Annotated in this window: 56 protein-coding genes (2 of these 56 cut by a window edge); 43 read left to right on the top strand and 13 right to left on the bottom strand. The window is 65.3% G+C overall.

Features of this window, described 5'->3' with window-relative positions; genetic code table 11:
- The 5 genes from LLJ08_RS02835 to dxs form a co-directional block, all read left to right on the top strand.
- Nucleotides 1-1,359: the 3' portion of an IucA/IucC family protein gene (locus LLJ08_RS02835; protein ID WP_228208163.1), read on the top strand. Its footprint begins 450 nt before the window's first position; 1,359 of the gene's 1,809 nt are visible here — the last part of the coding sequence; its start codon lies off the left edge, out of view; the stop codon is at nt 1,357-1,359.
- Entirely contained in the window at nt 1,343-2,104 is a 762-nt protein-coding gene (locus tag LLJ08_RS02830) for a siderophore ferric iron reductase (RefSeq protein ID WP_228208162.1), read from the top strand. The genes LLJ08_RS02835 and LLJ08_RS02830 overlap by 17 nt, the downstream gene beginning before the upstream one ends.
- A 139-nt stretch (nt 2,105-2,243) precedes the next feature.
- Nucleotides 2,244-2,486 (top strand): exodeoxyribonuclease VII small subunit, encoded by a 243-nt coding sequence (locus LLJ08_RS02825; protein ID WP_003283056.1) that lies wholly within the window; start codon nt 2,244-2,246, stop codon nt 2,484-2,486.
- A complete protein-coding gene (locus tag LLJ08_RS02820; RefSeq protein WP_228208893.1) occupies nt 2,486-3,373 on the top strand; it encodes a polyprenyl synthetase family protein in 888 nt (295 codons plus the stop codon). The genes LLJ08_RS02825 and LLJ08_RS02820 overlap by 1 nt, the downstream gene beginning before the upstream one ends.
- Before the next feature lie 108 nt (nt 3,374-3,481).
- On the top strand, nt 3,482-5,380 hold the full coding sequence (dxs, locus tag LLJ08_RS02815; protein WP_042928909.1) for a 1-deoxy-D-xylulose-5-phosphate synthase: 1,899 nt from the start codon (nt 3,482-3,484) through the stop codon (nt 5,378-5,380).
- Between the two features lie 97 nt (nt 5,381-5,477).
- Here dxs and LLJ08_RS02810 read toward each other — a convergent pair whose 3' ends face one another.
- The gene (locus LLJ08_RS02810) at nt 5,478-5,954 is read right to left on the bottom strand and encodes a LabA-like NYN domain-containing protein (RefSeq protein ID WP_014819014.1); all 477 of its coding nucleotides are present in this window, start codon (nt 5,952-5,954) and stop codon (nt 5,478-5,480) included.
- 117 nt (nt 5,955-6,071) lie between these two features.
- Here LLJ08_RS02810 and LLJ08_RS02805 point away from each other — a divergent pair, with 117 nt between their 5' ends.
- Both LLJ08_RS02805 and LLJ08_RS02800 read left to right on the top strand, forming a co-directional pair.
- On the top strand, nt 6,072-6,752 hold the full coding sequence (locus tag LLJ08_RS02805) for a YciC family protein (RefSeq protein ID WP_228208161.1): 681 nt from the start codon (nt 6,072-6,074) through the stop codon (nt 6,750-6,752).
- Between the two features lie 77 nt (nt 6,753-6,829).
- Nucleotides 6,830-7,258 carry a VOC family protein gene (locus LLJ08_RS02800; RefSeq protein WP_228208160.1) on the top strand — a complete coding sequence of 143 codons (429 nt, stop codon included), beginning with the start codon at nt 6,830-6,832 and terminating at the stop codon, nt 7,256-7,258.
- Between the two features lie 10 nt (nt 7,259-7,268).
- Here LLJ08_RS02800 and LLJ08_RS02795 read toward each other — a convergent pair whose 3' ends face one another.
- A complete protein-coding gene (locus LLJ08_RS02795; RefSeq protein ID WP_228208159.1) occupies nt 7,269-8,099 on the bottom strand; it encodes an SDR family oxidoreductase in 831 nt (276 codons plus the stop codon).
- An 86-nt stretch (nt 8,100-8,185) separates the two neighbouring features.
- On the opposite strand from LLJ08_RS02795, the gene LLJ08_RS02790 reads away from it, so the two are divergent.
- Nucleotides 8,186-9,001, top strand: a complete 816-nt coding sequence (locus LLJ08_RS02790; protein ID WP_228208158.1) for a substrate-binding periplasmic protein — start codon at nt 8,186-8,188, stop codon at nt 8,999-9,001.
- Between the two features lie 2 nt (nt 9,002-9,003).
- Here LLJ08_RS02790 and hrpB read toward each other — a convergent pair whose 3' ends face one another.
- The gene (hrpB, locus tag LLJ08_RS02785) at nt 9,004-11,529 is read right to left on the bottom strand and encodes an ATP-dependent helicase HrpB (protein ID WP_228208157.1); all 2,526 of its coding nucleotides are present in this window, start codon (nt 11,527-11,529) and stop codon (nt 9,004-9,006) included.
- A gap of 59 nt (nt 11,530-11,588) precedes the next feature.
- Nucleotides 11,589-12,089: a hypothetical protein gene (locus tag LLJ08_RS02780; protein ID WP_228208156.1), complete on the bottom strand. Its 501-nt coding sequence runs from the start codon at nt 12,087-12,089 to the stop codon at nt 11,589-11,591.
- Between the two features lie 214 nt (nt 12,090-12,303).
- Between LLJ08_RS02780 and LLJ08_RS02775 the strand changes: the two genes are divergently transcribed.
- From LLJ08_RS02775 to LLJ08_RS02755, 5 genes are all read left to right on the top strand, one after another.
- Nucleotides 12,304-12,720 (top strand): polyribonucleotide nucleotidyltransferase, encoded by a 417-nt coding sequence (locus LLJ08_RS02775; protein WP_228208155.1) that lies wholly within the window; start codon nt 12,304-12,306, stop codon nt 12,718-12,720.
- A 25-nt stretch (nt 12,721-12,745) separates the two neighbouring features.
- Nucleotides 12,746-13,636 (top strand): cation diffusion facilitator family transporter, encoded by an 891-nt coding sequence (locus tag LLJ08_RS02770; protein ID WP_228208154.1) that lies wholly within the window; start codon nt 12,746-12,748, stop codon nt 13,634-13,636.
- A 345-nt stretch (nt 13,637-13,981) separates the two neighbouring features.
- Nucleotides 13,982-14,461 (top strand): Lrp/AsnC family transcriptional regulator, encoded by a 480-nt coding sequence (locus LLJ08_RS02765; RefSeq protein WP_014819005.1) that lies wholly within the window; start codon nt 13,982-13,984, stop codon nt 14,459-14,461.
- Nucleotides 14,462-14,624: 163 nt separating this feature from the next.
- Nucleotides 14,625-15,017, top strand: coding sequence for a globin (locus LLJ08_RS02760; RefSeq protein ID WP_003298284.1), 393 nt, complete (start codon nt 14,625-14,627; stop codon nt 15,015-15,017).
- A 175-nt stretch (nt 15,018-15,192) separates the two neighbouring features.
- Nucleotides 15,193-15,411 carry a DUF2788 domain-containing protein gene (locus tag LLJ08_RS02755; protein ID WP_003298283.1) on the top strand — a complete coding sequence of 73 codons (219 nt, stop codon included), beginning with the start codon at nt 15,193-15,195 and terminating at the stop codon, nt 15,409-15,411.
- Between the two features lie 21 nt (nt 15,412-15,432).
- On the opposite strand, the gene LLJ08_RS02750 is transcribed toward LLJ08_RS02755, so the two are convergent.
- Entirely contained in the window at nt 15,433-16,071 is a 639-nt protein-coding gene (locus LLJ08_RS02750; RefSeq protein ID WP_228208153.1) for a pseudouridine synthase, read from the bottom strand.
- Between the two features lie 291 nt (nt 16,072-16,362).
- On the opposite strand from LLJ08_RS02750, the gene urtA reads away from it, so the two are divergent.
- From urtA to LLJ08_RS02685, 13 genes are all read left to right on the top strand, one after another.
- Nucleotides 16,363-17,631, top strand: a complete 1,269-nt coding sequence (urtA, locus tag LLJ08_RS02745) for an urea ABC transporter substrate-binding protein (protein ID WP_228208152.1) — start codon at nt 16,363-16,365, stop codon at nt 17,629-17,631.
- Nucleotides 17,632-17,807: 176 nt separating this feature from the next.
- Entirely contained in the window at nt 17,808-19,379 is a 1,572-nt protein-coding gene (gene urtB, locus LLJ08_RS02740) for an urea ABC transporter permease subunit UrtB (protein WP_042927576.1), read from the top strand.
- On the top strand, nt 19,376-20,452 hold the full coding sequence (gene urtC / locus LLJ08_RS02735) for an urea ABC transporter permease subunit UrtC (protein ID WP_041015926.1): 1,077 nt from the start codon (nt 19,376-19,378) through the stop codon (nt 20,450-20,452). Before urtB ends, urtC begins: the two co-directional genes overlap by 4 nt.
- Nucleotides 20,452-21,303: an urea ABC transporter ATP-binding protein UrtD gene (gene urtD / locus LLJ08_RS02730; RefSeq protein ID WP_014819001.1), complete on the top strand. Its 852-nt coding sequence runs from the start codon at nt 20,452-20,454 to the stop codon at nt 21,301-21,303. The genes urtC and urtD overlap by 1 nt, the downstream gene beginning before the upstream one ends.
- Before the next feature lie 167 nt (nt 21,304-21,470).
- Nucleotides 21,471-22,169 carry an urea ABC transporter ATP-binding subunit UrtE gene (gene urtE / locus LLJ08_RS02725; RefSeq protein WP_041015925.1) on the top strand — a complete coding sequence of 233 codons (699 nt, stop codon included), beginning with the start codon at nt 21,471-21,473 and terminating at the stop codon, nt 22,167-22,169.
- 220 nt (nt 22,170-22,389) lie between these two features.
- Complete coding sequence (locus LLJ08_RS02720) at nt 22,390-23,223, top strand: urease accessory protein UreD (protein ID WP_228208151.1); 834 nt, start codon at nt 22,390-22,392, stop codon at nt 23,221-23,223.
- A gap of 136 nt (nt 23,224-23,359) precedes the next feature.
- Nucleotides 23,360-23,662 carry an urease subunit gamma gene (locus LLJ08_RS02715; protein WP_228208150.1) on the top strand — a complete coding sequence of 101 codons (303 nt, stop codon included), beginning with the start codon at nt 23,360-23,362 and terminating at the stop codon, nt 23,660-23,662.
- Nucleotides 23,663-23,673: 11 nt separating this feature from the next.
- Nucleotides 23,674-24,228 carry a GNAT family N-acetyltransferase gene (locus tag LLJ08_RS02710; protein ID WP_014818997.1) on the top strand — a complete coding sequence of 185 codons (555 nt, stop codon included), beginning with the start codon at nt 23,674-23,676 and terminating at the stop codon, nt 24,226-24,228.
- The gene (locus LLJ08_RS02705) at nt 24,225-24,530 is read left to right on the top strand and encodes an urease subunit beta (RefSeq protein ID WP_014818996.1); all 306 of its coding nucleotides are present in this window, start codon (nt 24,225-24,227) and stop codon (nt 24,528-24,530) included. The genes LLJ08_RS02710 and LLJ08_RS02705 overlap by 4 nt, the downstream gene beginning before the upstream one ends.
- Nucleotides 24,531-24,679: 149 nt before the next feature.
- Nucleotides 24,680-26,380, top strand: a complete 1,701-nt coding sequence (gene ureC, locus LLJ08_RS02700) for an urease subunit alpha (protein WP_014818995.1) — start codon at nt 24,680-24,682, stop codon at nt 26,378-26,380.
- Between the two features lie 360 nt (nt 26,381-26,740).
- Nucleotides 26,741-27,469 carry a hypothetical protein gene (locus tag LLJ08_RS02695; protein ID WP_228208149.1) on the top strand — a complete coding sequence of 243 codons (729 nt, stop codon included), beginning with the start codon at nt 26,741-26,743 and terminating at the stop codon, nt 27,467-27,469.
- 328 nt (nt 27,470-27,797) lie between these two features.
- Nucleotides 27,798-29,270 carry an NCS1 family nucleobase:cation symporter-1 gene (locus tag LLJ08_RS02690; RefSeq protein ID WP_228208148.1) on the top strand — a complete coding sequence of 491 codons (1,473 nt, stop codon included), beginning with the start codon at nt 27,798-27,800 and terminating at the stop codon, nt 29,268-29,270.
- Nucleotides 29,271-29,339: 69 nt separating this feature from the next.
- Nucleotides 29,340-30,521: a GAF domain-containing sensor histidine kinase gene (locus LLJ08_RS02685; protein ID WP_228208147.1), complete on the top strand. Its 1,182-nt coding sequence runs from the start codon at nt 29,340-29,342 to the stop codon at nt 30,519-30,521.
- On the opposite strand, the gene LLJ08_RS02680 is transcribed toward LLJ08_RS02685, so the two are convergent.
- Nucleotides 30,522-30,788 carry a DksA/TraR family C4-type zinc finger protein gene (locus LLJ08_RS02680; RefSeq protein ID WP_003301757.1) on the bottom strand — a complete coding sequence of 89 codons (267 nt, stop codon included), beginning with the start codon at nt 30,786-30,788 and terminating at the stop codon, nt 30,522-30,524.
- Nucleotides 30,789-30,990: 202 nt separating this feature from the next.
- Here LLJ08_RS02680 and LLJ08_RS02675 point away from each other — a divergent pair, with 202 nt between their 5' ends.
- The gene (locus tag LLJ08_RS02675) at nt 30,991-31,716 is read left to right on the top strand and encodes a TorF family putative porin (protein ID WP_228208146.1); all 726 of its coding nucleotides are present in this window, start codon (nt 30,991-30,993) and stop codon (nt 31,714-31,716) included.
- A 7-nt stretch (nt 31,717-31,723) separates the two neighbouring features.
- Here LLJ08_RS02675 and LLJ08_RS02670 read toward each other — a convergent pair whose 3' ends face one another.
- Complete coding sequence (locus LLJ08_RS02670; RefSeq protein WP_003301755.1) at nt 31,724-32,587, bottom strand: isocitrate lyase/PEP mutase family protein; 864 nt, start codon at nt 32,585-32,587, stop codon at nt 31,724-31,726.
- 100 nt (nt 32,588-32,687) lie between these two features.
- Nucleotides 32,688-33,560 carry a DMT family transporter gene (locus LLJ08_RS02665; RefSeq protein WP_014818989.1) on the bottom strand — a complete coding sequence of 291 codons (873 nt, stop codon included), beginning with the start codon at nt 33,558-33,560 and terminating at the stop codon, nt 32,688-32,690.
- Nucleotides 33,561-33,826: 266 nt separating this feature from the next.
- Between LLJ08_RS02665 and LLJ08_RS02660 the strand changes: the two genes are divergently transcribed.
- The 5 genes from LLJ08_RS02660 (at nt 33,827) to LLJ08_RS02640 (ending at nt 37,290) form a co-directional block, all read left to right on the top strand.
- Nucleotides 33,827-34,312 carry a GNAT family N-acetyltransferase gene (locus tag LLJ08_RS02660; RefSeq protein ID WP_041015919.1) on the top strand — a complete coding sequence of 162 codons (486 nt, stop codon included), beginning with the start codon at nt 33,827-33,829 and terminating at the stop codon, nt 34,310-34,312.
- Nucleotides 34,313-34,475: 163 nt separating this feature from the next.
- Nucleotides 34,476-34,976 (top strand): urease accessory protein UreE, encoded by a 501-nt coding sequence (gene ureE, locus LLJ08_RS02655; RefSeq protein WP_228208145.1) that lies wholly within the window; start codon nt 34,476-34,478, stop codon nt 34,974-34,976.
- Nucleotides 34,973-35,665, top strand: a complete 693-nt coding sequence (locus LLJ08_RS02650; RefSeq protein ID WP_228208144.1) for an urease accessory protein UreF — start codon at nt 34,973-34,975, stop codon at nt 35,663-35,665. Before ureE ends, LLJ08_RS02650 begins: the two co-directional genes overlap by 4 nt.
- Before the next feature lie 361 nt (nt 35,666-36,026).
- Nucleotides 36,027-36,641 (top strand): urease accessory protein UreG, encoded by a 615-nt coding sequence (ureG, locus tag LLJ08_RS02645; RefSeq protein ID WP_014818985.1) that lies wholly within the window; start codon nt 36,027-36,029, stop codon nt 36,639-36,641.
- A 76-nt stretch (nt 36,642-36,717) separates the two neighbouring features.
- The gene (locus tag LLJ08_RS02640; RefSeq protein WP_228208143.1) at nt 36,718-37,290 is read left to right on the top strand and encodes a HupE/UreJ family protein; all 573 of its coding nucleotides are present in this window, start codon (nt 36,718-36,720) and stop codon (nt 37,288-37,290) included.
- 14 nt (nt 37,291-37,304) lie between these two features.
- Here the strand turns inward: LLJ08_RS02640 and LLJ08_RS02635 are convergent, their stop codons facing one another.
- From LLJ08_RS02635 to LLJ08_RS02625, 3 genes are all read right to left on the bottom strand, one after another.
- Nucleotides 37,305-37,547 carry a DUF2789 domain-containing protein gene (locus LLJ08_RS02635; protein ID WP_014818983.1) on the bottom strand — a complete coding sequence of 81 codons (243 nt, stop codon included), beginning with the start codon at nt 37,545-37,547 and terminating at the stop codon, nt 37,305-37,307.
- A gap of 81 nt (nt 37,548-37,628) precedes the next feature.
- Nucleotides 37,629-39,104 (bottom strand): AMP nucleosidase, encoded by a 1,476-nt coding sequence (amn, locus tag LLJ08_RS02630; RefSeq protein ID WP_041015914.1) that lies wholly within the window; start codon nt 39,102-39,104, stop codon nt 37,629-37,631.
- A gap of 221 nt (nt 39,105-39,325) precedes the next feature.
- Nucleotides 39,326-40,837 (bottom strand): succinate CoA transferase, encoded by a 1,512-nt coding sequence (locus LLJ08_RS02625; protein WP_023444942.1) that lies wholly within the window; start codon nt 40,835-40,837, stop codon nt 39,326-39,328.
- A gap of 522 nt (nt 40,838-41,359) precedes the next feature.
- Between LLJ08_RS02625 and LLJ08_RS02620 the strand changes: the two genes are divergently transcribed.
- Nucleotides 41,360-42,202, top strand: coding sequence for an ion transporter (locus LLJ08_RS02620; protein WP_044314081.1), 843 nt, complete (start codon nt 41,360-41,362; stop codon nt 42,200-42,202).
- A gap of 22 nt (nt 42,203-42,224) precedes the next feature.
- Here the strand turns inward: LLJ08_RS02620 and LLJ08_RS02615 are convergent, their stop codons facing one another.
- Together LLJ08_RS02615 and LLJ08_RS02610 are read right to left on the bottom strand one after the other, a co-directional pair.
- Nucleotides 42,225-43,871 (bottom strand): acyl-CoA dehydrogenase family protein, encoded by a 1,647-nt coding sequence (locus tag LLJ08_RS02615; protein WP_228208142.1) that lies wholly within the window; start codon nt 43,869-43,871, stop codon nt 42,225-42,227.
- Nucleotides 43,872-44,015: 144 nt separating this feature from the next.
- On the bottom strand, nt 44,016-46,016 hold the full coding sequence (locus tag LLJ08_RS02610; RefSeq protein WP_228208141.1) for a sensor histidine kinase: 2,001 nt from the start codon (nt 46,014-46,016) through the stop codon (nt 44,016-44,018).
- A gap of 224 nt (nt 46,017-46,240) precedes the next feature.
- On the opposite strand from LLJ08_RS02610, the gene LLJ08_RS02605 reads away from it, so the two are divergent.
- The 10 genes from LLJ08_RS02605 to lnt all read left to right on the top strand — a co-directional run.
- Nucleotides 46,241-47,035, top strand: a complete 795-nt coding sequence (locus tag LLJ08_RS02605; protein ID WP_023444938.1) for a hydroxymethylpyrimidine/phosphomethylpyrimidine kinase — start codon at nt 46,241-46,243, stop codon at nt 47,033-47,035.
- A gap of 14 nt (nt 47,036-47,049) precedes the next feature.
- Nucleotides 47,050-47,691 carry a thiamine phosphate synthase gene (thiE, locus tag LLJ08_RS02600; protein ID WP_014818976.1) on the top strand — a complete coding sequence of 214 codons (642 nt, stop codon included), beginning with the start codon at nt 47,050-47,052 and terminating at the stop codon, nt 47,689-47,691.
- A gap of 55 nt (nt 47,692-47,746) precedes the next feature.
- Complete coding sequence (gene hemL / locus LLJ08_RS02595; RefSeq protein ID WP_041015909.1) at nt 47,747-49,030, top strand: glutamate-1-semialdehyde 2,1-aminomutase; 1,284 nt, start codon at nt 47,747-47,749, stop codon at nt 49,028-49,030.
- Between the two features lie 8 nt (nt 49,031-49,038).
- Nucleotides 49,039-49,662: a hypothetical protein gene (locus LLJ08_RS02590; RefSeq protein WP_228208140.1), complete on the top strand. Its 624-nt coding sequence runs from the start codon at nt 49,039-49,041 to the stop codon at nt 49,660-49,662.
- A gap of 117 nt (nt 49,663-49,779) precedes the next feature.
- Nucleotides 49,780-50,316 (top strand): tetratricopeptide repeat protein, encoded by a 537-nt coding sequence (locus LLJ08_RS02585; protein ID WP_014818973.1) that lies wholly within the window; start codon nt 49,780-49,782, stop codon nt 50,314-50,316.
- A 97-nt stretch (nt 50,317-50,413) separates the two neighbouring features.
- Nucleotides 50,414-51,727 carry a tRNA (N6-isopentenyl adenosine(37)-C2)-methylthiotransferase MiaB gene (gene miaB, locus LLJ08_RS02580; protein WP_228208139.1) on the top strand — a complete coding sequence of 438 codons (1,314 nt, stop codon included), beginning with the start codon at nt 50,414-50,416 and terminating at the stop codon, nt 51,725-51,727.
- A 119-nt stretch (nt 51,728-51,846) separates the two neighbouring features.
- Nucleotides 51,847-52,854: a PhoH family protein gene (locus LLJ08_RS02575; RefSeq protein ID WP_003301727.1), complete on the top strand. Its 1,008-nt coding sequence runs from the start codon at nt 51,847-51,849 to the stop codon at nt 52,852-52,854.
- Nucleotides 52,847-53,329 carry an rRNA maturation RNase YbeY gene (ybeY, locus tag LLJ08_RS02570; RefSeq protein ID WP_041015905.1) on the top strand — a complete coding sequence of 161 codons (483 nt, stop codon included), beginning with the start codon at nt 52,847-52,849 and terminating at the stop codon, nt 53,327-53,329. The genes LLJ08_RS02575 and ybeY overlap by 8 nt, the downstream gene beginning before the upstream one ends.
- Before the next feature lie 9 nt (nt 53,330-53,338).
- Complete coding sequence (locus tag LLJ08_RS02565) at nt 53,339-54,181, top strand: HlyC/CorC family transporter (RefSeq protein ID WP_041015904.1); 843 nt, start codon at nt 53,339-53,341, stop codon at nt 54,179-54,181.
- A 117-nt stretch (nt 54,182-54,298) separates the two neighbouring features.
- Nucleotides 54,299-55,267: the 5' portion of an apolipoprotein N-acyltransferase gene (lnt, locus tag LLJ08_RS02560; RefSeq protein ID WP_228208138.1), read on the top strand. 540 nt of this gene lie beyond the right edge of the window; only the first 969 of its 1,509 coding nucleotides appear in the window; it begins with the start codon at nt 54,299-54,301; its stop codon lies off the right edge, out of view.

The following is a 55,267-nucleotide window of genomic DNA, read 5'->3' as shown; positions in this document are numbered from 1 at the left end:
CAGATCGAGACCGGCATGCGCGAAGGCCACCCGGGCTTCGTCGCCAACAACGGGCGGATGGGCTTCGACGCCCAGGATTACCGCGCCTATGCGCCGGAAGCGGCGAGCCCGGTGCGTCTGGTCTGGCTTGCCGTGCACCGCAGCCGCGCCAGCTACAGCGCCATCGACGGGCTCGACCAGCCGACCCTGCTGCGCGAGGAGCTGGGTGGTCAGTTCGAGGTGTTTCATAGCCAGCTGCGCGCGCTGCAGCTCGACCCCGACGACTATCTGCTGATGCCGGCGCACCCCTGGCAGTGGCACAACATCCTCGCCATCGGCTTCGCCGCGGAGATCGCCAACCGGCAGATCGTCCATCTCGGTCTGAGCAATGACCGCTACCTCGCGCAGCAGTCGATCCGCACCTTCTTCAACCAGAGCCAGCCGCAGCGGCGCTACGTGAAGACCGCCCTGTCGATCCTCAACATGGGCTTCATGCGCGGGCTGTCGCCCTACTACATGCAGGCGACGCCCGCGATCAACGCCTACCTTGCCGAGCGTGTGGCCAACGACCCGCTGCTGCGCGACTGCGGCTTCCAGTTGCTGCGCGAAGTCGCGGCCATCGGCTATCGCAATCCCTATTACGAGCAGGCACTGCCGGCCAGCAGTCCTTATCGCAAGATGCTTTCGGCGCTGTGGCGGGAGAGCCCTTATGGCCACATTCAACCCGGCCAGCGGCTGATGACCATGGCCGCGCTGCTGCACAGCGACGGCGAAGAACGTGCCCTGCTGGCAACGCTGATCAGTGCCTCGGGGCTGACCGCCGACCGCTGGCTGCGCCGCTATCTCAACGCCTACCTGACGCCGCTGCTGCACTGCTTCTATGCCCACGACCTGGTGTTCATGCCGCATGGCGAGAACCTGATTCTGGTGCTGGAAGATCACCTGCCGGTGCGCGTGCTGATGAAGGACATCGGTGAGGAAGCGGTGATTCTCGATGGCGACGCGCAGATCCCCGAGGCCGTGGGCCGTCTCGCGGTATCGGTGCCCGACGAGCTCAAGGTGCTGTCTATCTTCACCGACGTTTTCGACGGCTTCTTCCGCTACCTCAGTCAGATTCTCGATGAGCAGGTCGGCCTGCCGGAACAGCGCTTCTGGCAACAGGTCGCCGACTGCATCGCCGACTACCAGGCCAGCCAGCCGCAGCTGCGCGACAAGTTCGCCCGCTACGACCTGTTCGCCGAGGAATTCGCCCGCTCCTGCCTGAACCGTCTGCAACTGGGCAACAACCGGCAGATGCTGGATCTGGCCGATCCGGCCGGTGCACTGAAATTCGCCGGCACCCTGAAAAACCCCGTCGCGCCCTATGCGCCGGAACGCTGAAACCCAATGGGCGGATGACGAGGCGCTGAACGACCTGCTGCTGCGGGTGCGCAGCGCCCTGCCGGGACTGGACGGGCGCGTCGGCTCGCCAAGACCCGACGAGCTGATGCTGGATCGCCCGCAGTCGCTGGCCGCCCTGCTGGCGCACTGGCAGGCGGCGCACCCGAAAGCGGGCCGCCATTACTGGGCCGCGCGCTGCTGGACGCTGCTGGTCTGGCAGCCCATCTATCTGCAGGTGCTGGCCGTACAACTCGATGGCCAGTCACCCGAGCTGGAGGGCATCGCGCAGGGTATGCAGCAGGGCTTCGTCGCCGGTTTCTGCCTGCCGGCCCATCAACCGCTGCATGCGGACGCGCAACGCCTGCTGCGCCACGCCGGGCAGCAGATCCGCCAGTTCTGCGAGCAGACCCACGCGGCCTGTGGTGCGTTGCTCGGTCTGCATCCGAAGCTCGCGCAACGCCTCGCCGCGGATTGCGTGATGGCTGCGCTGCTGCACACGCAACGGACCGATGGTTACGGCAACCTGCTGCTCTGCCGTCGCGCCGATGCCTGGCTGGATGCGTGCGGCATGCAGGGCGCCAGCGGCCTGCTGGCGGTGCAGCTGACCGATGGCGGCACCCGTCTCGGCTTGCAGCGCAAGGCCTGCTGCCAGCATTTCCGCCGCGCCGATGGCGAGCTCTGCGACAGCTGCCCGAAGCTGCCGCTCGCCGAGCGCACTCGACGCCTGCGCGAGCAGCATGGTTAGCGCTCGCTGACCTCAGGCAGCATCCCGACACCTTACGCAGCTGGATACACATCACGCGGGCGAACCTTGTGGCTGCCGCGGGCGTTTCTTTGCTAATGTCGCGCCCGTTTCCGACTCGCCGCCGACGACAGGTTCCCGCATGGCCCGCAAGAAAGCTGCCCTCGATTTCGAACAATCCCTCGCCGAGCTGCAACAGCTGGTGGAACGCCTGGAAAGCGGCGAGCTGTCGCTGGAAGACTCACTGACCTGCTTCGAACAGGGCATCGGCCTGACCCGCGACTGCCAGGCTGCGCTGAGCCAGGCCGAGCAGAAGGTGCAGATCCTGCTGGAACGCGACGGCAGCCTGCAGGAAGCCCCCTTCGAGTCGGACCCCGAAGCATGATGATCGGCGACTACCAGAAACGCTGTCAGCAGCGCGTCGACGGCTGTCTCGAAACCCTCTTCGTCCCGCCGCTGCCGCAGCTCGAACGCCTCTATCAGGCCATGCGCTACAGCGTGATGAACGGCGGCAAGCGCGTCCGCCCGCTGCTGGTCTATGCCGCCTGCGAAGCACTGAACGGCGACAAGGCCAGCGCTGACGGCGCCGCCTGCGCCGTCGAGCTGATCCACGCCTACTCGCTGGTGCACGACGACCTGCCGGCGATGGACGACGACGACCTGCGCCGCGGCCAGCCCACTACGCACAAGGCTTTCGACGAGGCCTGCGCGATCCTCGCCGGCGATGGCCTGCAGAGTCTCGCTTTCGAGGCCATGGCCCAGGTCGAGCACAATCCGCAGGACGCCACGCTGCGCCTGCGCATGTTCGCCGTACTGGCCCGCGCCGCCGGGCCGGCCGGTATGGTCGGCGGCCAGGCCATCGACCTCGGCTCGGTCGGGCTCAAGCTCGATCGCGACGCCCTGGAGCTGATGCACCGGCACAAGACCGGCGCGCTGATCGAAGCCAGCGTGCAGCTCGGCGCGCTCGCCAGCGGCCATGCCGACGCCGACAACCTCGCCTCGCTGAGCCAGTACGCACGCGCCATCGGCCTGGCCTTCCAGGTCCAGGACGACATTCTCGATGTCGAAAGCGACACCGCGACCCTGGGCAAGCACCAGGGCGCCGACATCGCCCGGGACAAGCCCACCTATCCGGCACTGCTCGGCATGGACGCGGCCAAGGCCTACGCGCTGGAACTGCGCGACCAGGCACTGCACGCGCTGCGCCCGTTCGATATAGCCGCCGAGCCGTTGCGCGAGCTGGCGCGCTACATTGTCGAACGACGCAACTGAGCCTTTCGCCGAAATAGCAGTCAAACCCCTACCGGACCCGGGGCCGTTCTTATCGAACGGCCCATCGGGTAAACTGCCGCTCTTTTTTCAACAACAACGATCCGCCTGATGCCCAAGACTTTTCACGAGATCCCTCGGGTTCGCCCCGCGACGCCCGTTCTTGACCGAGCGGCGACCCCCGAACAGCTGCGCCGACTGGGCGAGGCGGAACTCGAAGAGCTTGCCAACGAACTGCGCCAGGAGCTGTTGTACAGCGTCGGCCACACTGGCGGGCACTTCGGCGCCGGCCTCGGCGTGATCGAGCTGACCATAGCCCTGCACTACGTCTACGACACCCCGGACGACCGGCTGGTGTGGGACGTCGGCCATCAGGCCTATCCGCACAAGATCCTCACCGGTCGCCGCGAGCGCATGGCCACGCTGCGTCAGAAGGACGGCCTGGCCGCCTTCCCGCGCCGCTCGGAGAGCGAGTACGACACCTTCGGCGTCGGTCATTCCAGCACCTCGATCAGCGCCGCCCTGGGCATGGCGGTCGCCGCCCGTCTGAAAGGCGAGCAGCGCAAGTCCATCGCGGTGATCGGCGACGGCGCGCTCACCGCCGGCATGGCCTTCGAGGCGCTCAACCACGCCCCGGAAGTCGGCGCCAACATGCTGGTGGTGCTCAACGACAACGACATGTCGATCTCGCGCAACGTCGGCGGGCTGTCCAACTACCTGGCCAAGATTCTCTCCAGCCGCACCTACTCGAGCATGCGCGAAGGCAGCAAGAAGATCCTCTCGCGCCTGCCGGGTGCCTGGGAAATCGCCCGCCGCACCGAGGAATACGCCAAGGGCATGCTGGTGCCGGGCACGCTGTTCGAGGAGCTGGGCTGGAACTACATCGGCCCCATCGACGGCCACGACCTGCCGACGCTGATCGCCACCCTGCGCAACATGCGCGACCTCGACGGCCCGCAATTCCTCCATGTGGTGACGAAGAAGGGCAAGGGCTTCGCCCCCGCCGAAGCCGACCCGATCACCTGGCATGCGATCAGCAAGCTGGAGCCGGTCGGCGCCCCGGTCAAACCGAAGAAGCCCTCAGGGCCCAAGTACTCCAATGTGTTCGGCCAGTGGCTGTGCGACATGGCCGCCGCCGACCCGCGCCTGACCGGCATCACCCCCGCGATGAAGGAAGGCTCGGACCTGGTGGCCTTCAGCGAGCGCTACCCGCAGCGTTACTTCGATGTCGCCATCGCCGAGCAGCACGCTGTGACGCTGGCGGCAGGCATGGCCTGCGAAGGCATGAAGCCGGTGGTGGCGATCTATTCGACGTTCCTCCAGCGCGCCTACGATCAGCTGATCCACGATGTCGCGGTGCAGAACCTCGACGTGCTGTTCGCCATCGACCGTGCCGGACTGGTCGGCGAAGACGGCCCGACCCACGCTGGCAGCTTCGACCTCTCCTACCTGCGCTGCATCCCCGGCATGCTGGTGATGACGCCCAGCGACGAGAACGAGATGCGCCGCATGCTCACCACCGGCTACCACTTCGAAGGCCCGGCCGCGGTGCGCTATCCGCGCGGCAGCGGCCCCAACGCCACCATCGAGCCGGGCCTGGAGCCGCTGAAGATCGGCAAAGCCGTGGTGCGCCGTGAGGGCAGTAACGTCGCACTTCTGGTATTCGGCGTGCAGCTGCCCGAAGCGCTGCAGGTCGGCGAGGCGCTGGACGCCACGGTGGTCGACATGCGATTCGTCAAACCGCTGGACGAAGCCCTGCTGCGCGAACTGGCTGGCAGCCACGAGCTGCTGGTGACAATCGAAGAGAACAGCATCATGGCTGGCGCCGGCAGCGCGGTAGCCGAGTTCCTCACTGGCGAAAGCATTCTCAAACCGATGCTGCATCTGGGCCTGCCCGACTACTACGTCGAGCACGCCAAGCCCAGCGAAATGCTCGCCGAGTGCGGCCTGGATGCGGCCGGCATCGAAGCGGCCGTACGCAAGCGGCTTGCGGCACTCGGCAAAGCCTGACGTCGTTTTGGTGGATGGGTGGAGCGTCATCCACCCTACACTGGCCACTCCGAGTCGCACTATCGGCAGACTCGCTCCCCTCAAAGTGGGCGGATGTTCAGCCACGCAACAACAAATCACCCTCGATCGGCACGTAACGCGTCGCCGCACGGATCAGCGATTGCGCGGTAAGTCCCGGTACGCCATAGGCGGTCGCTTCGGCGCCGCCGGCCCGCACCCGATCGAGCAGCAGGTCGAAATCGCCATCGCCGGACGCCAGCACCACCTCGTCGACCCGTGCCGCCGCATCCAGCACGTCGATGGTGATGCCCACATCCCAGTCACCCTTGGCCGAGCCGTCGCTGCGCTGGATATAGGGCTTGAGCTTCACCGTGAAACCGAGGTTGCGCAGGATTTGCTGAAACTGCTGCTGGCGTGCGTCACCGCGCTCGATGGCGTAGGCATAGGCCTCGACGATGGTGCCGCGACGGCTGACATCGGCCCACAACGCGGAATAGTTGAAGTGGCAGCCATGGGCCTGCCGCACGGTGTAGTAGAGGTTCTGTACATCGGCGAACAGGGCGATCTTCTTCACGCGGCGGCCCGAATCTGAAAGGGGGCTCCAGTATGGACGGCGAAATCGCACATGTCCCGTCCTTGCCGCATCCGTTACAGTGGCGCCCCGAAACGATTAATTCACCTTCGGTCTGCAATGAACGTTCTTGCCATCCTGCGTGACGCCTGGTTCTTCTACTCCCGCCACTTCCTGACCATCGTCCGGCTCTGCCTGCCGCTGATCCTGCTCGAAAGCGCGACACGCCTGGCGCTCGATCACTGGCTCGGCGAAAACGTCCTGCCCGCCCTGGACCTGCTGGTGGGCCTGATCTTCTATCCGCTGTACGTCGGCGCGCTGATCCTTTATCTGGATGCGCGCAGCCGTCGCCACGATCCGGCGCTGCGTGCGGTCTACGCCCGGGCCCTGCCGCTGTGGCCAGCACTGGCCGTGCTCTCGGGGCTCGGCTCACTGCTGATCATGCTCGGCGCCTCGCTGTTCGTGCTGCCCGGCATCTGGGTCATGGTCAAGATCGCCTTCGCCGAGTACCTGCTGGTCTTGCGTGGCCTGACACCGCTGGCGGCGCTAAAGGAGAGCTTCGCCCTCACCCGCGGGCATTTTCTGCTGATACTGGGCTGCGTGATGACCGTGCTGTTGCCGATCTGGATGCTGGAAATCTGGATCGCCGCCCAGCTGTTCGCCGAGCAGACGCCACCACTGTTGCCGGCGATGTTGCTGGACGCCGTGGTCGGCCTGCTGCAGTTGCTGCCGACGATCATGCTGTTCCGCTGCTTCATGCTCTGCACCGAGCCGCCGACACGCCAGCCGGACAACGGCTGAGCGGTCTTTCGACGGAGGTTCAGGCGAGGCGCACAGAGCCTGCTAGGCTTGCTCCGGCCACATCAGGAGACCCCGCCATGGCCGACCAGAACCCAAGTATCCTTTCGCACATTTCACTGGGCAGCAATCGCTTCGACGAAGCGGTTGCCTTCTACGACCAGGTCCTCGCCACCCTTGGCTGCAGGCGCATCCTCGAACACCCCGGCGCCGTCGCCTGGGGCCGTGAATACCCGGAATTCTGGATTCAACGACCCATCGACGGCGACAGCGCGTCGGTGGGCAACGGCACCCATGTCGGTTTTTTCGCTGCGAATCAGGCCGAGGTCGACGCCTTCCATCGCGCGGCGATCACCGCCGGCGCAAGCGATGAGGGCGCACCCGGCCCGCGCCCGGAATATGGCGAGCCCTACTACGGCTGTTTCGTACGCGATCTGGACGGCCACAAGATCGAGGCGTCCTACTGGGACGAGGCGCTGATGCAGCAACTCTACGGCAGCGGCAGCTAGCCGGCTGCGTTCAGGAGGCGCGCCCGCCAAGCAGCCGCGGCAACAGCAGGCTCTGGTACAACCGCGGAAAACAGCGCGCCAGCAGCTGGGCTTTCCAGTCCAGGTTGGACAGCACCAGCAGCCGGCGCCGGCGCAGCGCGCCCTGATAGATCGCCTCGGCCACATCCTGCGGCGAAGCGACCCGACCGATGTCCAACGCAGGGGTTGGCGCTGTCGAACCATCGCCGACCAGCACGTTCTTGCGCAGATCGGTGGCGGTGTAGCCGGGGCAGACAAGCATGACGTTGACGCCGGTTTCCCGAAGCTCGCAACGCAGCGTCTCGAACAATCCGTGCAGGGCATGCTTGCTGGCGTTGTAGGCGGCCCGGTTGGGCACCGGCGAATACTGCGAAAGCGAGCTGAGCACAATGATCTGCCCGCCGCGGGAGATCAGACTGGGCAGCGCGGCCTGAGTGCAATGCAACGCGCCGTAGAAATTCACCGCCATCACTCGCTCGAACACTGCCAGGCTGGTATTCGCTACCGGGCTGCGGTGAGTGATGCCGGCGTTGTTGACCAGCACGTCGATGCCGCCGTAACGCTCCACCACCAGCGCAATCGCGCGCTGCACCGCCTCGGCCTTGCTGACGTCACAGCACAACCCCAGCGCATCGGCATTGTGGTGATCGGCCAGATGCTGCACCAGGCCATCCAGCGCATCCTGATGCAGATCGAAGATCACCAGCCGCGCGCCAGCCTGGGCCATGCGCACCGCCAGCGCGCGGCCGATCCCGGCACAGCCGCCGGTGATCACCACCAGCTTGCGGTTGAACACCTTGCGATCGAACACCTTGCGCTGCATACCCCTACTCCTTCATGCCGCACGCCTGCCTTTCGGTATGAGCATAGGTCGATATAGGCCGACATTCCTCACGCTGCTGCAGCAATATGGCTCATGGACAACCGGGCATCGGCTGCGCATGCTTGTTGGAACAGCGCAAGGCAGCGATCGATCCATTGAAAGCATTCATCTATCTGGCCCTGGCCTCCCTTTTCGGCTTACCAGCCGCGGTCCTGGCCAATCCCGTTTCGCAACGCGTCCTCAACGTCGGCTACTACGAGTTCGCCCCGGCCATCTACACCGACGCCCAGGGCATAGCACGCGGCGAGCTGGCCGAACTGACCCGGCGCGTCGCGCGCCAGGCCGGCTACGGCGTACGCTTTCGAGGGCTGCCCGGCGCCCGCCTCTACGCGGCGCTGGAGAATGGCAGCATCGACCTCTGGCCTGGAGCCCAGGGCAAGCCGGAGCTGGCGACCCATACGTTGGAAGGCCGGCATACGCTCAGCCAGATCAATCTCAACCTCTACCGCCTTGCCGGTACGCCGGCACCGCGCCTGCCGGACGACCTTGCCGGCAAGTCGCTGATCCTGATCGGCGGCTACAGCTACTGGCCGAACGTCAACGCGCTACTGGACGATCCCGGCCTCGACCTGCGCCTGCTGCGCACCAGCAATCACCTTTCCGCGCTGGAAATGCTGCAGCGCAACCGTGGCGATTACCTGCTCGATTACCAGATTCCAGTGGAACAGGCCCGCCAGCGGCTACGGATGGAGGCGCTGCCCTACCAGCGCCTGGCCCAGGTGCCGATCCACTTCATCGTTTCGCGTCATGCCCGCGACGCCGCGACCATCGTCACCGCACTCGACGACGCCTATGAAGCGTTGCGCGTCGCCGGCGAGGACCTCAGTCTGCCGTCGGACTGAGCCTATTGCCCGCGTGGCTTGGCCCGTGCGGTCGGCTCGGCGATCAGCGGGTCGTCCGGCCAGTAATGCTTGGGATAGCGCCCCTTCAGATCCTTCTTTACCTCGGCGTAGGTGTTGTCCCAGAAACTCGCCAGGTCCTGGGTGACCTGTACCGGACGCCGCGCCGGCGACAGCAGGTGCAGCTTGACGACCTGTCGGCCACCGGCAATCCGCGGCGTGTCGGCCAGGCCGAACAGCTCCTGCAGACGCACCGCCAGCACCGGCGGCTGCTCGCTGTAGTCCAGCCGAATGCGCGAGCCGGACGGCACGCTGACCGCCACCGGCGCCTGCTCGTCCAGGCGCTGCGGCAGCGGCCAGGGCAGCAGCGTGGCGAGCATGCCGGCCAGATCAAGCTGGGCGAAGTGCGCCAGGCGCGACACCTTGCCGAGATAGGGCAGCAGCCAGTCATCCAACCGTTCCAGCAGTGCAGCATCGCTGACGTCCGGCCAGTCGCTACTGTTGCCTGCGTCCAGATCGAGCTGACGCAGCAGGCCGATGCGCGCCTGCCACTGGCGCAACTCCGGCGTCCAGGCCAGCAGTTCCAAGCCCTTGCGCCGAACCAGGCCGAGCAGCGCGCGAGCCCGTGCGTCATCGTCGAGGTTCGGCAGTGGTTCGCGGCTGAGCACCAGTTCGCCGATCCGCCGCTGCCGTTCGGCGCGCAGCACGCCCTCGCGCTCGTCCCACTCCAGCTCATCGCGCAGAGACACCTGTTCGGCCAGCGGTCCGTCGAACAGCGCCGGGTCCAGCGCGACCGCCCGGTAGATGCGCTCCTCGCGTTGTCCCTGATGGCTGCCCAGCTCGGCGATCACCAGCCAGGGCTCCTTCATCAATGCATCCGGCTCACCGAACAGCGCCGCGCGACCGTTGGCCAGACGATAACCACCGCCACCTTCGCGGCGCTGCCGGGCGACGCGGTCGGGGTAGGCGAAAGCCAGCAGCGTGGCCAGCGCGTGCTGTTCGTCCAGCGCTCCGTCGCCCTGCCCCGGAGCGCCGCGCAGCAGGCCACGAAACTGCCGGGCCAGCTGCCGCACCCGCTGCACCGCAGCACCACGGCCGCTCTGCAACTGGTGCAGACGCAGCGCCAGATCGGCGCCGCCGCTGCGCTGCTCGCCGGATTGAATGTCACGCTCGACCAGCAGCGCCGCGACGTCCGCCGCCAGCGCGCCAATACCCAAGCCATGCCCGCGCAGCAGCATGTGCGCCAGCCGCGGGTGTGCCGGCAACTCGGCCATGGCCTGGCCGTGGCGGGTCAGCTGCCAGCCGCCATGTTCGTTGCGCTGCAATGCGCCAAGGCGCTCGAGCAGCGCCTGAGCCTGGGCGTAAGCCGCCGCCGGCGGCCGGTCGAGCCAGGCCAGCTCGTCCGGCTCGACACCCCAGCGCGCCAGTTGCAGCGCGACACCAGCAAGGTCCGCCTGGAGGATTTCCGCCTCGCCATAGGCCGCCAGCTGTGCGTGCTGATCCTCGGACCACAGCCGATAGCAGACACCCGGCTCCAGCCGCCCGGCGCGGCCAGCGCGCTGCGTGGCCGAAGCGCGGGAGATGCGCCGGGTTTCCAGCCGGGTCATGCCGCTGCCGGGATCGAAGCGCGGCACCCGCGCCAGTCCGGCGTCCACCACGATGCGCACGCCTTCGATGGTCAGGCTGGTCTCGGCGATGTTGGTCGCCAGCACCGCCTTGCGCATGCCCGCCGGTGCCGGCTCGATGGCCGCGCGCTGCTGCGCCAGCTCCAGCTCGCCGTGCAGCGGGCAGAGCAGGATGTCACCGCGCCCGCCCAGCTGATCGGCGAGCGCTTCGTTGACCCGACGGATCTCGGCCTGCCCCGCCAGAAACACCAGCACGCAGCCCTGCTCGTCCTCCAGCGCCTGCAGCACCGTCTGCACCACGCGCGGCTCGATACGCTCATTCGCCGCAACGAGACGACCCCAGCGCTGCTCGACCGGATGCATGCGCCCCTCGCTGCGCACCACCGGCGCATCGTCGAGCAGTGCCGACAGGCGCTGGCCCTCCAGCGTCGCCGACATCAGCAGCAGCTTGAGCGGCTCGTCGCGCAGCAGCTGCCGCGCATTGAGCGTCAGCGCCAGGGCCAGATCGGCGTCCAGGCTGCGCTCATGGAATTCGTCGAAGATCACCAGGCCGACGCCTTCCAGCGCCGGGTCGTCCTGCAGCCGCCGCGCGAGAATGCCCTCGGTGACTACCTCGATGCGCGTGGTCGGCCCGACCTTGCTTTCCAGCCGGATGCGGTAGCCGACGGTTTCGCCGACGCGCTCGCCCAGCTCACTGGCCAGCCGCTCAGCCGCTGCGCGGGCAGCCAGACGGCGCGGCTCCAGCATGATGATGCTCTGCCCGCCCAGCCAGGCTTCGTCGAGCAGCGCCAGCGGCACGCGAGTGGTCTTGCCGGCGCCGGGCGGTGCTTCGAGAACGGCTTCGTCGCGCTGTTGCAGGGCCTGGCGCAACGCCGGCAGGACTTCGTCGATCGGTAGGGAATTCATGGGCACTCGCTTCGGGCAGACGATTCAACAACCGAGGCGCCCGCCCGAAGCTGGGCGCATCAGTTGACGCTATAGCCGCGTCCGGTCAGGCAGGCGCCAAGGGCGCGCTTGTAGGTGTCGGCAACGCTCGCCGCCGGAGCCGTCCGAGCGCTGGCCGGATCGAAACCGCTCTGGCTCACGGCCCAGATATGACACTCGTAGCGGTCGCGGCTTTGCTGCTCGGCGCTCTGGCCCTTGGCCGGATAGGCGATGACATCATATCGCGAGGCCTCGCTGGCCGGCAGCGGCGGATGACTGACCGGCTCGTAGACATTGCGCTCTACATTCCACAGATAATAGGTACCGGCGGCGATGAAGTAGAGCATGCTGCCGATCCAGATTTCCCGCGCACCGGCCGGCAGACCGTGGCCGTGACGCGGACCCGGCACATGCTGCGGCCCCGGTCCCGCCGGCCCTCTATGCGCACCCGGCCCGGGACCGGGTGGTGCGGCGGTGACTGGCAAGGCGATGCAGAGGGAAAGAACGGCGCCAAGCGCGGCGCGCGGCAGTGACCTGGACATGATTGAACTCCGGGATGGGATGAAATCGCAGCGCGATTATCTGCCCGGCCGATGCAGCGGTCCGTCAGGCCTCGGTAAGGACTGGGTAAAGCCACCCCATGCGTCAGCGCACACGCCGAACACCCGAGCCCGCGGCATGGTCTGATATCGAGAAAACATCATCCAGCTGTCTTCCGGCCCTTGTATAGTTGCGCCACTTTTCCAGGAGGTCCTTATGCGTACTCGTAACCGAATCATCGGCGGCGTGTTGGCCGCTTCCCTGTTCACCCAGCTGACCGCCTGCGGCACGCTGTTCTACCCGGATCGCCGTGGGCAGATCGAAGGCCGCATAGACCCAGCGATTGCAGCTTTGAATGCGGTTGGTTTGATCTTTTACCTCCTCCCCGGCCTGATCGCCTTCGGCGTCGACTTCGCCACCGGCGCGATCTACCTGCCCGACGACGAGTACTCCATGGCCCCGGAAAAGCTGCAGGAAGCCATTGGCTCCGACGGCCAGATCGATCAGGCCCGCCTGAAAGCCATCATCGAGAAGGAAATCGGCCGCAGCCTGCCGCTGGACGACCCGCGCCTGATCCAGCACAACGGCAGCGTCGAGCAACTGGCCGCCTTCGGTCTGCGCCCTGCGGCCTGATGACTCGCGCGGATAACGGCCAGCGATGAGCATCAATCGTGACCACGCCCGGCTCATGCGCCGGGCGACCGCTGCGGCCCTGGCGACGGCGATCCTGCTGGCGCTGAGCAAGGCCGTGGCCTGGTGGCTGAGCGGTTCGGTGAGTCTGCTCGCCGGCCTCACCGATTCGCTGCTCGACGGCGCCGCGTCGCTGCTCAACCTGCTCGCGGTGCACTACTCGCTGCGCCCGGCCGACGACGACCATCGCTACGGTCACGGCAAGGCCGAGGCGCTGGCCGGGCTCGGCCAGGCGGCGTTCATCTGCGTCAGCGCGATACTCGTCGGCGTGCAAGGCGTCGACCGCCTGCTGCATCCGCAACCGCTGGGCGCCCAGGGTGTAGGCATCGCGGTGATGATCTTCTCGCTGGTGATGACTGCCATTCTGCTGAGGTATCAGCATCATGTGGTCAAGGTGACCGGCTCCACCGCCATCCGCGCCGACTCGCTGCACTACCGTTCAGACCTCTTGCTCAACACCAGCATCCTGCTCGCGCTGGTGCTGGCCAGCTTCGGCTGGGAGCGACTGGACGCACTGTTCGGCATCGGTATCGCGCTGTACATCTTCTGGAGCGCCATCACCATCGTCCGTGAGGCCGGCGCGGTGCTGATGGATACCGAACTGTCGCCGGAGATCAGCGAGCAGATGCAGAAGCTGGTCTGCGAAGTGCCGGGCGTGCATGGCTGTCATGACTTCCGCACACGCATTTCCGGCACCCGTTGGTTCGTGCAGTTGCATCTCGAGCTGCCGGGGGACCTGCCGCTGTCGCAGGCGCATGATCTGTGCGTGGCGGTGGAGAACGCGATTCACGATCGCTATCCGAATGCGGAGGTGCTGGTGCATGCCGATCCGCTTGAGGTAGCGCCGCCGAAGCGGTGACTGGAGTTTTCGGATTCCATTTCCAAGGCACCACCACAACGCTCACAACGAAAAAGACCACGCCTGGGCGTGGTCTCTTCGATTCGTCTGGCCGATGATAACGGCTTCTTCGCGCGGCGCCTCGTGAGCACCGGGGGCCCGGACCGTCGGTCTTGGTAAGACCTTCGGTGGTCACGGCGGGGATGCTGCGCCGTGTCCGTTTCTGCCGGGGGCTGAAGTTGAGATAAAGCTTACGCCGCACCACCCAGCACCGGATTGCGAATATTGCTGACCAAAGCATCACTTGCGCAATCAATCACCCTGCATTCATCATCACGCGCAATCCATTCCCAAGCGAGCCTCTCCATGAGCAAACTAGATCGCTACGACCTGCGCATCCTCGCCGAATTGCAGCACGACGCCCGCATCTCCAACCAGGAACTGGCAGAACGCATCGGCCTGTCACCCTCGCCCTGCTCCCGCCGGGTCAAACAGTTGGAAGACGACGGCTACATTGCCCGCCAGGTCGCCCTGCTCGACCGCAAGAAGCTCGGCCTGACCCTTACCGCCTACGTGCTTATCGGCATGGACCGGCACACACCGGAGCGCTTCGAGCACTTCGAAGGCGTGATCGGCAAATGCCCGGAGGTGCTCGAATGCAGCCTGGTCACGGGGATGGACGCCGACTACCAACTCAAGGTCGTGGTGCCCGACATGGAGCATTACCAGCAGTTTCTGCTCGGCACCCTGACGCGCATCGAAGGCGTCTCCAGCGTGCGTTCCAGCTTCGTGTTGCGCCAGGTGTCATCGAGTACGGAGCTGCCGCTGGAGCATTTGCGCAGCTGAGACACCGCTCACAGCTTTCGCCCCACACTTCGCAGGGTTGCTGCCTATAATCCGCCCCCTTCTGCACCGCCTCGCATACGGATGATCCCGGCCGGGGCGGATCGTCCATCGCCTGCTCACCGGCGGGCCTCGCTGCAAAATGCCCTCGTGCAAGGGAATGCCCATGAAAGACACCAACCGCGTCATGCAGAGCTACGGCCGCTGCTGCGCCAGTCCCGACTTCTTCGATGACTTCTATGCGTCCTTCCTCGCCAGCTCGCCGGCGATCCGGGAGAAGTTCGTGCGCACCGACATGACCGCGCAGAAACAGCTGCTGCGCGCCGGCATTCTCAATCTGGTGCTGTTCGCCCGCGGCATGCCGGATACCAAACTCCGCGCGCTGGGCAAAAGCCATTCACGCGAGCAGCTGAATATCCACCCGGAACTCTATGACCTGTGGATCGCGGCGTTGCTGAAAACCATCGGCCAGCACGACGGGGAGCTGCAACAGCAGGACCTGCAGGCCTGGCGCACGGTGCTGAACAAGGGCATCGACGTGATCAAGGCGGCCTACTGAATACCGGTGAGACATTTCGCCGCACCGGCGCCCGCCTCGCGCGATCCGAACGCTTTCCGAGCTCGACCGTCCAACCAGCGGTGGCACACGCGCCGACTAATGCCGGCGTATACTGCGCCGCTTTCGCGCCCGGCCTGCCACGGGCGCATTCCTCGAAGTCACTCAGGAGATCCCTGTGGAGCCCGAAGTTTTCGAAAAGTGGATGATGATCGTGCTCGTCGGCGGGCTGATGGCCTTCATGGCGTTCATCATCTGGGACCTGGCCAAGAAGTCGAAGGCCGGTCGCCTCGGCACTGCCATCCTGTTTCTCGGTTTAGGCCTGTGTCTGTTCGCCTTTCTCGCCAAGCCGGTCATCGGTTACGTCATCGAAGTCACTCAGGGCATCCCGCACTGAGTTGAGGCGCCAGCCGGTGCACTACAGCTGCGCCGGCAACTCCCGCCACTCACCCGGCTGCAGGCCATCGAGCGCCCACGGCCCGATGCGCACCCGCACCAGACGCAGGGTCGGCAACCCGACCGCCGCCGTCATGCGTCTGACCTGGCGATTACGCCCCTCGCGAATCACCAATTCCAGCCAGCTGGTCGGCACGCTCTTGCGAAAGCGCACCGGCGGGTTGCGTGGCCATAGCTCGGGCTCGTCCAGCTGCCGCGCTTCGGCAGGCAGGGTCAGGCCGTCATTGAGCTGGACGCCATCGCGCAAGCGCTGCAGCTGCTCGGCGCTGACCTCACCCTCGACCTGCACCCAGTAGGTCTTCGGCAGCTTGTGCTTGGGGTCGGCGATACGCGCCTGCAACTGACCGTCGTTGGTCAAGAGCAGCAGCCCCTCGCTGTCGCGATCCAGCCGGCCGGCCGGATAGACGCCCGGCACCTGCACGTAATCCTTCAGCGTCGCGCGGCCATCGGCATCGTTGAATTGCGTCAGCACGTCGAACGGCTTGTTCAGCAGCAACAGGCGTGGCTCGGCCGGCGGTGCCTTGGCGACGCGCCGCGGCGCGGATGGGCGCGCGGTTCGTGCAGGCGGACGCGAGGATGGAGGACGCGGTGGACGGGGCATGGCGACGGGTCTCGATACGGGCCGGCCATGCTAGAAGTGACACCCGGCAGCTGCAAGTGGCGCAGCCACTCGGCGCGGCACTGAAATCGGGCAAAGCGGCCTCCCGCGGTGCACCACCGGCCTTTGCGTGCACCAGCATGGCTCACCGCGAAAGCAGCCCGATCAACCCCAGATCGGCGCAAAGCTGCGTCACAGAAGGCTTTGAGCCATTTGGCACGGATGCTGCCATTACTCCTGGCGTTCCGATGTTTTCAGCCCACAGTTGCGCACGGACAGCCAAGGAGCCCCACAATGAAACGCCGTCCTCTGATCAAGACCACCCTCGCCGCCAGCGCCCTGATGCTCAGCGGCCTGTTCCCGTTCACCCTGCAGGCCGCCGAGACCATCAAGGTCGGTATCCTGCATTCGCTGTCCGGCACCATGGCCATCTCCGAGACCTCGCTCAAGGACATGGCGCTGATGACCATCGACGAGATCAACGCCAAGGGCGGCGTGCTCGGCAAGCAGCTCGAGCCGGTGGTGGTCGACCCAGCCTCCAACTGGCCACTGTTCGCCGAGAAAGGGCGCCAGCTGCTGGCTCAGGACAAGGTGGCGGTGACCTTCGGTTGCTGGACCTCGGTGTCGCGCAAGTCGGTACTGCCGGTCTATGAAGAACTCGACGGCCTGCTGTTCTACCCGGTGCAGTACGAGGGCGAAGAGCTGTCGCCGAACGTCTTCTACACCGGCGCGGCGCCAAACCAGCAGGCCATCCCGGCGGTCGAGTACCTGATGAGCGAAGACGGCGGCGGCGCCGAGCGCTTCTTCCTGCTCGGCACCGACTACGTCTACCCGCGCACCACCAACAAGATCCTGCGCGCCTTCCTGATCAGCAAGGGCGTGCCGGAATCGAGCATCGAAGAGGTCTACACCCCCTTCGGTCACAGCGATTACCAGACCATCGTCGCCAACATCAAGAAGTTCTCCGCCGGCGGCAAGACCGCCGTGGTGTCGACCATCAACGGCGACTCCAACGTGCCCTTCTACAAGGAGCTGGCCAACCAGGGCCTGGAAGCCACTGACGTTCCGGTCGTGGCCTTCTCGGTCGGTGAGGAAGAACTGCGTGGCATCGACACCAAGCCGCTCGTTGGTCACCTGGCCGCCTGGAACTACTTCCAGTCGGTTGAAAACCCGGTCAACGAAGCCTTCGTCAGCAAGTGGAAAGCCTACGCCAAGGCCCAGAACCTGCCTGGCGCCGACAAGGCCGTGACCAACGACCCGATGGAAGCCACCTACGTCGGCATCAACATGTGGGCGCAGGCAGTCGAGAAAGCTGGCACCACCGACGTCGGCAAGGTGCGCGACGCCCTCGCTGGCCAGACCTTCGAGGCGCCAAGCGGCTACACCCTGACCATGGACGAGAAGAACCACCACCTGCACAAGCCGGTGATGATCGGCGAGGTCCAGGACGACGGTCAGTTCTCGGTGGTCTGGGAAACCGAAAGCCCGGTCCGCGCGCAGCCGTGGAGCCCGTACATCCCCGGCAACGACAAGAAGCCGGATCACGCGGTGAAGTCGAACTAACCGCTGCGGTCGCTGCGGTGGATGGATGACGCGCCAACTCCGCGTCCCGATCCACCCTGCGATCACTCGCCTTTCGTCGGGCGGATCGAGACGCGTAGTCGAGACGATCTCATCCGCCTGCCCACCGCCGCCAGCTCCGCCAAGAGAGCACACGGCGCCCCCTGGGGAATGCACAGATGAACACTGCCCTGCACCGATTATTGCTGCTGCTCCTGCTCGCCCTGCCCTGGGCGGCCCAGGCCGGAGACGCAGCCGACTACGCCAAGGCCAGCCCCGCCAAACAGGCCAAGCTGCTGGAAAGTTGGGCCGCCGTGCCCGCGCCTGAGCGCCTGCCGTTGATCGAAGCGCTGCGCGCCAGCCGCGTGGTGATCGACCAGAACAAGACGCCCTTTATCGAGGAAAACGGGGCCTACCGTGCCCTCGAAGGCGACGCCGAGCCGGTCGGCACGCCGAAGAAGCTGCGCCTGAACAACCGCCTGCGTGGTCTGCTCAACACCGCTCTGGCCAGCCACCAGCTGTTCGCCGAAGACCCCGCGCAGCGCCTCGCTGCGGCCAAGCGCCTGCAGCGCAGCGGCAAGCCGGAGCAGCTCAAGCTGCTCCAGCAGCGCCTGGACGTAGAGGAAGATGCTGCCGTCAGCGAAGCGCTGACCCTGGCGCTAGCCAACCTGCAGCTGACCGCGAGCGATCCGGCCGTGCGCCTCGCCGCCGTGCGGTTGCTTGGCGAAACCGGTGCTCCGCTGGCGCGGGTAAGGCTGGAAAACCTGCTGGCCGACGCGGCGGAAACCGACGCCGCCGTGCGCAAGGCCGCCGAGACCAGCCTGGCCCAGGTCAAACGCAAACTGCTGATCGGCGAACTACTCGGCCAGGCCTTCAGCGGCCTGTCGCTGGGCTCGATCCTGCTACTCGCCGCCCTCGGTCTGGCGATCACCTTCGGCCTGCTCGGCGTGATCAACATGGCTCACGGCGAGATGCTCATGCTCGGCGCCTACACCACCTACATGGTGCAGGTGCTGATGGCGCGTCTCGCCCCTGAAGCGCTGGCGTTCTACCCACTGGTGGCGCTGCCGGTAGCCTTTTTCGTCACCGCCGCGATCGGCATGGCGCTGGAACGCACGGTTATTCGCCACCTCTACGGCCGCCCGCTGGAAACTCTGCTGGCGACCTGGGGCATCAGCCTGATCCTGATCCAGCTGGTGCGCGTGCTGTTCGGCGCGCAGAACGTCGAGGTCGCCAATCCCGGCTGGCTGTCCGGTGGCCTGCAGGTGCTGCCGAACCTGGTGCTGCCGTACAACCGCATGGTGATCATCGGCTTCGCGCTGTTCGTGGTGCTCCTGACCTGGCTCTTGCTGAACAAGACACGTCTGGGCCTGAACGTGCGCGCGGTCACGCAGAACCGCAACATGGCCGCCTGCTGCGGCGTGCCCACCGGGCGTATCGACATGATGGCCTTCGGGCTGGGCTCCGGTATCGCTGGCCTCGGTGGTGTTGCACTTAGCCAGATCGGCAACGTCGGCCCGGATCTCGGCCAGAGCTACATCATCGACTCCTTTCTGGTGGTGGTGCTTGGCGGTGTCGGCCAGCTGGCCGGCAGCATCTTCGCCGCCTTCGGTCTGGGCATCGCCAACAAGATCCTCGAACCGCAGATCGGTGCCGTGCTGGGCAAAATCCTCATCCTCGCGCTGATCATCCTCTTCATCCAGAAGCGTCCGCAGGGGCTCTTCGCTCTCAAGGGGAGGGTCATCGATTGAACCAGCCACTTACCCTCACCGCCGCGCAGAAAGCCGGGCCGAAGCTCACCGCCGTCGCCCTCGGTATCGCTTTGGTCGTGTTGCTGGCCATGCCGCTGCTGCACCTGCTGCCGGCCGAGCATGCCCTGCACGTCTCGGCCTACACCCTGACCCTGGTGGGCAAGATCCTCTGCTACGCCATCGTCGCCCTGGCGCTGGATCTGGTCTGGGGCTACGCGGGGCTCTTGTCCCTCGGCCACGGCCTGTTCTTCGCCCTCGGCGGTTACGCCATGGGCATGTACCTGATGCGGCAGAGCGCCGGTGACGGCCTGCCGGCGTTCATGAGCTTCCTCGCCTGGAACGAACTGCCCTGGTACTGGTACGGCACGTCGAGCTTTCTCTGGGCCATGTGCCTGGTGGTGCTGGTGCCCGGCGTGCTGGCCTTCGTCTTCGGCTTCTTCGCCTTCCGCTCGCGGATCAAGGGCGTGTACTTCTCGATCATGACCCAGGCGCTGACCTTCGCCGGCATGCTCCTGTTCTTCCGCAACGAGACCGGCTTCGGCGGCAACAATGGCTTCACCGACTTCAAGACCATTCTCGGCTTCTCGATTTCGGCGCCGGCGACCCGCGCCACGCTATTCCTCGCCACTGTGGCGCTCCTGGCCGGCAGCCTGTACCTGGGTTTCCGCCTGGCGCGCAGCAAGTTCGGCCGGGTGCTCACCGCCCTGCGCGATGCCGAGAACCGCCTGATGTTCTGCGGCTACGATCCGCGCGGCTACAAGCTGTTCATCTGGACGCTGTCGGCCGTGCTCTGCGGCCTCGCCGGTGCGCTCTATGTGCCGCAGGTCGGCATCATCAACCCCAGCGAGATGGCGCCGACGCAATCCATCGAGGCCGCCGTCTGGGTCGCCCTCGGCGGGCGCGGCACGCTGATCGGCCCACTGCTTGGCGCCGGTATCGTCAACGGTATGAAGAGCTGGTTCACCGTGGCCTTCCCCGAATACTGGCTGTTCGCCCTCGGCGCGCTGTTCATCATCGTCACCCTGTACCTGCCCAAGGGCGTCATCGGCCTTATCAAGCGGAGGGGCGAATGATGAAAACCGTACCTTGCAGCGCCGTCATCGACGGCTTCGACCCCACCGGCGGTGGCCTGACCCGCGATGCCATCGGCCTCGGCCGGGTAGCCGGGAAAGGCCTGGATGTACGCCATGGCACCATCCTCAGCCTGGAAGACATCAACGTCAGCTTCGACGGCTTCAAGGCGCTGACAGACCTCAGCCTGTACATCGGCGTCGGCGAGCTGCGCTGCATCATCGGCCCCAACGGCGCCGGCAAGACCACCATGATGGACGTCATCACCGGCAAGACGCGCCCTACCAGCGGCAGCGCCTGGTTCGGCGAAACCCTGGACCTGACCCGCATGAGCGAGGTGGACATCGCCCAGGCCGGCATCGGTCGCAAATTCCAGAAGCCCACGGTGTTCGAAGCGCTTTCGGTGTTCGAGAACCTGGAGCTGGCGCAGAAAACCGACAAGTCGGTATGGGCGAGTTTGAGAGCCAAGCTCAACGGCGAGCAGAAGGACCGCATCGACGAAGTGCTGGAGACCATCCGCCTCGGCCAGTCGCGTCATCGCCCGGCCGGTCTGCTGTCCCACGGGCAGAAGCAGTTCCTCGAGATCGGCATGCTCTTGATGCAATCGCCGCAACTCTTGCTGCTCGACGAGCCGGTGGCCGGCATGACCGACGCCGAAACGGAATTCACTGCCGAGCTGTTCAAGTCCCTGGCGCGCAAGCATTCGCTGATGGTGGTCGAGCACGACATGGGCTTCGTCGAAACCATCGCCGACCACGTCACCGTGTTGCATCAGGGTCAGGTGCTGGCCGAGGGTTCGCTGCAACAGGTGCAGGCGGATGAACGGGTGATCGAGGTGTATCTGGGGCGGTAAGCCGCTCACAGGGAGATGACTGGCGCCATTCACCGAAGACCTGCACGGTGGATGGGTAAAGCGTCATCCACCCTACGCACGCCGAACGCCCATGCCCGCATCAACGCAAAACCTAATCGTAGGGTGGATAACGCCAGAGGCTTATCCACCAAGTGAAGGAGTCGCACATGCTGCAAGTCCAGCAACTGCACCAGTACTACGGCGGCAGCCACATCCTGCGCGGCCTGTCGTTCGAGGCGAAGGTCGGCGAAGTCACCTGCCTGCTCGGACGCAACGGTGTCGGCAAGACCACTCTGCTCAAGTGCCTGATGGGCCTGATTCCGGCCAAGGAAGGCGCGGTGAACTGGGAGGGCAAGCCGATCACCGGCTTCAAGCCGCACCAGCGCGTGCACGCCGGCATCGCCTACGTGCCGCAGGGTCGGGAAATCTTCGGCCGCCTGACCGTCGAGGAAAACCTGCTGATGGGCCTGTCCCGCTTCAACGCCAAGGAAGCCAAGGAAGTACCCGAGTTCATCTACGAGCTGTTCCCGGTTTTGAAGGAAATGAAGCACCGCCGCGGCGGCGACCTCTCCGGCGGTCAGCAACAGCAGCTGGCCATCGGCCGCGCGCTGGCGAGCAAGCCGCGCCTGTTGATCCTCGACGAACCCACCGAAGGCATCCAGCCCTCGGTGATCAAGGAGATCGGCGTCGTGATCAAAAAGCTCGCCGCCCGCGGCGACATGGCGATCCTCCTGGTGGAACAGTTCTACGACTTCGCCGCCGAACTGGCCGACCAGTACCTGGTGATGAGCCGCGGCGAAATCATCCAGCAGGGGCGCGGCGAGACGATGGAGGCCGAAGGCATACGCGGGCTGGTCGCGATCTGATCGGAAGAATGCACCACAACGGCGCATCAAACGCTCAACGCACCAGCCTGAAGCACAGGAGCATCAGCCAGAGACGCCTGATCAGGACGCCAACTCGCGGCGGAAAGCGCTGCAGCGCCGAGCTATCAGGCCGCGCCACAGGACGACGCACCAGAGCAGCGCACAACAGGCATGGCGATTGCTCTGCTTTCCTGACCGACAGATCGAAAAGCCTGCGCCCATGAACGCCCCTGCACCGCTGTTCACCCCCCACTGGCATGCCGAGCTCGAGCTCGGTTATGCGCTGTGCGCCAGTGCCACGCGGCCGGTGCTGCGTCGACACAGTGGGCCACTGCGAGTGCAGAAGCATCTCTACCCAGAGGGACCTGAGGTCTGTCAGCACATCATCGTGCACCCGCCGGGTGGCATTGCCGGTGGGGATCGGCTGGATATCAGCGTCTCGGTTGCCGCCGGTGCCTGGGCGCAACTGACCAGCCCCGGTGCGGCCAAGTGGTATCGCGCAGTCGGCCCGGCGCTTCAGGACCTGCGCCTGCGCGTCGAAACCGGCGCCACGCTGGAATGGCTACCGCAGGAGACCATCGTCTACTCCGCAGCGCAGGCCGAGCTGAGCACGGTCATCGAGCTGGAAGGCGACGCGCGGCTGTTCTACTGGGACATGGTGGCGCTCGGCCGGCCGGCCGCAGGCGAGCGCTTCGACGCCGGGCATTTCCAGGCGCGCCTGGATATCCGCCGTGATGGCCAGCTCATCTGGCATGAACGCCAGCGCATCGCCGGCGGCGACGGCCTGCTGGATTCGCCGATCGGCCTCGACGGGCATTCGGTGTTTGCGACCCTGATCGTCAGCGGCGAAATCAACGCGGAGCTGATGGAACGCTGCCGTGAACTACCCAGCCGCGTGCGTGGCGACCTGACCCAGCTGCCCGGCCTGGTGGTCGCGCGCTGCCTCGCGGACGAAGCGCTGCATGCGCGCGCCTGGCTGATCGATCTGTGGCGGCTGTTGCGCCCTGAACTGCTGGGCCGCGAGGCGGTACCGCCTCGCATCTGGAGTACCTGAATGACCGATGGGCAAGGCTGCGCCGTTGCCCATCCTACGCCGGCGCTTGCCAAGTGCCGCCCAATGATCGCTGCGTGGTCTCGACCACGAGCCGGTGGATGCGAAAAGCGACGTCCACCCTACGACTGGAGGTGTTATGGATCTGTCACCAAGAGAGAAGGACAAGCTGCTGATCTTCACCGCCGGCCTGGTGGCCGAACGCCGTCTGGGGCGCGGGTTGCAGCTCAACTACCCGGAAGCCATGGCCTACATTTCCGCGGCACTGCTCGAAGGTGCACGCGACGGCCGAACGGTCGCAGAGTTGATGCACTTCGGCACCACCCTGCTCAGCCGCGAGCAGGTGATGGAAGGCGTGCCGGAGATGATCCCGGAGATCCAGGTCGAGGCCACCTTCCCGGATGGCACCAAGCTGGTCACCGTGCATCAACCTATTCCCTGAAACGCGGGTCAATGTCTACTGCGAACGACCTTGAACCGCTTTTGAAGGAACTCAACGTGCAGATACGCGACGCCCTGGACACCGACCTCGCAGGCATCCTGCGGATCTACAACGACGCGGTAGAGAACAGCACGGCAATCTGGAACGACCGGATCGTCGACCTCGACAACCGCCGCGCCTGGCTGGCCGAGCGCCACGATCAGGGTTACCCGGTGCTGGTGGCCATCGATGAGGGGGGCCAGGTGGCCGGCTATGCCTCGTTCGGCCCCTGGCGCCCGCATGACGGCTTTCGCCACACCGTGGAGAACTCGGTGTACGTGAGCCCCGACCACCGCGGCAGCGGCATCGGCCGCAGCCTGATGAAGGCGCTGATCGAGCGCGCCCGGATGCTCGAGAAGCACGTGATGGTCGCCTTTATCGAAAGCGAGAATCGCGCCTCGGTGCATATGCACCAGCAGCTCGGCTTCATCCACGTCGGCCAGATGCGCCAAGTCGGCTGCAAGTTCGGCCGCTGGCTGGACCTGACCATGATGCAACTGACCCTGAACAGGACGTCCCAACCATGATTCCCGGCGAATACCAGATCCAGGACGGCGAGATCGAGCTCAACGCCGGCCGCCGCACCCTGACCCTCTGCGTGGCCAACAGCGGCGACCGGCCGATCCAGGTCGGTTCGCACTACCACTTCTTCGAAACCAACGACGCGCTCACCTTCGACCGCGCCGCCACGCGCGGCATGCGTCTGAACATCCCGGCCGGCACCGCGGTGCGCTTCGAGCCGGGACAGAGCCGCGAGGTGGAACTGGTCGAGCTGGCCGGCGATCGCCGGGTGTTCGGTTTCGCCGGGCGAGTGATGGGCGCGCTTTAAAAGCCCCTCACCCCAGCCCTCTCCCAAGGGGAGAGGGAGAAAAGCAGCCACCGCGACGGAATGGACCAACGCCGGTCAGCCCCCCTCTCCCTCCGGGAGAGGGTTGGGGTGAGGGCAGAGCCAATACAGGGACCGACCAAGGAGCCCCGATGAAGATCAGCAGACAAGCCTACGCCGACATGTTCGGCCCCACCGTCGGCGACAAGGTGCGCCTGGCCGATACCGAGCTATGGATCGAGGTCGAAAAGGACTTCACCACCTATGGCGAGGAAGTGAAGTTCGGCGGCGGCAAGGTGATCCGTGACGGCATGGGCCAGGGCCAGCTGTGCGCCGCGGATGTGGTCGACACGCTAATCACCAATGCGCTGATCCTCGACCACTGGGGCATCGTCAAGGCCGACGTGGGGCTCAAGGACGGCCGCATCGCCGCCATCGGCAAAGCCGGCAACCCGGACATCCAGCCGGACGTGACCATCGCCATCGGCGCCGCGACGGAAGTGATTGCCGGCGAGGGGATGATCCTCACCGCCGGCGGCATTGACTCGCATATCCACTTCATCTGCCCCCAGCAGATCGAAGAGGCCTTGATGAGCGGCGTCACCACCATGATTGGCGGCGGCACCGGACCGGCCACCGGCACCAACGCCACCACGGTGACACCCGGCCCCTGGCACATGGCGATGATGCTCAAGGCCGCCGACGCCTTCCCGATGAACATCGGCTTTACCGGCAAGGGCAACGCCTCGCTGCCCGAGCCGCTGATCGAGCAAGTCAAGGCCGGCGCCATCGGCCTCAAGCTGCACGAAGACTGGGGCACCACGCCCGCCGCCATCGACAACTGCCTGAACGTGGCGGACCAGTACGACGTGCAGGTGGCGATCCATACCGACACCCTGAACGAATCCGGCTTCGTCGAGACGACCCTCGGCGCGTTCAAGGGCCGCACCATCCACACCTACCACACCGAGGGTGCCGGCGGAGGCCACGCGCCGGACATCATCAAGGCCTGCGGCTTCCCAAACGTGCTGCCCAGCTCGACCAACCCGACGCGGCCGTTCACACGCAACACCATCGACGAGCATCTGGACATGCTCATGGTCTGCCACCACCTCGACCCAAGCATTGCCGAAGACGTGGCGTTCGCCGAGAGCCGCATCCGTCGCGAAACCATCGCCGCCGAAGACATCCTTCACGACCTGGGTGCGTTCTCGATGATCAGCTCCGACAGCCAGGCCATGGGCCGTGTTGGCGAAGTGATCACCCGCACCTGGCAGACCGCCGACAAGATGAAGAAGCAGCGCGGCGCCTTGCCCGGTGATGGCGCCGGCAACGACAACTTCCGCGCCAAGCGCTACATCGCCAAGTACACCATCAACCCGGCGATCACCCACGGCGTCAGCCATGAGGTGGGCTCGGTCGAAGTGGGCAAGTGGGCCGACCTGGTGCTCTGGCGCCCGGCCTTCTTCGGCGTGAAGCCGACGCTGATCCTCAAGGGCGGCGCCATTGCCGCCAGCCTGATGGGGGACGCCAACGCCTCGATCCCGACACCGCAACCGGTGCACTACCGGCCAATGTTCGCCAGTTACGGCGGCTCGCTGCATGCCTCCAGCTTTACCTTTATCAGCCAGGCCGCGTTCGAGGCCGGCGTGCCCGAGCAACTGGGGCTGAAAAAGAAGATCGGCGTGGTGAAGGGCTGCCGTTCGGTGCAGAAGAAAGACCTGATCCACAACGACTACACGCCGGATATTCAGGTCGACCCGCAGAACTATCAGGTGCGCGCGGATGGGCAGTTGCTCTGGTGCGAACCGGCCGAGGTGCTGCCGATGGCGCAGCGCTACTTTTTGTTCTGATCGACCGGTTCTGATCGACCGGTTGTGATCGGCAGCGCGCCGGGACGGAGGGCCAATTGCCTTCCAGCCAGCGCGCGTTTTGACCATCGTTGCAAGGTCGATGCTCGCGCTGCACTTCGTCGGTTCGCGAGTGAATCAACCGTTCGATGGATTGGGAAAGTCGGGCATGGAATTACCGTCTGACAACCCAAGCGCAACGCTCTACCCAGGGATGCATGGATGCGCAGCGACCACCGGCTACCGTGGCTGGCGGGAGGCATTGCCGGTGTCGCGTTCGAGGGGAAAGCGGGCGTTTTCGGGTAACCGCGTCAGCTGAAAAACCAGCGGCGCGATTGACTGAATCCTACGGAGAAACAATCGATGTTCAAAACCAACGCGCTTTTCGCTGCTGTACTCGCCGTCTCTGCCACCCAGGCTATTGCGGCCAGCAGTGAAGCGGTTATCGAACAAAACGGTGTTGACCAGATCGCCGATGTCTACCAGGAAGGCGTCGGCCAGGCTTCGTACATTTATCAGACCGACGCTTCGCAGCAGAACAGCGCCACGACCACCCAGCTCGGCCAGGACAACTTTTCCGAGGTCACTCAGCAGGGTGCCTTGCACCAGGCCGATGTCATTCAAACCGGCGTCGAGGGCGAGGTGTTCATCAGTCAGTACGACCGGGACAACAGCACGATCGTCGAGCAGGCCGGCTTTGCCAACAGCGCCGACGTGACCCAGGACGGCATGAGCAACGATGTGGTGCTGATCCAGGACGGCGCGTACAACAGCACCATTGTCGATCAGTTCGGGGAGGGCAACGAAGCACTGATCTCCCAGAGCGGCCAGGAAGGCATCGTCGATCTCATCCAGACCGGCAACATGAACGTGGCCGATATCGATCAGGCCGGAATCGGCAACTCCGTCGACCTGGAGCAGCAGGGCGACGGCAACCTCGCGCTGGTCGATCAGTTCGGCGATTCCAGCCAGGCCGTGCTGCTGCAGACCGGCGCCGACAACTTCGCGACCGTGACCCAGGCAGGCTTCGCCGACTACGCCAGCGTCAGCCAGACCGGCAGCAACAACACCGCGATCGTTACCCAGCAGTAATCGCGTCCATCGGCCGATTCGGTCGGAAAGCCAGGCCCCACGCAGGCCTGGCTTTTTTATGTGCCATCGGAAAGCACCCTGCTGGTGCACTGCACGCACCTCAGGCTCTCGAGCGGCGCATCCGCAGACAGGGCTTTGCACTCTACCTGCCTAAACTCGCCACCTTTTCTGTATACAAAAAAACCAGGCGAATTGTCTGAAAGCCCCTAGAATCCAGGGGTTGGCGACGTAGCGCGCTGCGCCACAGCCGGTCAATTCGCGAGCTCTGCCTTACGCGGAACAAGAACTGCATACAAAAAATCCACAGTCTTGCTCAGAGCGCCCTCCCATGAACCATGACGATTTCCAGATCAAGCAGATTGATCCCAGCCTGTACAACGCCGATCTCGCGCCACTTGCCCCGGCTGAGCGCAAATGGGGCTGGTTCGAGATCTTCAATGTGTGGTCCAACGACATCCAGAGTCTGTTCGGCTATACCCTCGCAGCCACGCTGTTCATCAGTTACGGCCTCAATGGCTGGGCGGTCCTGGCGGGCATCGTGCTGGCGGGTTTCATCGTCATGGGCCTGGTGCAGCTCACCGGCAAGCCCAGCGTGAAGTACGGCATTCCGTTCCCGGTGATGGCGCGGGCGAGCATGGGGGTACGCGGCGCGAATTTCCCGGCGGTGGTGCGCGGCATCGTCGCGATCTTCTGGTATGGCGTGCAGACCTATTTCGCCTCGACCGCGGTGGCCCTGTTGCTGCGGACACTGCTCGGCAGCGAGCCACAGGCCGCTATGCTGCTCGGCCTGACCGCCATCGACTGGGCCGCCTACGTGATCGTCTGCGTGTTTCAGGTGGCACTGTTCGTCCGTGGCGTCGACTGGGTAACGCGCTTTCTCAACTGGGCCGGCCCGCTGGTCTACCTGGTAATGATCGTGCTGATGATCGCCATCTGGTATCAGGCTGGCCCGAGCCTGCTCGGCGCCCTCGGCGACATTTTCAGCGGCAGCGGAGAGCACGCCGGCGGACCGATCGCCGCGTTCGCCGCGGTGGTCGGCACCATGGTCGCCTACTTCGCCGCCGTGGTGATCAACTACGGCGACTTCGCCCGTTTCGTGAAGAGCGAACGGCAGATGCGCATCGGCAACTTCCTCGGTCTGCCGGTGAGCCTGGCGATCTTCTCGCTGATCGCGCTGGTGATCACCGCCGGGACCGTGGTGGTGTTCGGCGAAACGCTGACCAACCCTACCGACATCGTCGCGCGCATCGACAACGTGACCCTGACAGTGGTGGCCGCCATCACTTTCTTTGCCGCCACGGTCGGCATCAACCTGGTCGCCAACTTCATACCGCCGGCCTACGACATCGCGAACCTGGCACCGGCCAGGATCAGCGCGCGTACCGGCGGTTTCATTACCGCGGCCATCGCCTTCTTCATCGGCGCGCTGTGGGTGGCCTTCATCAGCGAGGTGGGTATCGCCGCCTTCGTCGACACGCTGGGTGCGGTGCTGGCGCCGCTGTACGGCATCATCGTCGCTGACTACTACCTGGTTCGCCGCCAGCATCTCGATCTGCAGCAGCTGTTCTCCACCGAGCGCAGCGGGATCTACCACTTCAATGCCGGCTGGAACCGCAAGGCGATGATCGCCTTCGGCGTCAGCGCGCTGTTTTCGGTGGCCTCGGTGTGGGTGCCGGGCCTGGAGAGCCTGTCCGGCTTCGCCTGGCTGCTCGGCGCGCTGTTCGGCGGGGTGCTGCACTACGCGCTGATGCGTAACCAGTCGCTGCTCGCCGGCGCGGCGCAACCCGCTCCGCTCGGCTGAGCGCAGCCTGCAGAAGAGGTCGACCATGTTAAAGTGGCCGGCCTTTTTTTCGCCGCTCAGGGCCTGCAGATGGTGCGATCCATCCTCGACGACCTGCTTACCGTGCAACGCATCAGCGCCGTCCCGGCCATCCTGCAGGTGGTCAGCGAAACCACCGGCCTGCGCTTCGCTGCGGTCGCCCGCGTCACCGAGTCGAACTGGACCGCCTGCGCCGTGCTCGATCGCATCGAGTTCGGCCTGAAGGTCGGTGGCGAGCTGGATATCACCACGACGCTGTGCAGCGAGATCCACGCCTCGCACCAGCCGATCATCATCAGCCAGGTCAGCGCCGACCCCGATTACTGCAACCATCACACGCCGCAGATGTATGGCTTCGAAAGCTATATCTCGGTGCCGGTGCTGCGCGCCGACGGCAGTTTCTTCGGCACGCTCTGTGCGCTCGATCCACTGCCACGCGACCTGTCCAGCCCGGCAACGCGGGCAATGTTCGAATCCTTCGCGCGCCTGCTGACCCTGCAGATCGAAGCCGAGGGGCAGCAGCAGGCCACCCGTGCAGCGTTGGCCGACGAGCGCATCACTGGCCACCAGCGCGAGCAGTTCATCGCGCTGCTCGGCCATGACCTGCGCACTCCGCTGGCCTCGATCCAGGCGGCCAGCGATCTGCTGGTCCGGCGCTCGACGGAACGCGGCACGCAACAGCTTGCCGAGCATGTACGCGCCTCCAGCCAGCGCGCTTCGCGCATGGTCGACGACCTGCTGGATTTCGCCCGCGGCCAGCTGGGCAATGGCATACCGCTGAACTGGACGGCCTCGGCCAACTTGCATCTTGTTCTATCGCAGGTGGTCAACGAGTTGCGTACCGCCTATCCACGCCGGGTGTTGCTTGACCAACTGCCGGAGCTGCCGGTGTTCGAGTGCGACCCGGACCGGATCGCCCAACTGCTGGCCAACCTGATCACCAACGCGCTGCACCATGGCGCCAGTACCGGCCCGGTGATCGTGAAAGCCGAAATAGTCGACGGGCATTTCCAGCTATTGGTACACAACCGCGGCACGCCGATCCCAGCTGAACGGCTGGAACAACTGTTCCATGCCTATTCCCAAGAAGACGACACCTCGCGCAACGGGCTTGGGCTCGGGCTGTTCATCGTCGATCAGGTGGCCAAAGCCCATGGCGGCGGCATGCGGGTAACCTCCAGCGCCGAAGCCGGTACCACCTTCACCTTCCGCATGCCGCTGCGGCGCGCCTGATCAACGCAGCTGGCTGTCCTTGCTGCCACGGCGGTTGTAGCCGCTGAACCTGGCGTCTTCCTTGTCCTGCTCGGCCTGGCACTTGATGCACAGCCTGACGCCGGGCACTGCCTGGCGCCGCGCTTCGGGAATGGCCGCGCCGCACTCCTCGCAATGCTTGAGGCTCTCGCCGCGGGCGAGCTTGCTGCGGGCGCGCTGCACTGCGTCTTCGACGGTACTGTCGATCTGCTCCTGGACGGCACCGTCACCTGCCCAACCTGTAGCCATGCTCACCTCCCCCATCGGTTCGATGCTGTTCTGCTTTGGAGTCATTGCGCGGGCGGATGCTCACCCCAGGCGATACCGCCCATCGAATGACGCCGGGCAATCGACGGATGGCGCTGCCCGAGCGGCACAGTCGCCTATCCTGCCCCGGTTCACGCCGACGGCTCAGCGCCTCGGGCATTTGCGAACCGGCAGGGCAGCCAGCATGAAGCGCATCTTACCGATCATAACCAGCCTGCTCCTGGCAGCGGGCTGCGCCAGCGAACCACAGGTGCTCGAGCGCGAACTGGGCACCTTCGACCTCAAACTGGGCACCGAGCCCGCCCGCAACATGGCGCAGGGGCTGGTGCAACCGAGCACCGGCAACGCATTCCATGGCGGCCTCGATCTCACCCATGCCAGCGGGCTATATGTCGGGCAGTGGTCCCCCAGCGTCGGGTTGGTCGACGGTAGGCAACTCGAGGTGAATTCCTATCTCGGCTATGTGCAGCAGAACGATCATGACCAACTCGGCTACGAGATCGGCCTGATGCGCTACAGCTTTCCGGACCTGCCCGAATGGGATCGACACGAATACTACGGTGGCCTGACGCTGGGCGATCGCCGTCTCGGTGCGGCGCTGAACAGTGCCGCCGGGCGCACCGACAGCACGCTTTATCTGGACCTGGGCACGGTGACGCCTTTCGCCGTCGGCGTCCGCGTGAAGTACTCAAGCCACGCGCTGGCCACACCGCATTATCTTGGCGGTGGCGACAGCGTGGACATGTTCAGCGACTGGTCGCTCGACCTCTCGCGGCCCTGGCTGGGCCTGCAGCTGAACCTGTCCTACAGTGACTCCAGCCTGAGCGGCCAGGCGTGCAGCGCCTACTCGGGACAGAACCCGCGTTGCGACGGGCTGCTAACCTTCCGCGCCGAGCGTCAGCTGTTCTGAGCGCGCCTCATTCCTTGACCTGCATGTACTCCTCGGCCCAGACGACGTACTCGTCCGCGGTGGAGTACTTGACCGACAGCTGCGAAGCGTTCAGGTCCAGCGCATCGACCTGGCGCTGCTCGCGCAGGCAGTCGTAGGTCGCCTTGATCGCCGCGAAGTAGGCCGCGTGGCCGTTGACCACGATGCGCACGCCGAGCGCCGCCAGCCGCGCGTTGTCGCGCAGGTTGGGGTTGCCGTAGGTGACCAGCATCAGCGGCTTGCTGAGCTGGCTGGCGATGCTCTCCAGGTGGTCGAAATCTTCGATGCCGACCAGGCAGATCGCATCGGCGCCGGCCTTCTCGTAGGCCTGGGCGCGGGCGATGACTTCCTCGAAGCCGATCACGCCGGCATTCGTCCGGCCGATGATGGCCATTTCCGGATCGACCCGCGCCTCCAGCGCCGCGCGGATCTTGCCGACCGCCTCGAACATGCCGATGAGGTCGGTGGAGCGGCGACCGAATTTCGGCGGCAGCAGGGTGTCCTCGATGGTCAGCGCGGAAATCCCGGCGCGCTCCAGTTCGGAAACGGTGCGCATCACGTTCAGCGCATTGCCGTAGCCATGGTCGGCATCGGCCAGCACCGGCAGCTGAGCGACGCGGCAGATACGCGTGGCCTGCTCGACGAACTCGCTCAGAGTAATGAGGTTGAAGTCCGGCGCGGCGAGGACCTGCAGCGAGGCCACCGAGCCGCCGAGGATGCCCACTTCGAAACCGAGGTCGGCGGCGATGCGCGCGGACATCGGGTCGAACACCGAGGCGGTGTGGAAGCAGCGGTCGGCGTTCAGCAGCTCGCGAAAGTTGCGGCGCAGGTCGTGATGAGAGAGTCGCGGCATATAGGCTCCATGGGTGCACGCAAGGGTCGATTCGCCCTGTCTTTTCATTTCAGTGTTGTTGAGAAGCTGCCTGGTCGGCCGAATGACACATTTTCGCGGGTTATCCCTCCGCCGGCCCCTGGCGGCGCTGCACATAAGCCATGCACAGACCGCTGGCGATGATCACCGCCATGCCGATCAGCGCCCCGGCATCCGGCGCGTGATCGAAGGCGACATAGCCGACCACCCCGGCGAAGACGATCTGGCCATAGGTGAACGGCGCCAGCGTCGCCGCGCTGGCGAAGCGGAAGGCATTGGTCAGCAGCAGGTGACCGAGCATCGCCATGCCACCGAGCGCGCCCATCAGCAGCGCGTCGTGCAGCGTTGGCGTACGCCAGTTGAAGACCACCAGCACGCTCAAGGTCACACAGCCGACCAGGCTGGTCAGGTAGTTGCTGGTCACCGGGTGGTCGGTACCGGCCAGGCGCCGGGTCACCAGCTGATACACGGTGAACGACAGCGCCGCGCCGAAGGGCAACAGCACCGCCGGCGTGAACAGCGCCGAACCGGGCCGCACGATAATCACCACCCCGAGCAGACCGAAGCCCACGGCCAGCCACTGGCTGCGGCTGACCCGCTCGCCCAGCAGCGCCGAAGCGATGGTTACCAGCACCGGGGTCAGAAAGATCACCGCGGTGGCCTCGGCCAGCGGGATGAAATGCAGGCCGTTGATGAACAGCAGACTCACGCTGACCAGGCTCAACCCGCGCAGCAATTGTGGCCACGGGCGCAGGGTGCGAAACACGCGCTGGCCCATGCGCGGCACGAACAGCGCGGTCATCAGCACCGTCTGCGCGACGTAACGGGCCCAGATGACCAGGAACACCGGGTAGATTTCCGAGAGGTGTTTGGCCAGCCCGTCATGACTGGCCAGCAACAGACCCGACAGCAATATCAGCAGAACGCCGTAGAGCGGGTGATGGTGATCGTTCAACGCAGGCCTCAGCCACTTGTTAGCAGGCTAACCATTATGCCTGTCATCTTGTCGCACCGCTGCACCAATCAGCTGAAACCATTCAGCCCAGCCAGGACGCTGGCGTCACCGCCCTGTCCGTTCCGCTGCGTGCGCTGACTGAGCCCGGACGCGCCGCCCGGCGGCAAGCGGAACGCTGGCATTTCGCGTATGATCGCCGGCTTTTTGCCGAGCCGCGCGGCGTTTCGCGGCGTTCGAGTGTAGCCGTGATGTACCAGTTGAGAGCGATGCAGGAACGCGATATCCCTGCCGTCCTGGCGATCCAGGAAGAATCCTATGCCGCCGAGGTCCTGGAAGACGAGGCGGTGATCCGTTCACGTCTGGCGACATTTCCGCAGTTGGCGTGGGTGGCCGAGGATGACGAGGGGGTGTGCGCCTATCTGTTCGCCTACCACTCGCGACTGGGTAAAGTGACGCCGCTGGACGGGGAGTTCTGCACCGACGGCGAAGCCGATTGCCTTTACCTGCATGACCTGGCCGTGGCCGGGCGGGCCGCCGGCCGCGGCATCGGCCCGGCACTGGTGCGGCACAACCTGCAACAGGCCGGCGCCGCACAGCTGCGTTATTCGGCACTGGTGTCGGTGCAGGATTCCACCGGTTTCTGGTCGCGTCTGGGCTACGAAGCCCACGACGAACTCGACCCGCCGCAGGCCGGCAACCTGGCCAGCTACCAGATCCCTGCCGTGTACATGGTGCGCGACCTGCACCAGTAAGGCGCACGCACCTTCCCCGACCCCGACTGGCGCACTATGACGGTGCGCTCAAAGCCCCATTATCAGGCACGCAGGCCCGAATGGCGCCGCGATCGCGATATATGGGGCCGGTTGGCAAGCCACTTGCTCTTGTTCCGGAAACGATCCGACCGGAACTCTGCACATGCTGGTGATTCGCCAACGCATCGACGCCCGCCCCGAGTGGCAGGCCGAACTTGAACTGACCTACGACGCGCGCAGCAAGAGTCGCCTGCGCTGCTTCAGTACCAGCGGCGAAGACGTCGGCCTGTTTCTCGAACGCGGCCAGCCGCCGCTGCACGATGGTGAATGCCTGCTCGCCGGTGATGGCCGTGTCGTGCGCGTGCGTGCTCGGCCCGAGCAACTGCTGCACGTCACCTGCGCCAGCGCTTTCGAACTGACCCGCGCGGCGTATCACCTGGGCAACCGCCATGTCGCCCTGCAGGTCGGCGATGGCTGGCTGCGGCTGCTCGACGACTACGTGCTCAAGGACATGCTGTTGCAGCTGGACGCCGGTGTCGAACACATCGAAGCCCCCTTCCAGCCGGAGCATGGCGCCTACGGCGGAGGTCATCACCATTCCCACGCGGGTGAGGCAGAGTTCAGCTACGCGCCGCGCCTGCACCAGTTCGGCGTACGGCCGTGAACGCGACGGCCGCTCCCGGCTCGGCCTGGGCGCTGCTCCGGCTGGCAAGCCCGCAGCTGCCGATCGGCGGCTACAGCTATTCCCAGGGTCTGGAAATGGCGGTGGAGAACGGCCGGGTGAACGACGCCGACAGCGCTCGGCGTTGGCTGGAGGATCAACTGCTGCTCAACCTCGCGCGCTTCGAGGCGCCGCTGCTGCTCGCGCATTGCGAAGCAGCGGCACAGGACAACTGGCCGCGCCTGTTACAGCTCGCCGCCGAGCACCGCGCCAGCCGCGAAACCCGCGAACTGCAGCTGGAAAGCCGGCAGATGGGCTATTCCCTGACGCAGCTGCTCGACGGCCTGCCGGAACTCGACCAACCCGCTCGCGATTGTCTCGCTGCCGCTGGCGAGCCCGGCCTGGCGCTGGCCTGGGCACTCGCCGCCCGCGCCTGGCAAATCACACCGGCCGATGCGCTGGCAGCCTGGCTGTGGGGCTGGCTGGAAAACCAGCTGGCGGTGCTGATGAAGACCCTGCCGCTGGGACAGCAGGCGGCGCAGCGGTTGACCTCAGAGCTGTTGCCGGTCCTGAGCCAGGCGCAGCGGGAGGCCAGCGAGCTGCCGGAAGCAGCCTGGGGCAGCGCGCCGTTTGGACTGGTGCTGACCAGCATGGCGCATGAGCGGCAGTACAGTCGGTTGTTTAGGTCATGAGGGTGATTGCTGATTCGGTGCTGGCAGCACCTATCACTTGGGGCGGCTCGGCATCGTTGTCGGCCCGCGGCTCTGGTTTCGCCCTGCTGGGCAAGTTCCTTTTGGCAATCGCCCGGATGGCCGGCCCCCCAAAAGGAACCAAAAAGTCTCGCCCCTGCATCCGGGCCTCGCTGCGCTCGACATCCCTCGTTTCATCGCTGCTCCGAGGGTCGCCGCGCAAGGGCCATCCCTGGCCCTTCACGGCTCTCGCGGCACGATCACCACACTCAGCCAACGAATCCCATGCCTGCCCAAATCGGCAGCGGCACGCCCTTCGCAGCAACCCCAAGGCAGCCACACCGCCTTCCAGAGGAGACCACCCATGAACACGCAACCCCTGCGCGTCGGCATTGGCGGGCCGGTCGGTTCCGGCAAGACCGCCCTGACCCTCGCCCTGTGCCAGGCCCTGCGCGACCGCTACAACCTCGCCGTGGTGACCAACGACATCTACACCCAGGAAGACGCCCAGTTCCTCGTGCGTAACGAGGCCCTGGCACCCGAGCGCATCATCGGTGTGGAAACCGGCGGCTGCCCGCATACGGCGATCCGCGAGGACGCCTCGATCAACCTCGAGGCCGTGGAGCAGCTCAACCGGCGCTTTCCCGGCCTGGACCTGATCATCGTCGAGTCCGGCGGCGACAACCTCTCGGCGACCTTCAGCCCGGAGCTGTCGGACCTGACCATCTACGTGATCGACGTCTCCGCCGGCGACAAGCTGCCGCGCAAGGGCGGGCCGGGCATCTGCAAGTCCGACCTGCTGGTGATCAACAAGATCGACCTGGCGCCCATGGTCGGTGCCTCGCTGGAGGTGATGGATCGCGACGCCCGCAAGATGCGCGGCGAGCGGCCGTTCGTCTTCAGCAACCAGAAGGTCGGCCAGGGTCTCGAGGAAATCATCGCCTTTATCGAGAAACAGGGAATGCTCAGCGCCGCGTGACCTCGCCCATCAACGGAAATCGACCGAGTGCCAGCTTCTCGGTCCAGCTCTCAGCCTTGCAATCAGAGGAACTCGCATGAACGTACAGAAAATCCTGGTCACCTCCGCCCTACTGGTCAGCCCTGCGCTGGCCCTGGCTCACCCCGGCCATGACCACGCCGGAGTGCTGTCCGGTATCGCCCACCCGATCTTCGGTCTCGACCATCTGCTGGCCATGCTCGCGGTGGGTCTATGGGCTGCCCAGCAGACCGGCAAGGCGCGCTGGGCGCTGCCGATGACCTTCGTCGCGACCATGCTGCTCGGCGGCCTGGCCGGCTTCGCCGGAATCGAAATGCCGCTGATGGAAACCGGCATCGCCGGCTCGGTCCTGGCGCTGGGCCTGCTGGTGGCACTGGCGGTACGCCCGCCGCTGGTCGTCGCCGCAGCGCTGACCGCCCTGTTCGCCGCCAGCCACGGCGTTGCCCACGGCCTGGAACTGCCAGAGCTGTCCAGCCCGTGGGGTTATGCCGCGGGCTTCGTTGCTGCTACAGCGGCCCTGCATGCAATCGGCTATGCACTGGTGCGCTACCTGCCGCAGGCCGCCGCGCCGCTGGTGCGTATCGCCGGCGCCGCTTCGGCACTAACCGGTGCCTGGCTGCTAGCCAGCTGAGAACCAGGCCATGCCTAGTGATAGCGCCGTCGCAGCGCGACATTGAGGCGATCGACCACTTCGGCCCAGTCGGCATCCTCGAGGATTTCCTCGCGCAGAAAAGCCGCCTGGGCTGGCGTCCAGAACGACGCATCGGCCAGATAAACGTCTTCGGCCAGGGGTGAGTGGGTTTCGATAAAGCGCCTGATCGAGACATCATCGTTGGGCAGGCCCAACTGCTCGAACAGGTTATGGAAGGCGTGGATCGACTGTTCCATGTTGAACCTCCGGTGCTGACGCGGGGATGAACGCTATGAGTATCGTCCATTCCCACGAAAGCGCCGGCAGCGCATGGTGATTCAGCGGAACGGCGGCTCGTCGAAGCTGCGCAGCTTGCGCGAGTGCAGCGAGTTGAGCTGGCTGCGCAGCAGATCCAGGGCGGTGATACCGATCTTCAGGTGCTGGGTCACGGCCCGCTCGTAGAATGCATTGGCCGAGCCGGGCAGCTTGATCTCGCTGTGCAGCGGCTTGTCCGATACGCACAGCAGCGTGCCGTAGGGCACCCGCAGGCGGTAGCCCTGGGCAGCGATGGTGCCGCTTTCCATGTCCACCGCCACCGCGCGCGACAGATTGATAAGCGGCCGTTCCTGCGCCCAGCGCAGCTCCCAGTTGCGGTCGTCATAGGTCAGCACGGTGCCGGTACGCAGGCGCTTCTTCAACGCTTCGCCCTGCTCGCCGGTGACCGTCGCGGCCGATTCCTGCAGCGCCTGCTGCACCTCGGCCAGCGCAGGCAGCGGGATGTGCGGCGGCAACACCCGATCGAGGATGCCGTCGCGGCGCATGTAGGCGTGGGCCAGCACGTAGTCGCCAATCGACTGCGACTGCCGCAGCCCGCCGCAGTGGCCGATCATCAGCCAGCAATGCGGGCGCAGCACGGCCAGGTGGTCGGTGATGTTCTTCGCGTTGGACGGACCGACGCCGATGTTGACCAGGGTAATGCCATGGCCATCGTCGGCGATCAGGTGGTAGGCCGGCATCTGGTAGCGGTGCCACATCACGCCACCGATGATCGCCTGCGCCTCGCCCTCCTCCATGCCGCGCTCGATGATCACGTTGCCCGGCAACACCATGCGCGTGAAGCGGGTGTCGTCGCGCAGCATGTCGAGGCCGTGGCGGATGAACTGGTCGACGTAGCGGTGGTAGTTGGTCAGCAGGATCCACGGCTGTACGTGGCGCCAATCGCTGCCGGTGTAGTGCACAAGCCGACGCAGCGAGAAGTCCACCCGCGCGCCATCGAACAGTGCCAGCGGATAGGGATCAGCGTGCTCCCAGTCGTAGAGCCCGTCGGCGATATCGTCGGTAGCGGCGGACAGGTCGGTGCTGGGGAATACCCGCGCCAGCTCGGCGGCGGTCACGCCGGTGCCGGCCAGCTCGTCGCCCTGCTCGATGACGTACGGATAAGGGATGTTGCGGTCGCTCATGCCGACCTCAACGGTGACGTTGAAGTCCTGGATCAGCGGTTTCAGCTGATCGAGCAGATAGGCGCGAAACGCCGCCGGATGGGTCACGGTGACGCTGTACACGCCGGGCGCCTGGACCTTGGCGTAGGCACGGGTCGAGGCCGGCACTTCGCCGTGGCACTCGTAGGTCAGGCGCAGCTGCGGGTAGCGGAACAGGTTGCGCTCCGCGGCGCTGGGCTCAGTGCGGCTGGTTACGTAGCGTTTGAGCGCCTGGTTGAGCGCCGCTGTGGCCTGCGCGTGCAGCTCGGCCAGCTTGTCGACCGCCTCCTCAGCGCAGGTGGCGACGGTGAAGGTTCTGGATTCGTTGGAAGTCATGGCTCATCCTGGCTTAACACACGGGCCTATCTTGGCTGCATTTGGTGACGGATGTATACGCAGCCGAGCGGTTGGAGCCGCATCCGAGACGCCGGCGCGCTGGAAATGTGCGCCGTCATCGGCGAAAAAAAATCCGACGCCAGAGCCTGGCGTCGGATTCGGGCACCGCTTCGAGCCCGCCGCCGATGCATTGCTGCATCGGCCGCACAGGCTCCTACCGATTACTTGTCCAGCAGCATTGTGCCGTTCTTGGCGAAGTTGGCATGCCAGGAGAAGGCTTTTTCCAGCACGTGCGGGGTGTGGCCGCCACGCTGTTTCGCCTCTTCGAGGTAGGCGAGCGCCTGGGCCCTGTAGTCCGGGTGCATGCAGTTGTTGATGATTCGCGCCGCTGCCTCGACGGGCGCCAGCCCGCGCAGATCGGCATAGCCCTGCTCGGTGATGATCACGTCGACGTCGTGGTTGGTGTGATCCACATGCGTGACGAACGGTACGATGGAGGAGATCTTGCCGTCCTTCGCCGTCGAGGTCGTCACGAAGATGCTGATACGTGCGTTGCGGGCGAAGTCACCCGAGCCGCCGATACCATTCATCATGTGGGTGCCGTTGACGTGCGTGGAGTTCACGTTGCCGTAGATGTCGGCTTCCAGCGCAGTGTTGAAGGAGATGATCCCCAGCCGGCGGATCACTTCCGGATGGTTGGAGATCTCCTGCGGACGGAACACCACCTTGCCGGCGTACTTGGCGAGGTCCGAGGCCAGGTTGTCCACGCGCTTCTTCGACAGGGAGAAGGCGGTGGCGGCGGCGAACTTCACCACTCCGGCGTCGATCAGGTCGAAAACGCCGTCCTGCAGCACTTCGGAAGCGACGGTCAGGTCCTTGAACTCGGAAGTCTTCATGCCGGCCAGCACCGCGTTGGCCACCGAGCCCACACCGGACTGCAGCGGAGCCAGGCTGTTGGTCAGGCGTCCCAGCTTCACTTCCTCACGCAGGAAGTCCAGCAGGTTGTCGGCGATCTTCTGGGTTTCGGCGTTCGGCTCGAACAGCGGGGAAGGAATGTCCGGCTCGCTGGACAGCACGATACCGCGCACCTTGGCCGGATCGACCGGGATACCGATCGAGCCGATGCGCTTGCTGACGTTGTAGACCGGGATGTCCTTGCGCGAATCCTCGCCGGCCGGGCCGGGAATGTAGATGTCGTGCATGCCTTCGTACTCGCGCGGAGCAGAAGTGTTCAGCTCGATGATCACGTGCTTGGCGTTCTGCACGAAGATCGGCGAGTTACCGACCGAACCGGTCGGGATGATCTGGCCATCCTCGGTGATCGCAGCCGCCTCGATGATGGCGTAGTCGACCTGTGGCAGCACGCCTTGACGCAGCAGTTCCGCGGTATGGGACAGGTGCTGGTCGATGTAGAGCACCTCGCCGGCGTTGATCTTCTTGCGCTGCACCGGGTTGCCCTGATACGGAATGCGCTTGTTGATGATGCCGGCTTCGGCCATCGACTGGTCGGCTGCCGGGCCCATGGACGCGCCGGTGAACAGGTTGACCTTGAATTTCTCGCGCTGGCCGCGTTCGGACAGTGCCTTCGGAAACACCTTCGGCTCCCCGAACAGGGTGAAGCCGCTCATGCCCAGCGTCATGCCGTCCTCGATCCACGACGCGGCCTCTTCTGCCGAGACGACCTTGTCGAGAAACGCTGCGTTGCGGATGTACTTGTTTAGATCGGTTGCCATGAACTCACCTCAGAAACTCATCGAATGCTCGTCCGTGAAGGCTCTGCAAAGAAATTCGCCAGGCCTGACGAGGCAGGGAGACGGCCACTTGATGTCCGGAGACAAAGCGCCCATGTCTTTTGCCGCTCAATATCGGAACCTCAAAAAATCATGCGGCACTTGCAACCCCGTAACGTAGTCGCTCGCCCCATTCTAGGAGCACCAGCTCGTTTGGCTGTTATACAAAGGTACTAGCAGGCCACCGCACAGAAGAGGTCATAGCCGGTATCGACGCCCAGCGCAACCGCGACCGGCCGGCGGCGAGGCGTTCGCAGGCCGACTTCACGCGGTTAAACCGGGCTACCCAGGCTGTCGCCGCGCTCAAAGCGCCGCCTGAACGCTGTCAAATGAGGAAACGAACCGGGCACCGCCGTCACTTCCCCGCGCTGGTCTTCGCCACCATACTCGCGTCCGCCCGACTGTATTCAACGGTAGCCCCACGGTCGCGGGCAGGGCGATGATCGAAACAGACAGGTAGGCATCATGCAGGCAACACCCGTGGAAACGAGCACTCGTCGTCGACTGCAACAGGTCATCGAGCAGCCAGCCGTTCAGCGCAGCATTCTGCTGCTGATCGTGATCAACGCGGCCATCCTCGGCATGCAGACCTCGCCGGCACTGGTGGCCAGCTGGGGCGAGCTGCTCAGAGTGCTCGACATGTTGATCCTCGGCGTATTCGTGGTGGAAATCGCAGCGCGCATCTACGTTCATCGCGCGGCGTTTTTCCGTGATCCCTGGAGCCTGTTCGATTTCACCGTGGTTGCCATCGCGCTGGTGCCCGCCAGCGGCCCGTTCAGCGTTCTACGTGCCCTGCGCGTACTGCGGGTGATGCGCATGGTCACCATGGTGCCGTCGATGCGCCGCGTGGTCGGCGCGCTGCTGTCGGCCATTCCCGGCCTGGGCTCGATTGCCATGGTGCTGGCGCTGGTCTTCTACGTGTCGGCGGTGATCGCCACCGGGCTGTTCGGCGCCGACTTCCCCGAGTGGTTCGGCAACCTCGGCCGTTCGGTGTACACGCTATTCCAGGTGATGACGCTGGAAAGCTGGTCGATGGGCATCGTGCGCCCGCTGATGGACGTATTCCCCTACGCGTGGGTGTTCTTCATCCCGTTCATCCTGATTGCCACCTTCACCATGCTCAACCTGTTCATCGCGATCATCGTCAACGCGATGCAGACGGTTACCGATGCTGAGCACGAAGCCACCCAGGCGAGCATCGAGGCGGCGCGCGAGCACATCGAGGCCGACCTGCATGAGGAGGTCCGCGCCCTGCGTGGGGAAATCGCCGAGCTCAAGGACCTGCTACGCGGGCAGGCGCGCCGCTAGGCGACGCAACCCTGCCAAGGAGTCACAGATGCGGCGCACTGCGCGCCAGCAGCGCGTCGATGTCGAGCCCGCGCGGCAACGTTCCATAAACCCGCCCGTGCACTTCCAGGCGACTGGCGATGAAAGCATCCGAAACGGCGGCGTTGCCCGCTTCGAGCAGCAGTTTGGCCTGCAGGCCGACGGCAACGTCCTCGGTGAGCTGACGGGCGCGGTACTGGATGTCCTCGGTGTCGCCGAAGGCGGCCTTCAGCCGCCGGATATGCGCCTTCAGGCGGGCGTCGCCGTGGCCATCGCCGAGCTCGGCGAACAGTACTTCGAGCACGCCCGGCTCCTTCGATAGCGCGCGCAAGACGTCGAGGCACTGCACGTTGCCGGAACCTTCCCAGATGGAATTCACCGGCGCCTCGCGATACAGCCGCGGCAGGATGGTTTCCTCGACGTAGCCGGCACCACCCAGGCATTCGCTGGCCTCGGCGATCATGTTCGGCGCGCGCTTGCAGATCCAGTATTTGCCGACGGCGGTGACCAGCCGGGCGAACTTGTCTTCGTGCTCGTCATGGCGATTGTCCTGGGCACGGCCCATGCGCAGGGTCAGCGCCAGCGCCGCTTCGCTTTCCAGGGCGAGATCGGCCAGTACGTTCTGCATCAGCGGCTGCTCCAGCAGGACGCGGCCGCCGACCTGGCGGTGCGCGCAATGGTGCATGGCCTGGGTCAGGGCCTGACGCATCAGCGAGCTGGAGCCGATCATGCAATCGAAACGGGTCGAGGAGACCATCTCGATGATGGTCGGCACGCCGCGCCCTTCCTCGCCGACCATCCAGGCCAGCGCGCCGCGGTACTCGACTTCGCTGGAGGCGTTGGCCCAGTTGCCCAGCTTGTTCTTCAGGCGCTGGATGTAGAACTGGTTGCGCGTGCCATCCGGGCGATGGCGGGGCAGCAGGAAGCAGGACAGGCCCTTGTCGGTCTGCGCCAGGGTGAGAAAGGCATCGCACATCGGCGCCGAGCAGAACCACTTGTGCCCGACCAGCTCGTAGGTCTGCCCGGGGCCACCGGCGCCAACCGGATAGGCGCCTGTGCTGTTGGCGCGCACGTCGGTGCCGCCCTGTTTCTCGGTCATCGCCATACCGATGGTGACGCCGGCCTTCTGCTCCATCGGCAGGTTGCGCGGGTCATATTCGCGGGCAAGGATCTTCGGCAGCCAGCGTTCGGCGAGATCCGGCTGCAGGCGCAGGGCGGGCACGCTGGCGTAGGTCATGGTCAGCGGGCAGCTGCTGCCGGCCTCGGCCTGGTTATGCAGGTACATCAAGGCGGCACGCGCCACCTGCGCACCGGGTTGCGGGTCGCTCCAGGGCAGCGACGGAATACCGTGCTCGACGGCGCTGCGCATCAGTTCATGATAGGCCGGGTGAAACTCCACCAGATCGATGCGATGGCCGTAGCGGTCATGACTCTTGAACACCGGCCTGTGCTCGTTGGCGAGAAAGCCGGCCTGCATCAGCGGCCCACCGGCGAGCGCACCGTAGACGTCCAGCCGCGCCTGCGCCCAGCCCGCCTGATATCGCTGTACCCACTGCCGCAACGGCAAGTCGATGCGATAGAGATTGGCACCGTCGAGTGGCGGAACCTGGTTGGTGACCTCATGGGTTTCGGCGCAACTCTGCAGATTCATCTGGGCGTCCTCCTTCGATACCGGCGCAGCTGCCAGCAAGCGTAGTCGGCCTGGGCGGTGCGTCGGCCGCGCGGCAATGGATCGGCAGTGAAACATGCTGCGCGGCGAGGATTGAAGCGAGGTATCGGCCAAAAGGTCCGCGCGTCAGGCAATCGGCGCGCTGGGCGGAAGTCCGTTGGCACGGCCCGCGGCGAGCCCATCCGCGGCGCTCAGCGGCAGGCGCAGGCGCACGCAGAAGCGGCTACCCAGCCCAGGTCGCGATTGCTGATCGAGCTGTCCACCCATCAGTTCGATCAGCCCCCGACTGATTGCCAGGCCGATGCCGAGGCCGCCGTAGCGCCGGGTCATGGAGCCGTCGACCTGACGGAACTGGTGATAGAGGAAGGCCTGATCGGCGTCGCTGAAACCGATGCCGCTGTCGACGACCTCGATATTCAGCAGCAGCTCGCGCTGCTCCACCGCGCCGGCGAAACGCAGCGTGACGGCTCCGCGAGAAGTGAACTTGACGGCGTTGTCGAGCAGATGACAGATGCTCTGTTCCAGCTTCTCGCCATCGCCGTACACGCGGTCGGGCAGTTTCTCGTCGAACTCGAGATCGAAGGCCAGGCCCTTGTCCTGCGCCCGCGGGTCGAACTGCTGCTGCAGCCGTGCCGCAGCTTCCCGCAGACTGAAACGCTGATCCTGCAGGCGCAGCTTGCCGGCGCGCAGTTCGCTGAGCACCAGGATGTTGTTGACCAGGCGCATCATGTCGCGCGCCGAGCCGGTGGCGATGTGCTGGTATTGCTGCAGCTCTTCCGCCGTATCCGAGCTGGGCAACAGCTCCAGGGCACCCATGACGCCCATCATCGGCGTGCGCAGTTCGTGGCTGATATTGGAGAGAAACTCGTCCTTGAGTCGGTTGCTCTCGGCCAGCTCGCAGTTCAGCTGTTCCAGGTCGGCTCGGGCGTTTTCCAGGATCTTCGCCCGTTCGTCCTTCAGCGCGTTGATGCGATCGGCCAGCGCCATCGACAGCAGCACTACTTCCAGCGCGGCGCCAAGCTGGCTGGCGTACATGGTCAGGAAGTTGTGCGGCAGGTGCCCGAGCACCATCAGCGTGTTGATCTGCCCGCCGACCAGCAGCGCGCTCCAGGCGATGATGAAGTAGCGCGCCACGCGCATGCCACGCAGCCAGGCCAGGATGCCGGCGGCAAACACTGCCAGGGTGAACAGCAGCGCCAGCGCGGTGGCCAGGCGCAGGGCCACTCCGTAATCGGCGGCCATTGCGAGCGCCATCACCAGCACCGAGAAGACAATGATCAGCCGCAGCAGCCAATCCACCCAGCGGCTGTGCTCGGCGGTGCGCAGGAAGCTGCGGGTAAACAGGCAGCCGAACAGCCCGGTGGCCCCGATCAGCAGCGGCGTCGCGGCATTGGCCCACCAGGGACGATCCGGCCAGAGGAACTGCACACCGGCGCCGTTCACCGAGACCTGGTAGAGGCCGAACGCGGCGATGTAGAGGATGTAGTAGAGATAGCTGGGATCGCGGATGCTGATATAGATGAACAGGTTGTAGACCAGCATCGCCAGCAGTACGCCGTAGATCATGCCCAGCACATAGAGCCGCCCGGGTTGCGCCTCAAGATAGGCGTGATGCGACCAGAGACTCAGGGGCACCTGGATCGAACCCTCGCTTTGCACGCGCAGGTACAGGCGCTGGGGCCGATCAGTCGGCAACTGCACTTCGAACAGGTAGTTGCCCTGGCCGATCTCGCGACTGGCCCAGGGGCGGGTGTCGCCGGTGTCGCGCGCCAGGCGGTAACCGCCTTTGCCGTCCGGCAGGTACAGCTGCAGGCTGTCGAGCGGCGGATAGGCCACCTCCAGCAACCAGCGTCGCGCGCCTTGCACGGTTTGCGGACGGTAATGCAGATCGACGCGCACCCAATGCGCGGAGCGCGAATAGCCGGCGTTGAACACCGCGGTCCTGTGAGGCAGGAAGTGACTTTCGAACGCGGGCGAGGCGACCTCGTCTATCTGCGCGTCGCCAAATGGATCCTCGAACACCCGCATGTGCTGCCCGAGTGGCAGGTGACGGGTGTGTTCGTCCAGTTCGACGGCAGCGGCCAGGGCCGGCAAGAGGGCCAGGATAAGCAGGAAGACGTACCGCATGATGCCTCGTGCAGGCCAGGCGACGAAAACGGATTCACGCCCCGCGAACCCCGCCACCCGGTCCGAAAACCAAAGTGCCAGCAATCTACCACAGCGATGGTTGCAGCCGGAAAAGGCGAATGCCTGAGGGATCGATCGTCCGATGGCCGGCGAGCGCCGCAGCGGCGGTTAAACGCACAACTGCCGCGTCCCGCCAGCGCTGTTTGGTGATAAGCTCGCACGCCATGAAAAACCCTACTTCAAGACCCGTCGTCCTCTGTCTGTCCGGCCATGATCCCAGTGGCGGCGCCGGCCTGCAGGCGGACATCGAAGCCCTCCTGGCGCAAGCCTGTCACGCCGCACCGACGGTCACTGCACTGACCGTGCAGGACACCGTCAACGTCACCGACTTCCGCGTCCTCGACCGCGAATGGGTGCTCGCCCAGGCCAACGCAGTGATCGCCGATATGCCGATCGCGGCAGTCAAGCTCGGCATGCTCGGCTCGGTGGAAATGGTCGAGACCGTTCTCGAGATCATGGCCAGGCTGCCCGGCGTGCCGCTGGTCTGCGATCCGGTACTGCGCGCCGGTGGCGGCGGCGCGCTGGGCAAGGATGATGTCGGCTTCGCCATGCGCGAGCGGTTGTTCCCGGTGTCGACCATCGCCACACCGAACCTGCCGGAAGCCCGCATCCTCGCCGAGCTGCCCGAGGGCAGCGCCGACGAATGTGCCGAACGCCTGCTGCCGCACATCCGCCACCTGCTGATCACCGGCGGCCACGGCGATGAAAGCGAAGTGCATAACCGTCTTTACTGCCGCGATGGTAGCCGCCACGATTTCACCTGCGCGCGCCTGCCCGGCAGCTATCACGGTTCCGGCTGCACACTGGCCAGCGCCCTGGCCGGCCGTCTGGCGCTGGGCGAGGAGCTGACCAGTGCCGTCCGTTCGGCGCTCGACTACACCTGGCGCACCCTGCGCGATGCCGAGGCGCCCGGCCACGGGCAATTCGTCCCGCGGCGCCTGCCACTGGACCTGGTCTGACTGGAGAGCAGCGCATGAAGGATTCGACCCGCCTGCGCGGCCTGTACGCCATCACCGACAGCAAGTTGCTCGCCGATGGCCGTTTGCTGCCGTATGTCGAAGCCGCGTTGAAAGGTGGCGCCCGCCTGCTGCAGTACCGCGACAAATCCAGTGACGAGGCCCGTCGCTTGCGTGAGGCCGATGCGTTGCAGGAACTCTGCGCCCGCCATGGCGCGCAACTGATCATCAACGACGACGCCGAGCTGGCGGCGCGACTGGGTGTCGGCCTGCACTTAGGCCAGGAAGATGGCTCGCTGGCCGCCGCCCGTGCACTGCTCGGCCGCCAGGCAATAATCGGCGCCACCTGCCATGCGCAGCTGCCGCTGGCCGAGCAGGCCGCGCGTGAGGGCGCCAGCTATGTCGCCTTCGGCCGCTTCTTCCAGTCGCAGACAAAGCCGGGCGCACCCTCGGCCGGTCCCGAGCTGCTGCGCGAAGCCCGCGCCCGCATTGGCCTGCCGATTGTTGCCATTGGCGGCATCACGCCGGAAACGGCACCAAGCCTGATCGCCGAGGGCGTGCAGATGATCGCCGTGGTGCACGCGCTGTTCGCCGCTGACAGCCCGGCCGAGGTCGAGCGCCGCGCCAGAGCGTTCAGCCAGTTGTTCAATACCCCCTGATTCCGCCACGGCTGACCCGCCACACGGCAGTCAGCCCCTGTTCTGCGAGGCCCGCATGTCCCGTTCCGAAACCCTTTTTGCCAGCGCCCAGACCCACATCCCTGGCGGCGTCAATTCCCCCGTGCGCGCCTTTCGCAGCGTCGGCGGCACTCCGCTGTTTCTCAAGCACGCCGCCGGCGCCTATGTGATCGACGAAGATGACAAGCGCTACGTCGACTACGTCGGCTCCTGGGGCCCGATGATTCTCGGCCACAGCCACCCTGAGGTGCTCGATGCCGTGCGCCGCCAGCTCGAACACGGGCTGTCCTACGGCGCGCCGACCGCCATGGAAACCGAGATGGCCGAACTGGTCTGCCGCCTGGTGCCATCCATGGAGATGGTGCGCATGGTCAGCTCCGGCACCGAAGCGACCATGAGCGCAATCCGCCTGGCCCGTGGCTACACCGGCCGCGACGACATCATCAAGTTCGAAGGTTGCTATCACGGTCACTCCGACAGCCTGCTGGTCAAAGCCGGCTCCGGCGCCCTGACCCAGGGCGTGCCGAGCTCGGCCGGGGTGCCGGCGGATTTCGCCAAGCACACCCTGACCCTGGCCTACAACGACCTAGCAGAAGTCGAAGCCACGCTGAAGGAAAAGGGCGAGCAGGTCGCCTGCATCATCGTCGAGCCGGTCGCCGGCAACATGAACTGCGTTCCTCCGGCACCGGGCTTCCTCGAAGGCCTGCGCACCCTGTGTGACGCGTATGGCGTGGTGCTGATCTTCGACGAAGTGATGACCGGTTTCCGCGTCGCCCTCGGCGGCGCCCAGGCCTACTACGGCGTGACGCCGGACCTGTCGACCTTCGGCAAGATCATCGGCGGCGGCATGCCGGTTGGCTGCTTTGGCGGCAAGCGCGCCATCATGCAGCACATCGCCCCGCTCGGCCCGGTCTACCAGGCCGGCACCCTGTCGGGCAATCCACTGGCGATGGCCGCGGGACTGACCACGCTGGGCCTGATCAGCCGCCCCGGCTTCCATGACGAACTGAGCGCCTACACCAGCCGTATGCTGCAGGGCCTGCAGGACCGCGCCGATGCCGCTGGCATCCCCTTCGTCACCACCCAGGTCGGTGGCATGTTCGGTCTGTATTTCAGCGGCGCCGATGACATTGTGACCTTCGCCGATGTCATGGCCAGCGATGCCGACCGCTTCAAGCGCTTCTTCCATCTGATGCTCGAAGGCGGCGTCTACCTGGCACCGAGCGCGTTCGAGGCCGGTTTCACGTCCATCGCCCATGGCGACACCGAGCTCGCAATCACTCTGGATGCCGCCGAGCGCGCCTTCGCCAAGCTCAAGTGAACCCGACGATGGAATTGCTGCAGAGCATCCTGCTCGCCCTGACTGCCGGCACCAGCGCACTGCTGATCGGCCGCGCCCGGCGCTGTTACGGCGAGGCGGACCAGCCAGCGCTGTTCAGCGCACTGCTTGGCTTCATCCTGACGGCCGCCAGCGCTGCGTGCGCCGCCGCGAGCCTGCTTGGCATGGATCTGGAGGAGGCGTACCAGTGGCTGGAGCGCGCCAGCCTGCTGCTCGGTTTGCCGCTGATCGCGGTGGCTGCGCTGACCCTGGCGCGGCGCTGGGTGTGGAGTCGACCGAACTGGGGTCGCGTGGTGTTGGGGCTGTGCGTGTTCTTCGAACTGGCGCGACAGCTGGGCTGGAGCGAGCCCTACGCCTTCGGCCTGATGCTGACCAGTGCGCTGCTGGTGGTCTATGCCGGCGCGCTGCAATGGCCGGCAAGCCTGCCGACCCTTGCCGGCTTGGCGGCTGGCGCGCTTCTGCTGGGCGCGGCACCGCTGCCGAACGGCGTGTCGATCGTCCATCCGCTCGGCGACCTGAGACCGCTGCTGTTGGCCATCGCCAGCCCGCTGCTGGCCATTCTGCTGGTGCGCCTGCCGGGCAGCACACGCGAGGACAGTCCGGCAGTCGCGTAAAAAGCCGATGACAGGCGGTTAAAGGCTTTGTAAGCAGGCTGCAGCTTATCCATAATGTGACGGCTGGCTCGTTCCAGCCTTTCATTACCGCCCTGCTCCTCGAGGCGCCAGATTTTCATGATCCGCACCGGCCGCATCCTGTCTTTGGGCTGTCTGCTGCTTCTCTCGCCTCTCACGGCCCTGGCCGGCGGGAATACCCTGCTGATCCCGGCGACCGCGCGCTGCGCGCTCGACACCCTTCCCGAAGAACTCCCCGAAGCACTGCGCAACTGCCAGCAGGCCGCCAGCGAAGGCGATGTGCAAGCCGCCTACGAGCTGGGCGAGTTTCACTACGACGGCAAGCGTGCGCCACGCGACCTGGCCAAGGCGCTGTACTGGTTCGAGCAGGCCTCACTGCGCGGTCATGCAGCCGCGCAACACCGGCTCGGCGTGATGTTCTTCCGCGGCGAAGGGGTCAAGGCCAACAACGTCCAGGCCTACATCGTGCTGAAGATGGCTGCCGTGAATGGCGAAGACGATGCGCTGGATACCGCCGACCGAGTTTCCGGACAGATGCGTCGCGACGAGCTGGAAATTGCCACCCAGGTCCTCGGGCAGATCTTCCGCGACTACCTGATGCAACTGCAGGCCGCCGACGCGCCGCAGATCCCCTGAACAATCGAGAAACCCCACGGCATCCACCCGCGCTTTCCCCTGCTCGGTCGTGGGCATATAATCGCCGGTCATTTTTTGCACAACGCCGGCCCGTAACATGACCCGCAAGCTTTTCATCGAAACCCATGGCTGCCAGATGAACGAGTACGACAGCTCGCGCATGGTGGACCTGCTGGGCGAACACCAGGCCATGGAGATCACCGAGAACCCGGCAGAAGCCGACGTGATTCTTCTCAATACCTGCTCGATCCGCGAAAAGGCCCAGGAAAAGGTCTTCTCGCAACTGGGTCGCTGGCGCGAACTGAAGCTGGACAATCCGCAACTGGTGATCGGCGTCGGCGGCTGCGTGGCCAGCCAGGAAGGCGCGGCCATTCGCGACCGCGCCCCGTACGTCGACGTCGTCTTCGGGCCGCAGACCCTGCATCGTCTGCCGGAAATGATCGACGCCGCGCGCACCACCAAGAAGCCGCAGGTGGACATTTCGTTCCCCGAGATCGAGAAGTTCGACCGCCTGCCAGAGCCGCGCGTCGACGGCCCCAGTGCCTTCGTTTCGGTCATGGAAGGCTGCAGCAAGTACTGCACCTTCTGCGTGGTGCCCTATACCCGCGGCGAAGAAGTCAGCCGCCCGCTGACCGACGTGCTGGCGGAAGTCGTCCACCTGGCCGAAAACGGCGTGAAGGAAGTCACCCTGCTGGGGCAGAACGTCAATGGCTATCGCTACGACGGGCATGACTTCGCCGACCTGCTGCACGCCGTCGCCGCGGTAGAAGGCATCGGCCGTATCCGCTACACCACCAGCCATCCACTGGAGTTCTCCGACGCGATCATCCAGGCCCATGCGGACATCCCGCAGCTGGTGAAATATCTGCATCTGCCGGTGCAGGCCGGGTCCGACCGCATCCTCGCGGCGATGAAGCGCAACCACACCGCCCTGGAGTACAAGTCGCGCATCCGCCGGCTCAAGGCCGCAGTGCCGGATATCCTGATCAGCTCGGACTTCATCGTCGGCTTCCCCGGCGAGACCGACAAGGACTTCGAGCAGACCATGAAGCTGATTGAGGACGTCGGCTTCGACTTTTCCTACTCCTTCGTCTACAGCTCGCGCCCCGGCACCCCGGCCGCGGATCTGGCCGACGTCACCCCGGACGAGGTGAAAAAGCAGCGCCTGGCGATCCTCCAGCAGCGCATCAATCAGCAGGGCTTCGAGAACAGCCGACGGATGGTAGGTACCACTCAGCGCATCCTCGTCAGCGACTACTCGAAGAAGGACCCTGGCATGCTGCAGGGCCGTACCGAGCACAATCGCATCGTCAACTTCCGCTGCGACAACCCCCGACTGATCGGCCAATTCGTCGACGTGCACATCGACGACGCGCTGCCGCACTCGCTACGTGGCACCTTGCTAGCTTGAGAACCGGGCATGCGGCCCCCATGTGATTGCATCGGGGCCGCGACTGCGCTTTCCGCTTTGCGCCCGCGGCGCTATTCTTCCCTCACCACTTCGCCGACCACGGCCACATATAAAAGCCCTTGAACGCACCCATAGAACCGCATCGTTTCACCCTCGAACCCTTTGAAGCCCGTCGCTTCGCCAATCTCTGCGGCCAATTCGACGAGCATCTGCGCCTGATCGAACAGCGCCTGGAACTGGAGATCCGCAACCGCGGCAACCAGTTCGAGCTGATCGGCCCAACCGACGCGGCCAAGTCTGCCGAACAGCTGCTGCGCCGGCTGTACCGGGAAACCAAGAACACCGAGCTCTCTCCGGACATGGTGCATCTGTACCTGCAGGAATCCGGAATGGAGGAGCTGGCCAATCCGAATGCGCACCAGGGCGTCGCCCTGCGCACCAAGAAGGGCATGATCCGCCCCCGCGGTGCGAATCAGCAGCGCTACGTCAAAGCCATCCTCGACAACGACATCAACTTTGGCGTCGGTCCGGCCGGTACCGGCAAGACCTACCTCGCCGTCGCCTGTGCCGTGGACGCGCTGGAGCGCGAACAGGTGCGCCGCATTCTCCTTGTACGCCCGGCGGTGGAAGCCGGCGAGAAGCTCGGCTTCCTGCCCGGCGACCTGGCACAGAAGATCGACCCCTACCTGCGCCCCCTCTACGACGCGCTCTACGAGATGCTCGGCTTCGAGCATGTGGCACGGCTGATCGAGAAACAGGTGATCGAGATCGCCCCGCTGGCCTACATGCGCGGCCGCACGCTGAACAACAGCTTCATCATCCTCGATGAAAGCCAGAACACCACCCAGGAACAGATGAAGATGTTCCTTACGCGGATCGGCTTCGGCTCCACCGCGGTGATCACCGGCGACATCACCCAGGTCGACCTGCCCCGCGGCACCAAGAGCGGTCTGGCGCACGTCATCGAGGTGCTCAAGGACGTCAACGGCATCAGCTTCACCCACTTCAAGCCAAAGGACGTCGTGCGCCATCCGCTGGTGCAGCGCATCGTCGAGGCCTACGAGTCCTTCGAGGATCGCCAGTCGCCGGCCAGCAAGCGTGCCGCGCAGGACGCCAGCGATGATTGAACTCGACCTGCAGTGCGCCAGCACGGGCGCTGCGCCGGCCCTCGCCGATCTGCAGCGCTGGTGCGAACTGGCGCTACGCCAGCGTAGCGGCGACTCGGAGCTGACCATTCGCCTGGTGGACGAGGAAGAAGGGCGCGAGCTGAACCGCACCTGGCGGCAGAAGGACTACGCGACCAACGTGCTGTCGTTCCCGGCAGACGTTCCCGACGAACTGCTGGACATCCCGCTGCTCGGCGACCTGGTCATCTGCGTCCCGGTGGTCGAGCGCGAAGCCGCGGAACAGGGCAAGGCACTGGCGGCACACTGGGCGCATCTGGTCATCCATGGCTGTCTGCATCTGCTCGGCTACGATCACATTGACGATGCCGAAGCCGAAGAGATGGAAGAGCTGGAGCGTCAACTGCTGGCCGAGCTGGGTCATCCCGACCCCTATGCCGAAGAATCGCCCGTCATGGGCACTTGCAAGGACTCCTGAGTCAACGACATGAGCGAAGATCGATCGATCAGCGGGCAGAAGACCTGGCTGGAAAAAATCACCCAGGCTTTTGCCCATGAGCCCAAGAATCGCCAGGAGCTGCTGGAAATCCTGCGCGAAGCCCATCAGAACAAGCTGCTCGACAGCGAGGCGCTGGCCATCGTCGAAGGTGCCATCCAGGTCGCCGACCTGCAGGTACGCGACATCATGGTGCCACGCTCGCAGGTGATCAGCATCAAGGCCGATCAATCCCCTCGCGAGTTTCTGCCGGCCATCATCGGTGCCGCACACTCGCGTTATCCGGTCGTCGGTGAAAGCCTCGATGAAGTGATCGGCGTGCTACTGGCCAAAGACCTGCTACCGCTGATCCTCAAGGATGAACAACACAGTTTCGACATCAAGGATCTGCTGCGCCCGGCCACCTTCGTGCCGGAATCCAAGCGCCTCAACGTACTGCTGCGCGAATTCCGCGCCAACCACAACCACATGGCCATCGTCATCGACGAGTACGGCGGCGTGGCCGGCCTGGTGACCATCGAAGACGTGCTGGAGCAGATCGTCGGCGACATCGAGGACGAGCATGACGTCGAGGAAGACAGCTACATCCGCCCGCTGCCCAGCGGCGACTTCCTGGTCAAGGCGCTCACCCCGATCGACAGCTTCAACGAATACTTCGGCAGTGCCTTCCCCGACGACGAATTCGATACCGTCGCCGGCCTGGTGATGAGCACCTTCGGGCACCTGCCCAAGCGCAACGAAGTCACCGAGATCGACGGGTTCCGAGTGCGTGTGCTCAACGCCGACAGTCGCCGTGTGCATATGCTGCGCCTGAGCCGTACCGCGGGCGCGTAAGCCGGCACGAGCCGTTCCGCGCAGCCGACCCTGCGCGGACACTCGTCCGCCAGCTGCTTGCCGGCCAACTTCATCGCCCTTAGCCTCCCTCCCCGCACCGCTGCGCAAGGAACTTCCATGCACTGGATCTCCCGTCCCGGATGGCCGGGCAACCTGCTGGCACTGGTCGCCGGCACACTGACCACGCTGTCGCTGGCGCCTTTTGACATCTGGCCGCTGGCGCTGCTCTCGGTGGCGCTGCTGTACCTTGGCCTGCGCGAAACCGCAGCGAAGCAGGCGGCGCAGCGCGGCTGGTGCTACGGCTTTGGGCTATTCGCCTCGGGGGTCAGCTGGGTCTACGTCAGCATCCATGACTTCGGCGCGGCCTCGCCGGCGCTGGCCGGATTGCTCACTCTCGGCTTCGTCGCCGGCCTGGCGCTGTTCTTCGCCCTGCTCGGCTGGCTCTGGGTGCGCCTGCTGCGCAATCGCCATTCCGCACTTGGCGATGCGCTGGCCTTCGCCGCACTCTGGCTGGCGCTGGATGCGCTGCGTGGCTGGATTCTCACCGGCTTTCCCTGGCTGTACATCGGCTACAGCCAGCTGGATGGTCCGCTGGCCGGACTGGCTCCGCTCGGCGGGGTCTGGTTGCTGAGCTTTGCCGTCGCACTGAGCGCCACCCTGCTCGCGGCGATCCCGCGACTGCTTGCCGACAAAGCACGCCTGGCCGCCGCCGTCGTGCTGCTGCTTTCCCCCTGGCTGGCAGGCCTGGCACTCAAGGACCATGCCTGGACGACCAGCAAGGGCGAACCGCTGACCGTTGCCGCAGTGCAGGGCAACGTCGCACAAAGCATGAAGTGGGACCCGAAGAAGCTCGAGATGCAGCTGCTGCTGTATCGCGATATGACGTTCGGTAGTCGCCCGGCAGACCTGATCGTCTGGCCGGAAACCGCGGTACCGATCCTCAAGGAGCATGCCGAGGGCTACCTGACGATGATGGCCGGCTTCGCCAACCAGCGCGAATCGGCACTCATCACCGGCGTACCGGTACGCCAGCCCAACCCGGAGGGCGAGCTGCGCTACTACAACGGGCTGACCACTGCCGGCGAT

Origin of the sequence: Stutzerimonas chloritidismutans (assembly GCF_020783375.1) — a bacterium.
GTDB lineage: Bacteria > Pseudomonadota > Gammaproteobacteria > Pseudomonadales > Pseudomonadaceae > Stutzerimonas > Stutzerimonas kunmingensis.
This window is presented reverse-complemented; position numbering and strand designations above follow the sequence as displayed.

Excerpts from the sequence above, each read along its gene's own strand:
- LLJ08_RS02710 (WP_014818997.1), top strand. The coding sequence starts at position 23,674 with ATGTCTACTGCGAACGACCTTGAACCGCTTTTGAAGGAACTCAACGTG.
- miaB (WP_228208139.1), top strand. The coding sequence starts at position 50,414 with ATGACCCGCAAGCTTTTCATCGAAACCCATGGCTGCCAGATGAACGAG.
- LLJ08_RS02795 (WP_228208159.1), bottom strand. The coding sequence starts at position 8,099 with ATGCAGCGCAAGGTGTTCGATCGCAAGGTGTTCAACCGCAAGCTGGTG.
- LLJ08_RS02830 (WP_228208162.1), top strand. The coding sequence starts at position 1,343 with ATGCGCCGGAACGCTGAAACCCAATGGGCGGATGACGAGGCGCTGAAC.
- LLJ08_RS02715 (WP_228208150.1), top strand. The coding sequence starts at position 23,360 with ATGGATCTGTCACCAAGAGAGAAGGACAAGCTGCTGATCTTCACCGCC.
- LLJ08_RS02705 (WP_014818996.1), top strand. The coding sequence starts at position 24,225 with ATGATTCCCGGCGAATACCAGATCCAGGACGGCGAGATCGAGCTCAAC.
- hrpB (WP_228208157.1), bottom strand. The coding sequence starts at position 11,529 with ATGAATTCCCTACCGATCGACGAAGTCCTGCCGGCGTTGCGCCAGGCC.
- LLJ08_RS02720 (WP_228208151.1), top strand. The coding sequence starts at position 22,390 with ATGAACGCCCCTGCACCGCTGTTCACCCCCCACTGGCATGCCGAGCTC.
- LLJ08_RS02750 (WP_228208153.1), bottom strand. The coding sequence starts at position 16,071 with ATGCCCCGTCCACCGCGTCCTCCATCCTCGCGTCCGCCTGCACGAACC.
- LLJ08_RS02585 (WP_014818973.1), top strand. The coding sequence starts at position 49,780 with ATGATCCGCACCGGCCGCATCCTGTCTTTGGGCTGTCTGCTGCTTCTC.
- LLJ08_RS02820 (WP_228208893.1), top strand. The coding sequence starts at position 2,486 with ATGATCGGCGACTACCAGAAACGCTGTCAGCAGCGCGTCGACGGCTGT.
- urtD (WP_014819001.1), top strand. The coding sequence starts at position 20,452 with ATGAAAACCGTACCTTGCAGCGCCGTCATCGACGGCTTCGACCCCACC.
- dxs (WP_042928909.1), top strand. The coding sequence starts at position 3,482 with ATGCCCAAGACTTTTCACGAGATCCCTCGGGTTCGCCCCGCGACGCCC.
- LLJ08_RS02695 (WP_228208149.1), top strand. The coding sequence starts at position 26,741 with ATGTTCAAAACCAACGCGCTTTTCGCTGCTGTACTCGCCGTCTCTGCC.
- LLJ08_RS02805 (WP_228208161.1), top strand. The coding sequence starts at position 6,072 with ATGAACGTTCTTGCCATCCTGCGTGACGCCTGGTTCTTCTACTCCCGC.
- LLJ08_RS02790 (WP_228208158.1), top strand. The coding sequence starts at position 8,186 with ATGGCTCATGGACAACCGGGCATCGGCTGCGCATGCTTGTTGGAACAG.
- LLJ08_RS02610 (WP_228208141.1), bottom strand. The coding sequence starts at position 46,016 with ATGCGGTACGTCTTCCTGCTTATCCTGGCCCTCTTGCCGGCCCTGGCC.
- LLJ08_RS02675 (WP_228208146.1), top strand. The coding sequence starts at position 30,991 with ATGAAGCGCATCTTACCGATCATAACCAGCCTGCTCCTGGCAGCGGGC.
- urtB (WP_042927576.1), top strand. The coding sequence starts at position 17,808 with ATGAACACTGCCCTGCACCGATTATTGCTGCTGCTCCTGCTCGCCCTG.
- LLJ08_RS02590 (WP_228208140.1), top strand. The coding sequence starts at position 49,039 with ATGGAATTGCTGCAGAGCATCCTGCTCGCCCTGACTGCCGGCACCAGC.
- LLJ08_RS02775 (WP_228208155.1), top strand. The coding sequence starts at position 12,304 with ATGCGTACTCGTAACCGAATCATCGGCGGCGTGTTGGCCGCTTCCCTG.
- LLJ08_RS02780 (WP_228208156.1), bottom strand. The coding sequence starts at position 12,089 with ATGTCCAGGTCACTGCCGCGCGCCGCGCTTGGCGCCGTTCTTTCCCTC.
- LLJ08_RS02765 (WP_014819005.1), top strand. The coding sequence starts at position 13,982 with ATGAGCAAACTAGATCGCTACGACCTGCGCATCCTCGCCGAATTGCAG.
- urtA (WP_228208152.1), top strand. The coding sequence starts at position 16,363 with ATGAAACGCCGTCCTCTGATCAAGACCACCCTCGCCGCCAGCGCCCTG.
- hemL (WP_041015909.1), top strand. The coding sequence starts at position 47,747 with ATGTCCCGTTCCGAAACCCTTTTTGCCAGCGCCCAGACCCACATCCCT.
- ybeY (WP_041015905.1), top strand. The coding sequence starts at position 52,847 with ATGATTGAACTCGACCTGCAGTGCGCCAGCACGGGCGCTGCGCCGGCC.
- LLJ08_RS02660 (WP_041015919.1), top strand. The coding sequence starts at position 33,827 with ATGCAGGAACGCGATATCCCTGCCGTCCTGGCGATCCAGGAAGAATCC.
- LLJ08_RS02685 (WP_228208147.1), top strand. The coding sequence starts at position 29,340 with ATGGTGCGATCCATCCTCGACGACCTGCTTACCGTGCAACGCATCAGC.
- LLJ08_RS02800 (WP_228208160.1), top strand. The coding sequence starts at position 6,830 with ATGGCCGACCAGAACCCAAGTATCCTTTCGCACATTTCACTGGGCAGC.
- LLJ08_RS02615 (WP_228208142.1), bottom strand. The coding sequence starts at position 43,871 with ATGAATCTGCAGAGTTGCGCCGAAACCCATGAGGTCACCAACCAGGTT.
- LLJ08_RS02670 (WP_003301755.1), bottom strand. The coding sequence starts at position 32,587 with ATGCCGCGACTCTCTCATCACGACCTGCGCCGCAACTTTCGCGAGCTG.
- LLJ08_RS02825 (WP_003283056.1), top strand. The coding sequence starts at position 2,244 with ATGGCCCGCAAGAAAGCTGCCCTCGATTTCGAACAATCCCTCGCCGAG.
- LLJ08_RS02620 (WP_044314081.1), top strand. The coding sequence starts at position 41,360 with ATGCAGGCAACACCCGTGGAAACGAGCACTCGTCGTCGACTGCAACAG.
- thiE (WP_014818976.1), top strand. The coding sequence starts at position 47,050 with ATGAAGGATTCGACCCGCCTGCGCGGCCTGTACGCCATCACCGACAGC.
- ureC (WP_014818995.1), top strand. The coding sequence starts at position 24,680 with ATGAAGATCAGCAGACAAGCCTACGCCGACATGTTCGGCCCCACCGTC.
- ureG (WP_014818985.1), top strand. The coding sequence starts at position 36,027 with ATGAACACGCAACCCCTGCGCGTCGGCATTGGCGGGCCGGTCGGTTCC.
- LLJ08_RS02640 (WP_228208143.1), top strand. The coding sequence starts at position 36,718 with ATGAACGTACAGAAAATCCTGGTCACCTCCGCCCTACTGGTCAGCCCT.
- LLJ08_RS02680 (WP_003301757.1), bottom strand. The coding sequence starts at position 30,788 with ATGGCTACAGGTTGGGCAGGTGACGGTGCCGTCCAGGAGCAGATCGAC.
- LLJ08_RS02625 (WP_023444942.1), bottom strand. The coding sequence starts at position 40,837 with ATGGCAACCGATCTAAACAAGTACATCCGCAACGCAGCGTTTCTCGAC.
- LLJ08_RS02565 (WP_041015904.1), top strand. The coding sequence starts at position 53,339 with ATGAGCGAAGATCGATCGATCAGCGGGCAGAAGACCTGGCTGGAAAAA.
- LLJ08_RS02635 (WP_014818983.1), bottom strand. The coding sequence starts at position 37,547 with ATGGAACAGTCGATCCACGCCTTCCATAACCTGTTCGAGCAGTTGGGC.
- amn (WP_041015914.1), bottom strand. The coding sequence starts at position 39,104 with ATGACTTCCAACGAATCCAGAACCTTCACCGTCGCCACCTGCGCTGAG.
- LLJ08_RS02690 (WP_228208148.1), top strand. The coding sequence starts at position 27,798 with ATGAACCATGACGATTTCCAGATCAAGCAGATTGATCCCAGCCTGTAC.
- urtE (WP_041015925.1), top strand. The coding sequence starts at position 21,471 with ATGCTGCAAGTCCAGCAACTGCACCAGTACTACGGCGGCAGCCACATC.
- ureE (WP_228208145.1), top strand. The coding sequence starts at position 34,476 with ATGCTGGTGATTCGCCAACGCATCGACGCCCGCCCCGAGTGGCAGGCC.
- LLJ08_RS02605 (WP_023444938.1), top strand. The coding sequence starts at position 46,241 with ATGAAAAACCCTACTTCAAGACCCGTCGTCCTCTGTCTGTCCGGCCAT.
- LLJ08_RS02770 (WP_228208154.1), top strand. The coding sequence starts at position 12,746 with ATGAGCATCAATCGTGACCACGCCCGGCTCATGCGCCGGGCGACCGCT.
- LLJ08_RS02760 (WP_003298284.1), top strand. The coding sequence starts at position 14,625 with ATGAAAGACACCAACCGCGTCATGCAGAGCTACGGCCGCTGCTGCGCC.